This window comes from Aquimarina atlantica, assembly GCF_000626715.1.
GTDB lineage: Bacteria > Bacteroidota > Bacteroidia > Flavobacteriales > Flavobacteriaceae > Aquimarina > Aquimarina atlantica.
Window position 1 is genome coordinate 173,015 of record NZ_AQRA01000007.1, and the last position, 57,671, is coordinate 230,685.

General features: G+C 32.5%; 54 protein-coding genes and 1 tRNA gene (2 of these 55 running past the window's edge). 33 read left to right on the forward strand and 22 right to left on the reverse strand.

Going from position 1 to position 57,671, the window contains the following annotated elements; translation table 11 throughout:
- The 3 genes in view from ATO12_RS16815 to ATO12_RS16825 are tightly spaced (at most 55 nt apart) and all read right to left on the reverse strand, a layout consistent with a single transcriptional unit that may run on beyond the window.
- Positions 1 to 47: the beginning of a cupin domain-containing protein gene (locus ATO12_RS16815; protein ID WP_034243953.1), read on the reverse strand. The gene continues 469 nt to the left of window position 1, outside the view; 47 of the gene's 516 nt are visible here — the first part of the coding sequence; the start codon lies at positions 45 to 47; its stop codon lies off the left edge, out of view.
- A 6-nt stretch (positions 48 to 53) separates the two neighbouring features.
- Entirely contained in the window at positions 54 to 668 is a 615-nt protein-coding gene (locus ATO12_RS16820; RefSeq protein ID WP_051575903.1) for an FMN-dependent NADH-azoreductase, read from the reverse strand.
- 55 nt (positions 669 to 723) lie between these two features.
- A complete protein-coding gene (locus tag ATO12_RS16825; RefSeq protein ID WP_034243956.1) occupies positions 724 to 1,578 on the reverse strand; it encodes a sigma-70 family RNA polymerase sigma factor in 855 nt (284 codons plus the stop codon).
- Between the two features lie 174 nt (positions 1,579 to 1,752).
- Between ATO12_RS16825 and ATO12_RS16830 the strand changes: the two genes are divergently transcribed.
- Both ATO12_RS16830 and ATO12_RS16835 read left to right on the forward strand, forming a co-directional pair.
- The gene (locus ATO12_RS16830; protein WP_034243958.1) at positions 1,753 to 2,550 is read left to right on the forward strand and encodes a helix-turn-helix domain-containing protein; all 798 of its coding nucleotides are present in this window, start codon (positions 1,753 to 1,755) and stop codon (positions 2,548 to 2,550) included.
- 63 nt (positions 2,551 to 2,613) lie between these two features.
- Positions 2,614 to 3,945 carry a serine hydrolase domain-containing protein gene (locus tag ATO12_RS16835; RefSeq protein WP_034243961.1) on the forward strand — a complete coding sequence of 444 codons (1,332 nt, stop codon included), beginning with the start codon at positions 2,614 to 2,616 and terminating at the stop codon, positions 3,943 to 3,945.
- Positions 3,946 to 3,949: 4 nt separating this feature from the next.
- Here ATO12_RS16835 and ATO12_RS16840 read toward each other — a convergent pair whose 3' ends face one another.
- Positions 3,950 to 4,537: a YceI family protein gene (locus tag ATO12_RS16840; protein WP_034243963.1), complete on the reverse strand. Its 588-nt coding sequence runs from the start codon at positions 4,535 to 4,537 to the stop codon at positions 3,950 to 3,952.
- A gap of 665 nt (positions 4,538 to 5,202) precedes the next feature.
- Here ATO12_RS16840 and ATO12_RS16845 point away from each other — a divergent pair.
- The 9 genes from ATO12_RS16845 to ATO12_RS16885 all read left to right on the forward strand — a co-directional run bounded on the left by ATO12_RS16845 (position 5,203) and on the right by ATO12_RS16885 (position 17,411).
- Positions 5,203 to 5,682: a glycine-rich domain-containing protein gene (locus ATO12_RS16845; protein WP_051575904.1), complete on the forward strand. Its 480-nt coding sequence runs from the start codon at positions 5,203 to 5,205 to the stop codon at positions 5,680 to 5,682.
- 3 nt (positions 5,683 to 5,685) lie between these two features.
- On the forward strand, positions 5,686 to 6,606 hold the full coding sequence (locus ATO12_RS16850) for a hypothetical protein (RefSeq protein WP_034243965.1): 921 nt from the start codon (positions 5,686 to 5,688) through the stop codon (positions 6,604 to 6,606).
- Between the two features lie 71 nt (positions 6,607 to 6,677).
- Complete coding sequence (locus ATO12_RS16855; RefSeq protein ID WP_034243967.1) at positions 6,678 to 9,053, forward strand: TonB-dependent receptor; 2,376 nt, start codon at positions 6,678 to 6,680, stop codon at positions 9,051 to 9,053.
- A gap of 16 nt (positions 9,054 to 9,069) precedes the next feature.
- The gene (locus tag ATO12_RS16860; RefSeq protein WP_051575905.1) at positions 9,070 to 10,254 is read left to right on the forward strand and encodes a hypothetical protein; all 1,185 of its coding nucleotides are present in this window, start codon (positions 9,070 to 9,072) and stop codon (positions 10,252 to 10,254) included.
- 7 nt (positions 10,255 to 10,261) lie between these two features.
- Positions 10,262 to 10,963: an ABC transporter ATP-binding protein gene (locus tag ATO12_RS16865; RefSeq protein WP_034243970.1), complete on the forward strand. Its 702-nt coding sequence runs from the start codon at positions 10,262 to 10,264 to the stop codon at positions 10,961 to 10,963.
- A gap of 4 nt (positions 10,964 to 10,967) precedes the next feature.
- The gene (locus ATO12_RS16870) at positions 10,968 to 12,401 is read left to right on the forward strand and encodes an ABC transporter permease (protein ID WP_034243972.1); all 1,434 of its coding nucleotides are present in this window, start codon (positions 10,968 to 10,970) and stop codon (positions 12,399 to 12,401) included.
- Positions 12,398 to 13,837 carry a DUF3526 domain-containing protein gene (locus ATO12_RS16875; RefSeq protein ID WP_034243974.1) on the forward strand — a complete coding sequence of 480 codons (1,440 nt, stop codon included), beginning with the start codon at positions 12,398 to 12,400 and terminating at the stop codon, positions 13,835 to 13,837. Before ATO12_RS16870 ends, ATO12_RS16875 begins: the two co-directional genes overlap by 4 nt.
- Positions 13,834 to 16,044, forward strand: a complete 2,211-nt coding sequence (locus ATO12_RS16880) for a DUF5916 domain-containing protein (RefSeq protein WP_034243977.1) — start codon at positions 13,834 to 13,836, stop codon at positions 16,042 to 16,044. Before ATO12_RS16875 ends, ATO12_RS16880 begins: the two co-directional genes overlap by 4 nt.
- Before the next feature lie 2 nt (positions 16,045 to 16,046).
- Entirely contained in the window at positions 16,047 to 17,411 is a 1,365-nt protein-coding gene (locus ATO12_RS16885) for an MATE family efflux transporter (RefSeq protein ID WP_051575906.1), read from the forward strand.
- 21 nt (positions 17,412 to 17,432) lie between these two features.
- Here the strand turns inward: ATO12_RS16885 and ATO12_RS16890 are convergent, their stop codons facing one another.
- The 5 genes from ATO12_RS16890 to ATO12_RS16910 form a co-directional block, all read right to left on the reverse strand.
- Entirely contained in the window at positions 17,433 to 18,041 is a 609-nt protein-coding gene (locus ATO12_RS16890) for a class I SAM-dependent methyltransferase (RefSeq protein WP_034243979.1), read from the reverse strand.
- On the reverse strand, positions 18,034 to 18,480 hold the full coding sequence (locus ATO12_RS16895) for a Fur family transcriptional regulator (RefSeq protein WP_034243981.1): 447 nt from the start codon (positions 18,478 to 18,480) through the stop codon (positions 18,034 to 18,036). Before ATO12_RS16895 ends, ATO12_RS16890 begins: the two co-directional genes overlap by 8 nt.
- A 247-nt stretch (positions 18,481 to 18,727) precedes the next feature.
- Positions 18,728 to 19,483, reverse strand: coding sequence for a DJ-1/PfpI family protein (locus ATO12_RS16900; RefSeq protein ID WP_034243983.1), 756 nt, complete (start codon positions 19,481 to 19,483; stop codon positions 18,728 to 18,730).
- Positions 19,484 to 19,990: 507 nt separating this feature from the next.
- A tRNA-Arg gene (locus tag ATO12_RS16905) sits at positions 19,991 to 20,064 on the reverse strand.
- 175 nt (positions 20,065 to 20,239) lie between these two features.
- Entirely contained in the window at positions 20,240 to 21,577 is a 1,338-nt protein-coding gene (locus tag ATO12_RS16910; protein ID WP_034243985.1) for an SPFH domain-containing protein, read from the reverse strand.
- Positions 21,578 to 21,958: 381 nt separating this feature from the next.
- On the opposite strand from ATO12_RS16910, the gene ATO12_RS16915 reads away from it, so the two are divergent.
- Entirely contained in the window at positions 21,959 to 22,471 is a 513-nt protein-coding gene (locus ATO12_RS16915) for an adenine phosphoribosyltransferase (protein ID WP_034243986.1), read from the forward strand.
- 55 nt (positions 22,472 to 22,526) lie between these two features.
- On the opposite strand, the gene ATO12_RS16920 is transcribed toward ATO12_RS16915, so the two are convergent.
- From ATO12_RS16920 to ATO12_RS16935, 4 genes are all read right to left on the reverse strand, one after another.
- On the reverse strand, positions 22,527 to 23,339 hold the full coding sequence (locus ATO12_RS16920; RefSeq protein WP_051575907.1) for a hypothetical protein: 813 nt from the start codon (positions 23,337 to 23,339) through the stop codon (positions 22,527 to 22,529).
- A gap of 108 nt (positions 23,340 to 23,447) precedes the next feature.
- Positions 23,448 to 23,600 carry a hypothetical protein gene (locus ATO12_RS16925; protein WP_025666657.1) on the reverse strand — a complete coding sequence of 51 codons (153 nt, stop codon included), beginning with the start codon at positions 23,598 to 23,600 and terminating at the stop codon, positions 23,448 to 23,450.
- A 65-nt stretch (positions 23,601 to 23,665) separates the two neighbouring features.
- Positions 23,666 to 25,204 (reverse strand): M56 family metallopeptidase, encoded by a 1,539-nt coding sequence (locus tag ATO12_RS16930; RefSeq protein WP_034243987.1) that lies wholly within the window; start codon positions 25,202 to 25,204, stop codon positions 23,666 to 23,668.
- 3 nt (positions 25,205 to 25,207) lie between these two features.
- Positions 25,208 to 25,564, reverse strand: a complete 357-nt coding sequence (locus ATO12_RS16935) for a BlaI/MecI/CopY family transcriptional regulator (RefSeq protein ID WP_034243990.1) — start codon at positions 25,562 to 25,564, stop codon at positions 25,208 to 25,210.
- A gap of 292 nt (positions 25,565 to 25,856) precedes the next feature.
- Between ATO12_RS16935 and ATO12_RS16940 the strand changes: the two genes are divergently transcribed.
- Complete coding sequence (locus tag ATO12_RS16940) at positions 25,857 to 26,717, forward strand: M57 family metalloprotease (RefSeq protein WP_034243993.1); 861 nt, start codon at positions 25,857 to 25,859, stop codon at positions 26,715 to 26,717.
- 104 nt (positions 26,718 to 26,821) lie between these two features.
- Here ATO12_RS16940 and ATO12_RS16945 read toward each other — a convergent pair whose 3' ends face one another.
- The gene (locus tag ATO12_RS16945; RefSeq protein ID WP_034243995.1) at positions 26,822 to 27,571 is read right to left on the reverse strand and encodes a LytR/AlgR family response regulator transcription factor; all 750 of its coding nucleotides are present in this window, start codon (positions 27,569 to 27,571) and stop codon (positions 26,822 to 26,824) included.
- A 6-nt stretch (positions 27,572 to 27,577) separates the two neighbouring features.
- A complete protein-coding gene (locus ATO12_RS16950; RefSeq protein ID WP_034243998.1) occupies positions 27,578 to 29,452 on the reverse strand; it encodes a tetratricopeptide repeat-containing sensor histidine kinase in 1,875 nt (624 codons plus the stop codon).
- A 338-nt stretch (positions 29,453 to 29,790) separates the two neighbouring features.
- Between ATO12_RS16950 and ATO12_RS16955 the strand changes: the two genes are divergently transcribed.
- The 5 genes from ATO12_RS16955 (at position 29,791) to ATO12_RS16975 (ending at position 34,207) form a co-directional block, all read left to right on the forward strand.
- Positions 29,791 to 30,651 (forward strand): M57 family metalloprotease, encoded by an 861-nt coding sequence (locus tag ATO12_RS16955; protein WP_034244001.1) that lies wholly within the window; start codon positions 29,791 to 29,793, stop codon positions 30,649 to 30,651.
- A gap of 148 nt (positions 30,652 to 30,799) precedes the next feature.
- Positions 30,800 to 31,753, forward strand: a complete 954-nt coding sequence (locus ATO12_RS16960) for a calcium/sodium antiporter (RefSeq protein WP_034244499.1) — start codon at positions 30,800 to 30,802, stop codon at positions 31,751 to 31,753.
- A 155-nt stretch (positions 31,754 to 31,908) separates the two neighbouring features.
- Entirely contained in the window at positions 31,909 to 32,298 is a 390-nt protein-coding gene (locus ATO12_RS16965) for a hypothetical protein (protein ID WP_034244004.1), read from the forward strand.
- Between the two features lie 135 nt (positions 32,299 to 32,433).
- Positions 32,434 to 33,492 carry a sensor histidine kinase gene (locus ATO12_RS16970; RefSeq protein ID WP_034244005.1) on the forward strand — a complete coding sequence of 353 codons (1,059 nt, stop codon included), beginning with the start codon at positions 32,434 to 32,436 and terminating at the stop codon, positions 33,490 to 33,492.
- Entirely contained in the window at positions 33,485 to 34,207 is a 723-nt protein-coding gene (locus ATO12_RS16975) for a LytR/AlgR family response regulator transcription factor (RefSeq protein WP_034244008.1), read from the forward strand. Before ATO12_RS16970 ends, ATO12_RS16975 begins: the two co-directional genes overlap by 8 nt.
- A 93-nt stretch (positions 34,208 to 34,300) precedes the next feature.
- Here ATO12_RS16975 and ATO12_RS16980 read toward each other — a convergent pair whose 3' ends face one another.
- A complete protein-coding gene (locus ATO12_RS16980; RefSeq protein WP_034244010.1) occupies positions 34,301 to 35,326 on the reverse strand; it encodes a glutamine synthetase beta-grasp domain-containing protein in 1,026 nt (341 codons plus the stop codon).
- A gap of 218 nt (positions 35,327 to 35,544) precedes the next feature.
- Between ATO12_RS16980 and ATO12_RS16985 the strand changes: the two genes are divergently transcribed.
- The 10 genes from ATO12_RS16985 to ATO12_RS17030 all read left to right on the forward strand — a co-directional run bounded on the left by ATO12_RS16985 (position 35,545) and on the right by ATO12_RS17030 (position 47,155).
- Complete coding sequence (locus tag ATO12_RS16985; RefSeq protein WP_034244012.1) at positions 35,545 to 37,731, forward strand: glutamine synthetase III family protein; 2,187 nt, start codon at positions 35,545 to 35,547, stop codon at positions 37,729 to 37,731.
- Positions 37,732 to 38,067: 336 nt separating this feature from the next.
- On the forward strand, positions 38,068 to 39,591 hold the full coding sequence (locus tag ATO12_RS25040; RefSeq protein WP_051575908.1) for a hypothetical protein: 1,524 nt from the start codon (positions 38,068 to 38,070) through the stop codon (positions 39,589 to 39,591).
- A gap of 89 nt (positions 39,592 to 39,680) precedes the next feature.
- Positions 39,681 to 40,202: a hypothetical protein gene (locus ATO12_RS16995; protein ID WP_034244015.1), complete on the forward strand. Its 522-nt coding sequence runs from the start codon at positions 39,681 to 39,683 to the stop codon at positions 40,200 to 40,202.
- Between the two features lie 18 nt (positions 40,203 to 40,220).
- Positions 40,221 to 40,949, forward strand: a complete 729-nt coding sequence (locus ATO12_RS25045) for a CsgE family curli-type amyloid fiber assembly protein (RefSeq protein ID WP_051575909.1) — start codon at positions 40,221 to 40,223, stop codon at positions 40,947 to 40,949.
- A 10-nt stretch (positions 40,950 to 40,959) separates the two neighbouring features.
- The gene (locus ATO12_RS17005; protein WP_034244016.1) at positions 40,960 to 41,364 is read left to right on the forward strand and encodes a curli production assembly/transport component CsgF; all 405 of its coding nucleotides are present in this window, start codon (positions 40,960 to 40,962) and stop codon (positions 41,362 to 41,364) included.
- A 6-nt stretch (positions 41,365 to 41,370) separates the two neighbouring features.
- Positions 41,371 to 42,855: a CsgG/HfaB family protein gene (locus ATO12_RS17010; protein WP_034244018.1), complete on the forward strand. Its 1,485-nt coding sequence runs from the start codon at positions 41,371 to 41,373 to the stop codon at positions 42,853 to 42,855.
- Positions 42,856 to 42,858: 3 nt separating this feature from the next.
- Complete coding sequence (locus ATO12_RS17015) at positions 42,859 to 44,346, forward strand: carboxypeptidase regulatory-like domain-containing protein (protein ID WP_117590068.1); 1,488 nt, start codon at positions 42,859 to 42,861, stop codon at positions 44,344 to 44,346.
- 135 nt (positions 44,347 to 44,481) lie between these two features.
- Positions 44,482 to 45,660 (forward strand): AIR synthase related protein, encoded by a 1,179-nt coding sequence (locus ATO12_RS17020; protein ID WP_034244020.1) that lies wholly within the window; start codon positions 44,482 to 44,484, stop codon positions 45,658 to 45,660.
- 65 nt (positions 45,661 to 45,725) lie between these two features.
- Positions 45,726 to 46,790 carry a DUF4932 domain-containing protein gene (locus ATO12_RS17025; protein WP_081802099.1) on the forward strand — a complete coding sequence of 355 codons (1,065 nt, stop codon included), beginning with the start codon at positions 45,726 to 45,728 and terminating at the stop codon, positions 46,788 to 46,790.
- A 35-nt stretch (positions 46,791 to 46,825) separates the two neighbouring features.
- Complete coding sequence (locus tag ATO12_RS17030) at positions 46,826 to 47,155, forward strand: cupin domain-containing protein (RefSeq protein ID WP_034244024.1); 330 nt, start codon at positions 46,826 to 46,828, stop codon at positions 47,153 to 47,155.
- Positions 47,156 to 47,338: 183 nt separating this feature from the next.
- Here the strand turns inward: ATO12_RS17030 and ATO12_RS17035 are convergent, their stop codons facing one another.
- Entirely contained in the window at positions 47,339 to 47,842 is a 504-nt protein-coding gene (locus ATO12_RS17035; protein WP_034244508.1) for a peptide-methionine (S)-S-oxide reductase, read from the reverse strand.
- A gap of 242 nt (positions 47,843 to 48,084) precedes the next feature.
- Here ATO12_RS17035 and ATO12_RS17040 point away from each other — a divergent pair, with 242 nt between their 5' ends.
- Together ATO12_RS17040 and ATO12_RS17045 are read left to right on the forward strand one after the other, a co-directional pair.
- On the forward strand, positions 48,085 to 49,194 hold the full coding sequence (locus ATO12_RS17040) for a hypothetical protein (protein ID WP_034244026.1): 1,110 nt from the start codon (positions 48,085 to 48,087) through the stop codon (positions 49,192 to 49,194).
- A gap of 135 nt (positions 49,195 to 49,329) precedes the next feature.
- Positions 49,330 to 50,889: a peptide MFS transporter gene (locus ATO12_RS17045; protein ID WP_034244029.1), complete on the forward strand. Its 1,560-nt coding sequence runs from the start codon at positions 49,330 to 49,332 to the stop codon at positions 50,887 to 50,889.
- Between the two features lie 150 nt (positions 50,890 to 51,039).
- Here ATO12_RS17045 and ATO12_RS25820 read toward each other — a convergent pair whose 3' ends face one another.
- Both ATO12_RS25820 and ATO12_RS17050 read right to left on the reverse strand, forming a co-directional pair.
- On the reverse strand, positions 51,040 to 51,234 hold the full coding sequence (locus ATO12_RS25820; protein WP_131248849.1) for a hypothetical protein: 195 nt from the start codon (positions 51,232 to 51,234) through the stop codon (positions 51,040 to 51,042).
- 93 nt (positions 51,235 to 51,327) lie between these two features.
- Entirely contained in the window at positions 51,328 to 51,726 is a 399-nt protein-coding gene (locus ATO12_RS17050) for a hypothetical protein (protein WP_034244033.1), read from the reverse strand.
- Positions 51,727 to 51,876: 150 nt separating this feature from the next.
- On the opposite strand from ATO12_RS17050, the gene ATO12_RS17055 reads away from it, so the two are divergent.
- The 3 genes from ATO12_RS17055 to prfA all read left to right on the forward strand — a co-directional run bounded on the left by ATO12_RS17055 (position 51,877) and on the right by prfA (position 55,634).
- Entirely contained in the window at positions 51,877 to 52,701 is an 825-nt protein-coding gene (locus ATO12_RS17055; protein WP_034244036.1) for an AraC family transcriptional regulator, read from the forward strand.
- Positions 52,702 to 52,727: 26 nt separating this feature from the next.
- Positions 52,728 to 54,413 carry an amidohydrolase gene (locus ATO12_RS17060; protein ID WP_034244510.1) on the forward strand — a complete coding sequence of 562 codons (1,686 nt, stop codon included), beginning with the start codon at positions 52,728 to 52,730 and terminating at the stop codon, positions 54,411 to 54,413.
- 144 nt (positions 54,414 to 54,557) lie between these two features.
- Complete coding sequence (gene prfA, locus ATO12_RS17065) at positions 54,558 to 55,634, forward strand: peptide chain release factor 1 (protein ID WP_034244039.1); 1,077 nt, start codon at positions 54,558 to 54,560, stop codon at positions 55,632 to 55,634.
- A gap of 64 nt (positions 55,635 to 55,698) precedes the next feature.
- On the opposite strand, the gene lgt is transcribed toward prfA, so the two are convergent.
- The 3 genes from lgt to cysS all read right to left on the reverse strand — a co-directional run.
- Entirely contained in the window at positions 55,699 to 56,628 is a 930-nt protein-coding gene (gene lgt, locus ATO12_RS17070; protein ID WP_034244041.1) for a prolipoprotein diacylglyceryl transferase, read from the reverse strand.
- A gap of 117 nt (positions 56,629 to 56,745) precedes the next feature.
- Positions 56,746 to 57,000, reverse strand: a complete 255-nt coding sequence (yidD, locus tag ATO12_RS17075; protein WP_034244513.1) for a membrane protein insertion efficiency factor YidD — start codon at positions 56,998 to 57,000, stop codon at positions 56,746 to 56,748.
- Between the two features lie 24 nt (positions 57,001 to 57,024).
- Positions 57,025 to 57,671: the final stretch of a cysteine--tRNA ligase gene (gene cysS, locus ATO12_RS17080; protein ID WP_034244043.1), read on the reverse strand. The gene runs 850 nt beyond the window's last position; only the last 647 of its 1,497 coding nucleotides appear in the window; its start codon lies off the right edge, out of view; its stop codon occupies positions 57,025 to 57,027.

The window sequence follows — 57,671 nt, forward strand, 5'->3', positions numbered from 1 at the left end:
AATACTTCTTTATTTTCTAGCGTATCATTAAAAAAATCTTCTTTCATTGTGTTTTAGTTTTTAAAAATTGTGTCTATTTGTTTATGAATGTTCGCAATATTATGCTGTAGAACATCGGTTTTGCTGGTTCCTTCAAGCGAAAAAATGTTTTTTACCATAATCCCCATATGATGCAGTATTGCGCTTAGATAGGGTTCCTGAAAATCATAAGCCTGCATAGAAGTACCCATATAAGTCCCTCCTTTTACTAGTGCCAGGTAAGCTTTTTTATCTTTTAATAACCCATAATAAGAACCATCTTTGTGTATGCCAAAGGTGTGGTCTATTCTTACAATATGATCGATATATGCTTTAAGATTAGATGGAATATTTAAGTTGTATAGCGGACTACTTATCAATATTTCATCAGCTACACTTAATTCTTTAATTAGTTGATCCGATAGAGCAGTAGCTGCTATAACTTCTTCGGTCATACGTTCTTTTGAAGTATAAAACCCTTGTATTGTTGTGTCATGTATATGAGGTATAACAGAAGTTACTAAATCTCTATAAATAACTTTACCTGATGGATGTAATGCTCTCCATTTTGTTTCGAGATAATCTGCCAATTCTCTAGAGTGAGATCCTTGCGTTCTAGAGCTTGAATCAATTCTTAATAATGTTTTCATTGTATATAAAATTGTGATTTACCTGTATGACAAATCACCATGTGAAAACGTGACACTACCACATCTTTTTTGCAATATTTTTGAGTTTTTCTGGATCAACTACAGAACTGATTTTAAATATTTTTTGATCTTGATTAATTGAAAATACTTGGCAAGATGATAATACGTCGTTATCAAAATATGCTATTGCTGGTTGGTGATTAACTTCAATATATCTGGCGTTTTGTTGCGATTGAAACTTATTAAAAACTTCAAGAATCAGCTCGATACAGTTCTGTTTTCCGTAGGTAAAATTTCTAAGAACTTTAATTTTATCACCACCATCAGCAATCATGGTAATATCATTTGTAAAAAGTTGCTCTAACTTTTTGATATCTCTTTCTCGTATTGCAGTACTGTAATTATTAATATATTCTTCTGTGTTTTTAGTTTTAGAGATCAAATTCTTTTGACTGGGTTTTTTTAATTTGGTTTTTGCTCTACTCAACAATTTTCTCGAATTCTCAGGAGTGCTAGAAAGAACTTCAGCAATATCATTATGAGAATAATGAAATGCCTCTTTTAGTACAAAAACGGCTCTTTCTTTTACAGTCAACTGATCTAATAAAATCAATAGTGAGTATGAAACGATATCCTTTAAATATAAATCATTATCAGCAGTATCGGTAGCAATAGGCTCTGGAAGAGTGATGTTTTCTGAAATAAATTTTTTCTGTCGATTTTTTTTATTGATCGAAGTATTAATAACCGATTTGATCAAGTATGCTTTAGGATTATCTATCTTTTTGTTTTGAAGCGAAATAAAAGTGTTTAAAGCATCCTGAATAGCATCTTTTGCATCGTCGGCAGAACCAAGAATATTATAAGCAAATGGAAATAAAAACTCCTGATATGTGTTGAAATCAAACATTGGTTTTTTAATGTATGAATAAATATGTTTCTTTAGTATATAAATGTATTATTATATGATGACAACTAAGAGACCAAAAATGTGACAAAAAAGGATAATACTTTTATTTTTTGACGAAATTTATATACGATCAGGGCTTGGTAGCTATGATGGTTTACAATTTTTATACGATATATGATTATTAAAAGCGAACTTGCCGAATTGTCCTTACAACATTTGATAAAAGAGTATTATTACTTTTCAAAAAAAATGGATGCAACGGTTAAATATGTACCTGTGATCGATGATTGTTGTTATGATTTTGTTTTCTTTAAAGAATGTAATAGTGTGCTAACGTATGGCGAGAAACAATCCATTCTTCCTATCCCTTTTAAAGTATTTACTATTCATGATCTTTCTCCTCCTTATACGTTAAAATTTGAAGTATCTCTTACCTTTTTTACAATTAAAGTACAACCATGGGCAAATGCACATTTTTTCTCTTACCTGGATACTTCTGGGATTATTGATCTAAGCCTCGAAAAAGCGGGCATACTAGCTGTACGAGAGCAATTATTTAATGATGTACCAATACGTGATATGTGTACAATAGCGAGTGATTTTGTAAAAGAGCAAAGCCTTATCCTTAGTTCTTCGGCCCTTTTTGTAAAAGATGTTTGTGAGTATATATACAGTGTAAAAGGGATGACATCGGTAAATTTATTGAGCGAAAAATATAATAAAACCCGCCAATACTTAAATAGAATCTTTAAGCAAGAAGTGCTTTATAGTTTGAAGAAGTTTATCATTACGGTACGGATCATGGATTTGGTTAAATTTAAAATTAAGAACAAACATATTTCTATGACCGAACTGTGTTATACATATGATTATTTTGATCAATCACATTTTAATCGGGATTTTAAGAAAGTATGTGGTGTAACACCTATGCAATTCTTTAATGATCTCCCAGAATTTTTATTCCGTCATTAGATAAGGTTCCATTTTTACAATTTTTAATACGCTAATTGTATTTGTTTTGTAATAAAAAAGAAAATGACTCGCATTTTATTAAAATTGGTAGTATTAGTAATATTTTTAGTAGCATGTTCTAAACATAAAGAAATAAAAGTTTCAAAAGTTAATTATGAAAATAAGCCCGATGATTCGCTACTTTTAAGAAGTGATACATATTTGACAAAGCTTACCGAGTTAAAGAAATTTAATGGAGTGGTATTACTTAAGAAGGGCAAAAAAACTGTTTTGAGAAAAGCATATAATATCTCTTCAGATACGCTGTCTAAATTATTTGTAAATGTAGAAAGTCAATTTGATCTTCGTTCTGTCTCTAAATTATTTGCCAAAGTAAGTGTACTTCAGCTAGAAAATGAAGGTAAAATTAACCCTAACGATACCATTGGTAAATATTTACCCGATTTCCCTAATGGAGGACGAATTACTATTCAACATCTTATGGACAATAGTTCGGGTTTACCCAGAGAATTTGATACTTCAATATCTAATACATTAGAACTTTCTCCAGATGAAATAGTGGCTCTGGCTTCAAAGGAAAAATTAGAGTTTGAGCCAGGTGCTGAGGTACGGTATTCTAATGTAGGTTTTCAGTTATTATACTATATTATAGGCAAAATCAATAAAAATTCATACGCTTTATTTTTAAAAGAAAAATTCTTCAAACCGTTAAGAATGAAGAGTTCTGGTGGTAATTTTGATGCAGACCTTAGTCATTTAAAAAGCTACGCCTATGGACATTATGTTGATGATGAAAAAAACATTAAAAGTGTCGATTCTTTTTTACAGGATGAGGTAAGAATGGGTAATTTGCATTCGTCTGTAGATGATTTGGCTCAATTTCTTGCGTTCTTAGATAAAGAAAATCATGCCTCTTTGATTCATGATCATAGCATTTCGCATGCAGGAGGTACAAGAGGTAAACGAGCTTATATTCATAGAAATTTTTCACAAGATTATAGTATTGTTTTTTTAACAAATTATGATGAAATTCCTTTTGAGCAATTGGTAAGTGATTTAGAAAGTATACTTGAAGGCAAGAAGGTGAAAATGCCAAAAGCAGTACTTCGTAAATCGATCAACCTTTCTCCTCTTGTACTTAAAAAATATGAAGGAACTTATGATTTTGTAGATGCAGGACACCTTTTAATTACCCTTAAAGTAGAAAGAGATAGTTTGTTTTTATACCAGAAAGGGCAAAATAATGGAGTACTCTATCCAGAAAGCGAAACTATGTTTTTTGGAGATAAGACTTCTGAAGAATCAATAGAATTTGTAAAAAACGAATTAGGAGATTATTACATTTTGATGGATTTTCAGGGAGTGCAATGGGAAGGAGTAAAGGTCGATAAATAAACTGTTAACATCCATCCTGGTTTGCGACTACAACTACTTCAAAATCAATAGTGTTTGATATGATATCATCCTTTAAATTAATAAGAAAATTTTTGGATTTATAGTTGATTTTCCACAATGTTCTGTCAATTATAAATTTAGATTTCAGCAATACTTGGTTATTAATGTTTTCGATGGTAGATTGATACTGTATGATATGTCTTATATCATTGATGGTTAGGTAGGCGATTACATCCAGATTTGTAGCGTTTATATACCGGGTATTAATAATTTCTAATTTGGCAATTGGATATTTTTTTACATCAAAAAAATCTTCACTCTTCAAATGAGTGATCAACATTTCATTATATCGATCACCTATATTAATAATAGAATTCATATCAACCTCAAATTCTCCTCCTGTAATAAAAATACCCTTTCTACGTATAACACCATTTTTAAATTTTACTGTGCCATTGTGTGTGTTTAAATCTAAAAGATCAGATCCTTTCCAATTAATAATACTTTTACCAGTATCTATTCTAAGTTCTTGTTGTGCATGGATTATGGAAGTTATGCATACTGTTGCCAAAACTAAAATCATTTTTTTCATAGCTAATATTTTCTTGTAAAACTAAAATAGATGTTGTACCGCCTGTGAAAAAAAATGTAAAAGAAGTGTCAAAAAGTGTAAATTTTTATGCAATTACTCTTCTGGTAGATTAGCACGGTAATATGTATTCTAGAATTCAACCGTAATTTACAATGAAAGGAATATCATAATTGTTATGGTATGAATTTGAAAATTGATTTTTTTTATTAGAACTCATCTTCATTTTTTCTATTTCCTAAAAAATGAAGATGAGTTCTTAGAATAGAGTGTATATTTCTCTTCTTTAGACAATTTGTTTTTCGGACAAACAAACATCCACTTTAGTTCGAAAAATGGTGCTAAGCCATTAACAATTACAATTATTTTTTAACATTTCTTTAGTTGCAACAGTGTTGCGTCTGAAAAACAGGTTCTTTATATTGCAACACTGTTGCAACAAAGGGCGAGCCGAAAACCTTAAAAAACAGAGTAGGTATAATCTTAATTTATGTAATCATGAAAATTAACAAAGAAGCACTAATCTCTCAGATTCTGGCCGAAAAATCAGCAAATCCAGTTGGAGGTACGCATTGTAGTAACTGTGGACATTGTTCATCTACATTGTAGACATTGTATTGCGGTAGTACGATTTGTCGTACTACCGTTTTTAAGGAAACATTTTGAACATGAAAAAATTAGATAAAAAACAGCTAGCAAATATTCTTCAGTTTAGGAACGAAGACATTATTTCGAGGTTTAATGATATGTACCGGTTAGAAGCCGAAGAAGTACAGGATATTTTTAATGAAACCCTCAAATTTCTATTTATAAGTCAGATTCCGGGAGTTTTTATACCAGATGATCTTTTAATTATCGACGAAATGTGGCATAATATGATTCTTTTTACTCCTCAATACCATGAGTTTAGTAAAGAATACTTTAACACATCTTATTTTCATCATGTTCCTGCTTCAAAAAAGGAAAAAGAAGATCGTAAGAGAAATATGATGAAAAATCCAGAAAAAGCTAAACAAGAATATTTAAAAAAGTTAGAGTTTTTACTATCTGTAACCTATGATTATTTAGGAGAAAAAACGGTTGAAAAATGGTTCAGGCAGTACGCAAGCCAATATAGTAAAGAACAGCTTAAAGCATTAAGGAAATAAGTCATGAGTATTTTTCCAAAAAGAGCGATCCCTGGTAAAACTGTGACTATTCACTGGAACTTTAATATCTCTGCCTTAAAAAATGTACATGTGTTTCCGTGGGTTAGAATCGGTGTTAAAGACCCTAACGGAAATGTTACGATGCTTTTTGAAGAACATGTTTTAGGATTACCAGATCCTATAAACGAAGAAACAAAACAGGAAAAACAACCACTCAAATATTTAAATAAAAATGTTCCGTTACTGTTATTAGCAGATTATTTGAGCGGAGCTTGTAAAAGAGAACGATTAATACAAATACTCAAAAATATTCAATCCGGAAGACATTATTATTTTACATACACTATTCCTAAGAATGCACCTATAGGGAAATATACGCTTGTTTCAGAAGTACACAGTTCTGGAGAAATAAAGCATTCTAAAACCGCAGCAGATGATTTCTTTTTTGTTGAAAAAATAACATTGGATAAGATTATAGAAGGTGAAAAAAAGAAAGCTATAATTATGAATCATTCACCAGAGAAAACTCCTGTAAAAATCGTTGAATGTTATCAAAATGCACAAGAAGAATTAAAAACTAAAGTACGTGTTTTTGAAATCGAACCGCTACAAGAAACAACGCTAGAACTTTCTTCGGATCAAGAATTTCTATTGTACAATGAAGAAAGAGAAGTGATCTCTCTAACTAATTTATCATCATCTTATCTATTGCGAAACCAACAAATACTCGAATTACGTAAAAATGATGGGTTAACCTGCTTGCTAAAAAAAGATAAAGATGAAGCCTATCAGTTAACTCCCGAAACTAAACAGTTATGGGATAGATCAAATGGATTACTTCATAAAGATCAAATGTCGGAAGAAGAAAAAGTGATTTTTAAAGAAATGAATTCAGAAGAATTGATTCAGGAAATTACTTTATAACAAACGGCATTTATATTCTTAAAACATCAGAAATATATAATTAAAATACAACAATCATCTACTACTCCTATATGCAATATGTCTTATATTTTATAATTGTTTTTTTATGTATTCCAATCGTTTCTATAGGTCAGGAAGGAGTAATTTCTGGTACGATAACCAACGAAAAAGGAACTCCTTTATCTACTGCCCATATATACATTCCTGAAATGAATAAAAGTACCGTATCCGATGATTCAGGAGCTTTTAGAATAGAACACTTGAGGTCGGGAGACTACCAAATTGTAATATCTCATATAGGATACCAAACGCAACAAAAAACAATAACACTACTTAAAAATCAACCCAAAATAAAAGTAACAATTCGCCTTGCCAAACAACTCGATGAATTAGGTGAAGTAACACTATTGAGCACATCAGAAGCAACAAAAATTAGAAATAGTACAACAACAGTATCTGTTATAGAAGCGAGAAAACTTAATAATAGATCTGTTACTACATCTGATCTTTTAGGTACAGTACCAGGAGTACAAATAAGACAGAGTGGGGGAGTTGGTAATGCTACTGAAGTATCTATTCAGGGATTAAGTGGCAGGCAAGTTAAACTATTTGTGAATGGAGTTCCTATGGATTTTTTACTTCCGGTAGAAGAATTAGGAGTAGGTCCCTCTCTGGCTATGCTTCCTGTTAACCTTATTAAACGTATGGAAGTGTATAAAGGTGCAGTTCCTGTAAGTATGGGAGCAGATGCATTAGGAGGTGCTATTAATATAGTTACAAGAAAAGAGAAGTACGATTTTTTGGAAACATCGGTAGCATATAGTTCATTTAATACCTGGCAGGCAACGGTAAATACGAGAAAAGTAATGTCCTCTGGTCTAACGGCAGGGGTAACGGGGTATTATACGTATTCAGACAATAATTATACACTAAACGATGTAACACTTATTAATGAGCAAGGGAATCCAGAATCAATTTCTGCAAAAAAATTTCATGATGCTTTTAGAAGTTACATGATAAAAGGCGATGTAGGATTGATAGACAAATCCTGGGCAGATTATGTAGCACTTAATTTTTCTTATGCAAATTTATATGATGAGATTCAGCATAATTTCGAAATGAGGCAACCTTACGGAGAAGCGCTTAACAAAGTATCTGTACATAATAATGCATTACAATATGAAAAAAAAGATCTTATAAAAAACCTCGATGCTAATTTATATATAGGGTACAACAGAATCATTACCAATTTTAATGATACAACACTTAATATATACAATTGGAGAGGAGAAATTATTGGGCAAAGAACCTCTGGAGGTGAGATCACACCTTCTCAAAATAAATTAAAACTTACAGGAGATAATATTTCGGGAAGAATTAATCTTCAATATAATGTTAATACCACCTCACGAATTCTATTTAATGGGGTGACTTCTTTTTTTGAGCGATCAGGAGAAGATCCTGTCGCAGCTGCGTTTTACGGAAATGATTACTATAAAAACCCCGTGCATATCAATAAAACTGTTATTGGAATAGGCCTGGAAAAAGATTTCCTGGATAAAAAAATAGTAAGTCACAGTGCTGTAAAATTATATCACTATGCCGCAAAAGGTTTCGAAATTGAAAATGATGAAATCGATGAGGTAGAACAGCAAAATACAGAATTTGGAGGAAGCCAATCTTTTTCCTGGAAAGTGAATCGTAATTTTTTAAGTAAACTATCTTATGAGTATGCCACAAGATTACCAGATAGAATTGAAACTTTAGGAGATTTTAGCATCGCAGTAGCAGCCAATCCGAATTTAAAACCCGAAAGAAGCCATAATATTAATCTTGGCGGGAGTTTTAAAAAAGAAACATGGAGTGTAGAAGCAAATGGTTTTTTTAGAGAAATAGACAATATTATTATACTTCAGGCGGTTCCTCCTCCTGTTTTGAGTACCTATCAAAATTTATTAAAAACAAGAATTATAGGAGTCGAAGGCGAAATTAGCATGCGGCCATTATCATGGTTAAATGTTACACTAAATGGCACTTTTCAGGATTTACGAAACCGATCTAAAAAAGAAGCTTCTGGGGTGTCTAATGATCGCTATTTTGGAGCACGATTACCAAATAAACCGTACCTGTTCGGAAACGGAGAAATTCAAATCACTAAAAATAGTTTAATGAGCCCTAATGACCAATTGCAAGTATGGTGGTCTACCCGCTATGTAGAAGAATTTTTTAGGTATTGGGAGATCGACGGACGAAAAGAAGATAAACTGGTCATACCAACTCAATGGCTTCATAATATAGGGATTGCATACACAGGAAAGCATAAGCAATATACCGTAACTCTCGAAACTCACAACATATTTGATCAACAGGCCTATGATAATTTTGGAGTTCAAAAACCAGGAAGATCATGGCATCTTAAATTAAAAACCTCACTATTTAAATCATAATACAAAAATTAAAGTAATGAACACGAACACATTAAAAAAAGCAGCACACATACTTTTTACAGGATTTATTTTTATAACAATAAGTATACTATCAGGATGTAAAAGCGACGATAATTCTATTCCTCCAGAGGAGACAACAGTAAAAATAAACCATGGCCTGGCCATAGTATCGGGTGCAGGAGATGTAAAAACTACATTTTTACAAGGACTTACAGATCTTAATCGAACTTCGATAGATAATGCTAATGGTACAGAAGTAGGACAGTTTTCTTCTATATACTCAGACGGAAAAGCCATGTTCACAGCAGGTTTTGGCGCTCCCGCAACTATGAAAAAATTTGTGTTTGATAAAACTGGCAAAGCAGTTTTGGATCAAGAAATAATAATTCCGGGATCTAATTCTTTTTCCTCTCTCGAGATTCTTAATGAAACCACAGGTTACGCTACAGTTGGAGGAGGGATATCTAAAGTTATTCAGTTTAACCCTGCTACGATGAGGATTACAGGAGAAATAAACCTAAAAGATGCTGGTGATGGCCTTTTTTACTCTGATATGATTATAAGAGATAACAATTTATTTATCGCACTTAATGATTTTGGAGGATCAGGTTCTGCTAAGATTGCCGTGGTAGATTTAAGTACAAATTCCTTAAGTAAGATTATAACAGATGATCGTACAGCCACACTTTTTAATACACTTACTGCCGAAATTATGACTACAGATGCTCAAGGAAATATTTATGTTCAGGCTTCTGGATTGTTTAGTGGTAAACCTAGTGGTGTTCTTAGAATCAAAGCAGGAGAAACAGAATTTGACACAGATTATTTTTTCGATCTGAAAGCCGCTACTGGTAATACGTGTTTTGGATTATATCGTTTTAGTAACGGAATGGTATGTACTACGATTTCTGAAAATGATGATAACTTTTTTGGCACAGATGGAGCTAATCCTTCTTTTAGATACCGAAAAATAGATCTTTCTAAGGCTCAGGATTTAGGAGATTTAGAAGCCTCTCTACCCAATACATTTGCAGCATCCAGAACATCATTTATGAAACAAGTTTCTGATGATGAGGTTCTTTTTGCTATTGCAGGTACAGAAGAAGACGCCTTGTACAGCTATGAAATTAGTTCGGGTAATGTTTCAAAGAAAATGAAAAGTACCAGTGGTTATATAACAGGATTAATCACTTTAAAATAATTTGAAAATGCTTGAAGCAATTGATTTAACAAAAAAATATGGAGATTTCACTGCTCTAAAATCTTTAAACCTAACAATAAAGGAAGGAGAAATTTTTTGCCTGTTAGGAGCAAATGGAGCAGGGAAATCGACCACTATTAATCTATTTCTAAATTTTATAGATGCAACTCATGGTCAAGCTATGATCAATAATATGGATGTCACCATGCATGTTAAGGAAACTAAACAATTGCTATCCTATATCCCCGAAAACCTGATGTTATACAAAAATCTGACAGGGTTAGAAAACCTACATTTTTTTTGTGGATTAGGTGGAGGAAATCAAAACAAAAGTGAGCTGGAAGAATTATTAATACAATCTGGTTTACAGAAAGATTTTATACGCAAAAGAGTAAGTAGCTACTCTAAAGGAATGCGTCAAAAAGTGGGTATTGCACTAGCTCGGGCTCGAGGAGCAAAAGTATTATTGCTAGACGAGCCTACATCGGGGTTAGACCCCAAAGCTAGTAATGAATTTTCTGAACTATTATTACATATGAAAGAAAGGGGAGTAACCACATTAATGGCAACCCATGACCTTTTTAGAGCAAAAGACACGGGTACACATATTGGTATAATGAAAGAAGGGGCATTGTTAGAAAAATTTGAATCTAAAGACGTTAGTTTTCAGGATCTTGAAAAAATGTATTTGAAACATATGCACAATTGATAAGATGAATGGAGTACTACTGATTGCCAAAAAAGAAATACAAATTGCATTGCGAAAAAAGCTAATAGCGGCTCTTGCTATAGTCATTATGGGATTGCTTAGTATTGCTTTATACACAGGATATGTAGCCTATAATCAACAACGAGCTATTATAGAGCAGGCTAAGCACGAAAATAGAACAGAATGGTTAGAGCAAGGGGACAAACACCCTCATATAGCTGCTCATTATGGGACTTTTGTATTTAAACCAAAAACTATACTAAGTTTATTTGATTTTGGATTAGATACTTATACAGGAACTTCTGTATATCTAGAGGCTCATTATCAACACGAATTTATGTTTCGCCCTGCACAAGATCATAGCAGTATGATTAGGTTTGGAGAACTTAGTGCAGCAATGGTATTTCAAATATTAATTCCTTTACTCATCATATTTTTGGCATTTACTGCTTTTACCGAAGAAAGAGAAAATGGAACTCTTAAATTATTAATAAGTCAGGGAGTATCTTATTCCTCTATAGTTAAAGGGAAAATAATAGCATATGTAAGTATTCTTTTTGCTATAGTGATTCCGTTTTTTGTAATCGCTTTTATTTTGTCTACAGTAATAACAGATTCTGGTAGTATCCCCGATGTTGGATTACGAGTATTGTTTTTACTTATAGTGTATGTCGTATACTTATCGATTTTTGTTGCTTTTTCGGTGTGGGTATCTATGCAATCATCAACAGGAAGAAATGCATTACTTACTTTATTAACTTGTTGGATTCTTTTTACCATTATTATCCCTAAAACAACAGCTAATTTTGGCGAAAGCTTCTATCCTCTACCTTCTATGAAAATTTATAGAGAAGCTATTCAAAAAGATATTAGAGAAGGCTTAGATGGGAAAAACCCAAAAATTGCCCGGGAGCAGCAACTAAAAAAAGAATATTTACAGCACTATAAAGTAGATTCAATTCATAAACTACCATTAAATTTTGAAGGAATGCGCATGCAAGCCGGAGAAGATTACGGAAATAAAGTATATGATGTACATTGGCAAAGGTTAATCGATATTTTTAATCATCAGAATCGAATCAGTAGCTTATCCAGTTTTATTACGCCATATTTAGCCGTACGTAATGTATCTATGGGACTTGCTGCTACCGATCTCAATACTTCTATTCATTTTCAAAAAGTAACAGAAAATTATCGTAGGGAGTTAGTCAGGAAAATGAATCTTGATATGGCGCAAAACTCTAAGTATGGCGAGTTTTATGAATATAAAGCAGATAAAAATTTATGGAAAACGGTTAAAGATTTTCACTATAAAACAATGTCTGCGTACGAGATACTAAGCCAATATTTAATAGAACTATTATCCTTATGTTGTTGGGGCCTAGTTATTTTCTTTCTTCTTAACTATTCATCACATAAAAAGAAACCAGTATTATGAGTAAAGTAACAATAACATTATTGCGTTATGAGTGGATTGCTTTTACCAGAAATACTTTTCAGATAGTAATGCTAGGCTGTACTTTTTTACTGGGGCTTTACTCAATTTATTATGGGCAATCAGAGATAAAAGTACAACGGGACACTATCCAGGATGTAATAGAAATCGAAAAAACCGAGTTCCATCAATATCAGGCAAGTTTTAAAGAAGAATTAGCTTCTGTAGCGCAGAAAAAGAAATTAGAAATTGCATCAGACCCCGCCTATGCATGGCATAGACATGGTTATCATGCGATTTTACATCCTCATGATTATGCAGCCTTGGCAATAGGACAATGTGATTTACATCCCTATTATTATCGCCTTACCGGAATGAGTTTACATTATCAGCTTTTTGAAAACGAGATCGCAAATCCAGTAAAATTATACGTTGGTAATTTTGATTTATCATTTGTATTAATTTATCTCTTTCCTTTATTGATTATAGCATTTTCATACGGTCTATATTCTGGCGAAAAAGAAAATGGTGTACTACCATTGCTATATATTCAAACTGTAAATATCAGGAGCATTATTATAGTGCGACTCGTATTATATTTCTTCCTTATTACAGGATTGGCACTTCTTATTTCTATGATAGGACTAACCACTTCTGGTAATATTATGAATTCTGAGAATAGCCTGGCAGCTCTTTTTTGGATACTTGGCGTTATTATCTACTGTGCATTTTGGTTTGCAGTACTCTTCTTTATTATAAGTTTTAAAATGAATTCGTCTTTTACGGCGATCACGGCAGCGGGAGTATGGTTATTCTTTCTTATCATAATCCCAGCTGTACTTAATGTATGGGTAACTACCAGGTATCCATTAGACAGTACATCACTAGCAGAAATTACTCGTAGGACAAGTCTTGAAAATGAAGAAGATGAAAACGAAGCCAGAGAAGTTATTCAAGAATTTTTAGCACATAATCCCCATCTTCAGGGTTCTGATAGTCTTATACATAATAACACACTTGCCAAAGCATACGCTGCGCTAACATCCTTAAAAGATATGCATAGTAAAGAAGATGTAGATCATTATAACAATCAGGTATATCAGAGAAATCGATGGATATCAGATTTCCATTGGGTAAATCCTGCGGTAAATATGCAGAGTATATTTATTCATATTGCAAAAACAGATCTTAATACCTTTCATCAATTTCATACTTCTATAGAATCATTCCATCGTAATATTTCAGATTTCTATTTTCAGAAATTGTTTTGGGATAAACCTATACAGCGTGCTGACTATTCGCGATTACCATCCTTCAAAATCAAGACAGATGAAGTAAAATGGAGTACTCTTATTGTATTAGGGATAGTCAAAATTAGTATCGCAACGATCTTATTTTTCGGAATAGGTTTCATAATCATGAAAAAAAAGAAAATATGAGAAATTTACTTTACACTATACTACTTTTTACACAGTGTATTGTTGGTGTTGCACAGCATACAAATCAAAATTTTCCGCCCCCTAGTGATCCTCCCCAGGTTTTTGCAAAACGTGCAAAGGGTTCCATAAAAATCGATGGCAAATTAAATGAGTCTGACTGGCAGGAAGCTCCTGTTACCAAAGATTTTTTTCGCATGGAACCCCGACAGGGAGGAGCTTATACATATAAAACCGAAGTACGTGTTTTATTTGATGAGAAGCAATTATACGTAGGCGTGTTTTGTGAAGATTCTTTAGGGAAAAAAGGAGTTCGGGTACAAGATTTAAGAAGAGATTTTAGTGCCGGTGAGAATGATATTTTTGGTATTCAATTAGATCCTCAAAATCTCAAACAATACTGCGTTTCGTTTCAAACCACTCCGTATGGTAATCAACGAGACTTACAGAATTTTAATGATAATAGTACCGATAATGACTGGAATGCACTATGGTCGGTACGCACTCATAGAACCGATATGGGGTATTATGCAGAGTTTGCGATACCCTTTACATCTATTCGGTACGACAGTCAGAAAAGCGAAGAAGATATTACCTGGGGAATTACATTTAGCAGATTAGCAAGAAGAGATTATGAGCGAACCGTTTTTCCTGCTATTCCTCAATCTTTTTCTCCGTACAGGATGACATATGCTGCGCAACTAAAAGGGTTAGAACTTCCCAGTTCTGGAGCAAATCTTAGAGTAGAACCTTATTCTCTATATCAATACACAACGACTGACACAGAAGGAGAAAAAAACTCTGATAGTAAACTAAAATTTGGAGGAGATGCAAAATGGGCAATAAGTCCACGATCGGTCTTAGACATAACTGTTAATACAGATTTTGCACAGGCAGATGTAGATAGAGCGGTTAACAATCTTGAACGGTTCAATATATTTTTTCCAGAGCGAAGGCAATTTTTCTTAGAAAACTCTGGGATTTGGGCAGGAGCCTCTAATAATTTGGTTCGTCCTTTTTTTAGTAGAAAAATTGGATTAGAAGGTAAATTTAATGCTGTTCCTGCTCCCATCAATGTCGGAACACGTTTTACAGACAGAAACGATAAAAGAACGCTGGCAGGGTTATATATCCATCAAAGAAATACTGATAATGCACCTAGTGCAAATTTTGGAGTATTTCGTTACCTCCAGAATTATGGAAAAGAAAACAATGTGGGAGTGATGATCAATCATCGCTTAGATGAAAATAGTAAAGTATTAAATATCGATGAAAACAATAATACAACCGCAACCATAGATGGTTTAATTCGAATAAAAAATAGATGGACAATTTCGTATCTAATTTCTTCTACATATGATGAACAAACTAATAAATGGGGAGAAGCAGGGAATCTTTTTTCTGGATATCGAAGCAATAAGATGTATTGGGGATGGTCTACAAATTTTGTAAGCAAAAATTATAACCCAGGTACGGGTTTTGTCTTTCAGAATGATGTTATAAAACATAATCCTGGCGGGTATTTTATTGTAAGACCTAAAAAACTTCCCTGGATTCGTCGCTGGGATCCAGGTTTTTTTGCAAACTACTATCATGATTTTCAAAACCCAGAAAAATTTCAACAGGCAAGCCTGTATCTTTTTCCTGTATATGTATTTTTTAAAGACAACAGTTTTGTAGAATACTCGGTTACACCATCATGGCAAAATATAAATTTTGATTTCAAACCTCTGGGGTTAGCTATCGAACAAAAAAGGTATTTCTATACCCGACAATTTGTTCGATATAATTCTGACCGATCAAGAAAATTGTCGGCTTCTTTTAAATATGAATGGGGAGGTTTCTATAATGGAAGCAGAAATACAATTACGGCTGGTATGCGATATGCTCCTTTACCTCATATTGCTTTAACCGCAGATTATGAATATAATAATCTTAGGAAAATAGGAATACTAAGAGAAAATTTAGAAACTAATTTATATTCTGCCAGTCTTCGTCTTGCACTCTCTCCCCGAATGCAACTATCTACCTTTTACCAGTATAATTCATTTAACAAGCAAGGAAGGTGGAATGCACGATTTAGTTGGGAATATATGCCTTTATCTTTTATTTACCTGGTGTTTAACGATACCCAAATAAAATCATCGTTAGATCCTATAGACAGGAATCAACAATTCATTAGTAAAATTACTTTTCTGAAACAGTTTTAATTGTGAAGAAACAACCAGATATACTGAAAGATAATCTCTGGAAATTAATGCTTAAGCTTTCTTTACCAGGAATATTAGGGATGATGGTAATTTCTATTAATTCCCTGGTAGATGCTATTTATGTGAGTTATTTTATTGATGCAGAAGCATTCGCCGGGATTTCTTTGTTATTTCCGCTTACCCTGGTTATTACCAGTGTCACTGTTTTTATTGCAGCTGGATCATCTTCGGTTTTAAGTAGGGCCATAGGAGCCAAGGATATAGAAAAACAACAAAAAGTAATCCCTAATATGATTGCACTTTCTCTTATAAGCTCGATAATATTAATGGTGGTAGGTGTTCTTTTTACTAAACAATTAGTAGCCTTTATGGGAGCTACAGGAGCTATGCTGGATTATGGTGTTTCTTATTTTGAAATATCCATTCTGGGAGTGTTTTTTACTATCTACGGTCTTTCTGCTAATGGACTTATTAGATCCGAAGGTAAAATTAAACAAGCAATGACATTTACAGTAGTATCTGTAGTCTTAAATATTACATTAACACCTCTGTTTATTCATACCTTCTCTATGGATATTGCTGGTGCAGCCTTGAGTAGTATCATATCTATGTTTATATATGCGATTGCAACCTCGCTCTATTTTGTTAAGAAAAAAGCATCGTTTACAATTGGAAAATTTAGTGTTAAGATTGAAAAAGATATCATAAAAGATGTAATTAGTGTAGGTACATCTGCTTTTGTTATGCAATTATCTAATGTTATAAAACAGTTTTTTTTGTTTAGAACTCTGGCCTGGTATGGTACTACCCATGATATTGCTTTTTTTAGTGCTGCATTTAGGCTATTTTCATTTTTGGCAGTACCTGTATTAGGTTTATTACAACCCTTGCAACCTATAATAGGAATAAACTATGGTGCATCTAATATACCGAGATGTATAGAGGCAATAAAAACATTTAGAATTGGTGGCGTTTTATTTATCCTGGTTTTTATGATCCCTGTGTTGATTTTTCCTGAATATTGTATTCAATTAATGCTTCCTGATATGGTATTAAATACTCAGGAAATCTTTAATCTAAGAAGTATTTTGGCAGTGCTATTTTTATTACCTATTGCTTCGAGTAGTATTATTTTTTTTCAATCGGTAGGAAAAGGAAAACTAGCCAGTATAGTCCCGATAAGCCGACAAATTGTTTTGTTTCTACCTTTAATTTGGGTTTTCCCAAAAATGTTTGGTATTAATGGAATATACTATACGCTTGTTGTAGAAAATATAATCTATGCACTAGTATTATGGATACTATCTTCTATAGAACTTAAGAAACTATTGAGTTCGGCTTCTAAAAGAATGGTGTTTCAGAAATAATAAATATAAGGTATAAATAGCCTACTTTTTCTGAGCTACGATATGGAAAACATGCCAATATTTTTCTTTACCGGATATGGTTTTGCCTTGTTTTTCTATTTCTTTACAATGGATAAGGTCGAAACGATTAAACATTGTTTTGATCTGTTTCTCGGTATGAAAAGTCATTTCGGGGTTAGAACTCCAGGCATCATTGGTGCCAAAAAAATGGCCACTAAAAATTCCTTTTTCAGTTATTGAAGAAATAATGATAGCCCATAACGTATCAAAATGATCGGGGTGACAAAATGGTAAACTAAAAGTAGCGTTGATAAGCTGAGAATCGGGAAGAGTATCTATGTTTTCAAAAGAATTTAAACGAAGCTGAAGCTGTTGTTTGTATGTATCCGGGGTATTTTCCTTAATTCGCAATAAAGCTTCATTTTGTTTGTCTATGGCAAGTACATTCCATTTATCCTGCAGTAAAGCAAAAGTGTCTACACCATTCCCGCAACCCAAATCAACAGCTAGCCTGTTTTGAGGATTAATTTGTAGTTTTTGAGAAAGAGCTATTGCATTACGTAGAGTAGCCGCTGGAGGGTGTTTTTTTTGATCAAAATAGTGATAATGAGTGTTCCAGGGATTATCCATTAGTTGTTTTTAAACTAGAAAGGCATGCATTACAAACGCCATTAATGGTATAGTTTATTTTTTGAGCCAGAAATTTTTCTAAAACTTTAATTTTTGGAATTTTAATATCTTCCAGACAATAGGTCTGTGAGCAATTTTCACAAATAAGATGAACATGTTCATCAGAATGTACTTTTTCTGGGCATTCATGACTACACATTGCATATCGTATACCATGACTGTCTTCAGAAGCTTTATGTAATATCCCATGCTCTTCAAAAGAGCCTAATGTTCGATATATGGTTACTCGATCATGACTTACCTTCATATGAGAAATTATTTCTTTTGCAGATAATGCGTAATCATAATTTAGAAATATTTTAAGCATTTCTATTCGTGCCGAAGTCTTTTTTAAAGAATGTGACTTAAGTAAATCTTCTATATATTTTTGCGTATTCATGAATCGTTAAAATTCCAATAGATTTTAAAAAGATAAAGGGTATTATGCCCATTATTTTTTTAATCGTTTTTTGTTTTTATCCCTATCTCAAAGATACTTATTTTATAAAAAAGAAGTATACTAAATCTCTGAATATTAATAAAAATTTCACTATTGTAATTATGATTCCTATCTTCTTGAAATTCTGAATTTACTTTATCCATGAAATTTCTAAATGCCAGTATGTACACAATTATTTATATGGCATTTATTCTTTCCAATTTTGAAGTCGGTCTATGTATAAATAACTTTCGACAAATTTTCTGTGCTCGGTACTGGTCATTTTTTCTAGTAAACGAAGAGCAGAAATATAGCTCGTTAAGTTTCCGTTGGAGGAACTAAATTTTCCATCCTCAACAAAGGTTACCAAACTGTCGTTTTGAACTTTTAGGTTTGGATACTCTTTCTGTAGCTGTTTTCCGCCACCGATATAGGTAACAATTTTATGTCCGTCTGCAATTCCTGATTTTCCAATAAGTTGTGCTCCTGCGCAATTGCTCACGATGTATTTAGTTTCGTTATTTTTCTTTTTGATAAAATCTACCATTTTTTTATTACGAACTTGTGCATACATATCATAGCCACTAGGAACAAAAAGAGCTGTTAATTTTGGGCAGTTGTCAAAAGTATAGTCAGGAACAAAATGCATGCCTTCTTCTGTGGTGATTGGTTTTTTTGTTTCTGCTATGGTGATTACATTAAAAAGTTGTTCTAAGTTTTGATTCGGTTTTCCAAAAACGTCTGAAGTTGCTATAACTTCACCTTGCAATACGCCATTAAACATTAGAAGACCTATTGTTGGTAATTCTGGCTTAAATGGTTTTAAGTGTTTTGTTAATGTATCAGTTGATGACACTACTTGATGGGTATCTTCGGTTTTGAAGTTGTTTTTTGATTTTTCGGTAGTACAACTCATAAAAATTGCAGCAAAAAGCAGTGTTATGGTAATCATTATATTTTTCATGTTCTTGTTATATTTTAAAAGTGTAACAAAGGTAATTATGTATATGCTGATAAAAATTAATCTAGTTTAAGAAAGTTAGTTTCTTTTGATCACAATCAGATATTTGAAGATTAAATCAAGAAAGCTCACTAAGAGATATTCTTAAACATTACCGCAATGCATTGCCTTGTAATGATGTAGAAGCTATTAGTTTTTTATTTTAACGGATTGATTTAATCTTTCCTGACAAAGCTCCGCTTTGAGCATCGCAAAAAGAATCACTTGGCTTTGTTTCAAAAAAGAAGCGAGCTTCATTTCTGAAACTCGCTTAGTAATTCACATTTTTTGTGATTCATTTGTGACCTCGGCAGATTATTTAATAATGATCCTAATTAAAACTCGCTATTGCAAATAAGAAACCACGAGTTATTACTCTAGTTCTTTATTTTATTCCAAAACTTCAAACTACGTTTGGTTTTTCTATAAAATAAAAAACCACGTCTTTTGGACGTGGTTTCTTGCTTGTTGTGACCTCGGCAGGATTCAAACCTGCAACCTCTTGAGCCGTAATCAAGTGCACTATTCAGTTATGCTACGAGGCCTTTTTGCGGGTGCAAATATAGTTGTTTTTTATATTGCTGGCAAAATTTATATAGACTTTTTCGCAGATAGAAAAAAGCTACCCGACAGGTTTTAGATAAACACGATCTAAAAACAGGATTCGAGTAGCCTGATAGTATGTGTGTTAAAGCACAGTTATGCTATATGTAAATTAATTTATTGACTTTTTCTGGTCATCATCTTTTTGGCAAGATCTGCACCAATTAATGATTGTAATAAGTTTCCATTAGCATCTTGTTTACCGCCATCCTGTATATAAATCTCTGGTAGTTTTAGCTCTTTCAGCTCCCTGGCTATATTTACAGAAGTCTTATATTCCCACTCGGCACGTTCTTGTGGAGTAAGACCGGCACTTACCAGTTTAGCATTTTCATACGACTGTGCATCTGCCATGGTTTTTTGTGTTTTGGCCTTAAACTGTGCAACTTCATAATTCTTACGCTCCTCGATAAGGTTAAATTCTGCTACTTTGGCTTTTGTTTCTGCTTCGATAGTTTTTTGAATTTGCTCTTTTTCTAGTCGGGCACGTTCTGTTGCTTTCTCAGCTTCACCCTTTGCCGTTTCTTTTTGAGCACGATAGAATTCACGCTCTGCTTGTTGTTTTTCTAATTGCGTTTGCGCTACCTCTTCTTTTTGTAATTGTAATCGTTTATCAAAGGTGCTCTCCCAATCAATTTCAGTAACAACAGCTTGTACTACTGTAAGACCATAAGCTTTTAGAGAGTTTCCTTTTTCCCGTACAGGCTCTCCGTTTATGTATTTGATTTTAAAACGCTTCTGTTTAGATTCTTTATTCACGATTGTTCTCACAACACTGCTGTCCCCAATTAATTCTCTGTTTTCGTTGGCTATGTATTCTTCTAGTACATACATACCGTTTTCTAACTGATCTTTAAAATACCGGTCAAAATCAGACGCTTGTCCAGAGATATAATCCTGGGCATCCATTAACTTACACGTATTCTTAATTGATTGATCTATATTAGGGATGATACGTGATCGAATAAGGTTTTTTTCGGTTTTATTACGGTCTGCTACAGATAAGAATTGTGATTCATCTGCAGTATTAATACTAATGACTACCGAAGTTGCAATTCTTGCTTTTACAGCATCGCTAAATGCCCAGTATTTTGCCACATCAACATTGGCATATTTACTTTGTTCCCCAAGCTCACCACTATCTTTATTTGGAATTACATATTTGATAGGGAGTTCGAATTGTATAGGGATCAAACGTCCCCACATTTTGGTATTGATACCTTGATGTACTACAGCTTTTTGGCTACCCCAGGGATATTGTACTGCATAGGCAGTACCAGGTTCTGCATAAAAAAACATACCAGAGATCACACTTAGCACAAAACCAAACCCAATTAATTTAAAATTACGCGACTTGGTGAACCAATTTATAATTTTTGAAGTTGAAAAAAATGGCTTGATTATGAGCATTATGATTCCTGTAAGAATCATCACGATTCCTATAAATGTTAGCATATTAGATGGTTTTAGAAATGATTAATTGATTTAATTTTTAGATATTGAAGAAAGTAGTTTTGTTTACATGATTTCTAGGTTTTTATTGTTAAAATTAGTTGTATTTCTATATTGTCTTTTTAATATATCTGAAAGAAAATTATGGGCAAAATATTTTTACTGAAATCTGTGAAGGTGATTGTTATTTTGTAACTAAAAAGATGATAATTGTTTTGGAATGTAATCATGTTGTCTTAATATTAGTTAATAAATATAATATAAAATCAGCTTTGTTATTATAGATTGAAACATTTGTAGGGCGGTTTTGCATCATATTTTGATTTTGTAGGCGATTTTCATCTTTTTTTGGCCTCTTTTTCTTATTTTCATTATTTTCGGCCAATGAACATACAAGATTATATCAGGGATATTTCTGACTTTCCCAAACCTGGAATTTTATTTAAAGACATTACTCCTTTATTAGCAAATCACAAAGCTTTGGTAAGTTGTGCAGATCAGCTAGTTGGTTTATGCCCAGATGGTGTTAAGATTGATAAGGTAATTGGTATAGAAGCCAGGGGGTTTATTATAGGAAGTATGATTGCAGAACGTTTACAAGCAGGATTTATACCTGTTCGTAAAAAAGGAAAGCTACCTTATGATGTAAAATCAAAGAGTTACGGCTTAGAATATGGAGAAGATACATTAGAAATTCATATCGATGCTATCAAAGCCGGAGAACATGTGCTGATTCATGATGATGTACTGGCCACAGGAGGAACTGCTAAGGCTGTATGTGATTTGGTTAAAGAATTGGGTGGAGTAGTAGTGCAATGCAATTTTATTATGGAACTCGAATTTCTTAACGGAAAAGATAAACTCGATGTTCCCAGGTCTGCTCTTTTAAAATATTGATGATAAAAAAAAGCCTTCAAAAAAGATGAAGGCTTATATTATTTTTTTAAGAAATTTATTTTTTGGTAGTGGCTATAATAGCACCGTCTTTTGCTTTGTCGCCATAAATACTAATGGCAGTTTCTGGTTTAAGAAAATCTACTTCGGCTAACTTATCTGATTTTGCAAGTGTATCCAGGGTATTAAAATCAGCTTCTTTTCCGTCAATAATAATTAATTTTTCAATATCAGGATTGTCTACAAAATTATATCTTTTGGATTTGAAATTTTGAAAATGTGGCATTTGCTGACCGTTAAAAAAGAAATTTCCATCTTCATCTTCTTCAAAAGTAAAGGATTTCATGATCTGATCCTTTAGTTTTTGTGCATCAAAATGACCTTTATAAAATAAGGAGTCATTCTCTTCATCAAAATCAAAAACAAAATTATGCTTCTTCATAATGCTGTCCATATCAATTTGTATGTGACTAAAACCCGACTGATTTTTCCATGCGGCAATGTCAAACATACCAGAGTTTGAGATATACAAATTACCATCTTTATAACCCAATTCTATTTTAGAAATAGGAGTCTTAGAAGATGAGGAGTATTGACTTTTCGAATTTCCTTTTTTAAGAACAATGCTAAGACTGGTAATCTCTTTTTTATCATTAAATTCTATTTTTTTGATAAGCAATTCGATACCATTTTCTAAAAAGAATGCTTTTAAATCCTCTAATTCTTTTTCTGAGGTGTCTTTGTTTATTACCGCGGTTATTTCGTTAGGTTGAATATTATCAATTATCAAATCCTTACCAGAGTTTGTTGTAAATGCGGTTAAGGAGAGCATACCTAGCATGCTGATTCCTATAATGATCCATTTTTTCATACTACATATTTTTGGTTATTTATAGATGATATTACTTCTTCTTTAATTACGAAAAAGAGTTGCTAGTGTTGCAAAAAGTAGTATTTTTTTATAGATAAGGCTATGATGTTATCCCAAAGCTCTTTTGGTAACATATAGTCGCCATCCAAATATGAGAAGTTGTAATTTGGATGCTTTAGCAAGGTCCAGACGTTTTTTGGTAAAACTGGGTAGAATTACTTTATTAAGCTTGGCGATAAACGAAAAGAAATGTTTTTGCATGGTCAAAAATACAAAAAACTCACTTGAAGGAAGTGAGTTTTTTAAAGATTTATTTCTGGATTGGGTTAGTTCTTTTTGGTAGTAATTTCGATTACCCCGTTGTTTCCTTTATCACCATACTTTTTGATAGCAGATTTTCCTTTAAGGACATTTATCATTTCTATGGTATCAGAATCTAGTTTTTCCATTTCTTTTTTGGTTGTTTTTTTTCCATCTATATAAATTAATGGCTCACCGTCTCTATCACCTGTAATGTAAGCAAAGGTTTTGTTGTCATTAGTATGTATCTTATAAATGTCTTTGTGATCTCCATTGTTAAAAATGAACTCGTTTTTCTTATCTCCGGAATGGATTTTTATCGTGCTTCCTTTTTTGGTCTTACCATCTTTATCAACAACCCATACGTAATTAGGACTATTTCCGGATTGACCAATTTCGATTTTACCGGTTTCACTATTGTATATAATAGCAAAAGAATTAATTGGGGTATCATTTGATATGGCATAGTTGGTCGTTCCTTTTTTAGAAGATATATCTACTTTAATACTTGTAATTTCATTAGCTTCATTTCGTTTAATACCAGAAAATTTAACTTCAAGACTGTAGTCATTTTTTAAGGTGTTTTTGACTTTGTTGAGGTCTTCTTTTGAAGAACTTTTGTCGACTATAAATTCAATAATTTTCTCACCTTTTTTCTGAAAGATAATATTTTCTGAAGGGTTTTGATTCGTTTTTGTATCCTGTTTGATTCTAACAACTTCCTCGGTATTAAAACTCCATAAAAATAGACTTAACAAGGGGAGAATAACAGTGATTTTCCATAACTTCTTACTTTGAGAACTTTGTTTGTTTAACATAATTATTCGTTTTTTGATTAATGATTGATAAAAATTATTAGTAATAGTAGAGTAATTATTTGATGATACTCTTAATAGCGTTAATTGATACTCTTTTTTGGATGTTATTTGGTGTATAGCTTCTCGATCGGCAATAAATTCCAGGTTTTGCTCCAGGTTTTTTTTGTAAAACCAGGCAAAAGGATTTACCCATTGAAATATGAGAAGAAGATTCATGAGTATTAGATCTAGTGTGTGAAATTGCTGAACATGTATTTTTTCATGTTTTAGAATCATATCTAATTCTTCGGCAGAATGTAATGCAGGATTGTATACAATCGTTTTAAAAAAAGAAAAAGGAGCAATATCTTGAGTAACTTCTATAAAATTGAAACCATCTTTTTTTACGCCTTGATGATGTGTTAGTAGTTTTTTTAAGGATAGCAGTTGAAGGCCAAAACGAGATAGAAATATAAGAGCCCCAAGACCATAAAGTATAAACCCAATTAACCACCAGTTTATAGTTTCGGGAATTACATTTTCTGAAGCGGGCAGATGTGTTTCTGTTACATAAAAAACCGGGTTTTTAATGAACTTAATAGTTGTAAACTCTACGAATGGCAATAGTATAGAAGTGATGATGCCAACCAATAAAAAATGCCTGTTTATTGTAAAAAAGGTATCTTTTCTAAGCAGCAAAAAATAAACTCCGTAAAATATCGAAAGTAAAATACTGGCTTTAAAAAGATAAATTAAGAAGGTTTCCATAGCTTATTTTTCTTTTTCTATTACTTTTAAAATCTCTCTTAACTCATCTGCAGTTATTTTCTCTTCTTTGGCAAAAAAGGAAACCATATTTTTATAAGAGTCATTAAAATATTGTTTCATGGCTTTACTTACAAACTTGCTACGATACTCTTCTTTTGTAATAATAGGGAAGTATTGATGTGTTTTTCCATAAGCTTGATGACCAACATACTTTTTATCCTCAAGATTGCGTATGATTGTAGATACAGTATTGTAATGTACAGCATGGTTTAATTCGGCCTGAACCTCTTTTGCAAAAGCTTTTTTTAGTTTCCATAATGCCTGCATGATTTCTTCTTCTTTATTCGTAAGTTTTTCCATAGGAGAGTATTAATAATGATCAAAAGTATAACTATAGTTTTAGTTTTACAACTATTTTTATAGTTATTTAACTATTTAAGTAGTTGTTAAGAAGAAAGCAGATAAAATTTTCACACCAAATAGAGTATAGAAATGCTTTGTTGTAGCGACTTTTTTGTTTTATGTAAACTACTGTATTACAGTAATAAAAATGTGACTTATCATCAATTTGTTGATAAATTTTTTTTTCGTTCAGTAAATGAAATGTTAAATTTATCACAACAAAAACACACAAACTTAACTTTTATTTAAAATGAGAAGAATCAAATCTTTAGTGATAGCCACTGCAATGGCTATTGCGCTAACGCTACTGTCTTGCGATAAAGATCAGGTTACGATTCCTGTAGAAGAGTCCTCTTTAGTTGTTGAAAAAGATGTTTTAAGCAAAATTACATCATTACATTTTAATCCCAACGGGATAAAAAAGGTAATGATAAATGATATAGACGGTACCCAAAAAGCAATGTATCTTGTTGAAGATGACATCATGTTGTCAAAATCTCAAATAATGGATATGGGACTTCATGGGGGGATTCAAAACAAACAGTATAGAACCAATAATTTGGTGACATCGACTAATGTTATTCGTGTAGTGGGGTACACAGGTAATAATCAGTATGGATTAAGTGCTACAGCACAGACAGGTTTGCAATATGCGGTTAATAATTACAATAATGAAAATCTTAGTATTAGATTCATATTATCTTTTGGGACAAGCTGGCGAGCTAATGATATTCTGGTATATGTAGATAATAGTATAAACCCGGATCCAAACAGATCTGCGGGGATTGCAGGTTTTCCTAGTAATGGATACCCTTTTACAAGGGTTAGAATTAATAACGGAGCTAATTTAACGCAAACAAATCAGCAACTAGAACATTTACTAGCGCACGAAATTGGTCACTGTATAGGATTAAGGCATACAGATTGGAATACCAGAAAAACATGTGGAGAAAATAGTAATGAAGGAGTAAGCAATAATGGTCTTGTATATATCCCGGGAACAGCTGGTCCTGGTGGTGATCCAAATTCTATAATGAATGCTTGTTATCCTGCTAATACCGATGGCGAATGGAGTAATCTGGATAGAGTAGCATTAAACTACCTATACTGATTTGGTAGTCGAAAGTATATTTAGATATAGATAAAAGACTGCCAAAAGGCGGTCTTTTATTATTTTATAATAGCTGCAGTACGATATAAGTAACAGGAATATTTCTAGATGCGTTTAAGAAGTTCTCGTTTCTTATCCCTGGAAATAGATAGTGTTTTACCATCACTCATTACAATATGTCCCCCATCATCATTACTTAATAATTTGAGGTAATGAATATTAATAAGATTAGATTTATGGATCCTGAAAAAATTGGGCTGTATTAACTTTTCTTCAAAAAACTTAAGATTTTTTGATACGACCATCTGTGGTTGATTATTAAGAATTATAGAGGTGTAGTTGCCCTCTGCAATACAATACATAATATCTTCAATTTTGATAACATGTAACCCCCTGGCGTCTGATAATGTGATCTGTGGAGATTCTCTTAAATTGTACAAAGTTTTTAAGTTTTCTTCTACACTGCTTTTAGAAGCAGCTTCTTTATTTATATATTGAGTTACCTTATTAACAGCTTCTTTAAGTTTTATAGGATCTACAGGCTTTAAAAGATAATCAATAGCATCATACTTGTATCCTTTTAATGCATATTCATCATGCGCAGATATAAAAATTATTTTGAAATCCATAAGTTCATGACTAGGGATCATATCAAAAATAGTACTGTTTCCTAACTGAATATCTAAAAACACAATATCTGGATTAAATTCTTTGAAAAGTTTTTTCATTGATGTTTTGTCCCATCCTTCGCCAATTACTTCTACTTCTGGGCAATAGTTTTGTAATAGAACTTTTAAGCTGTTTCTAGCCATTTTTTCATCATCTATAATGATGCATTTAAGTGATGTACTCATAAACTATTAATTTATAATTGGTAGATTAACGGTAACTCTGGTACCTCTTGATTTTTTATTATCATCCAACAAATCTGTAATTTTCATAGACGTTTTTTTGTATCCTACCTTTCTAAGAAGCTTTATTCTTTCTGCCGTATTTCCTGATGCAATCGATAAATTGGTCGATTTTTTTGATTTTTTATTTAGTTTGGCAGATTTTTTTCTGCCAATACCATTATCCTCGATAATGCATTGTATGCTATTTTTCTTTTTTTGAAATGATAGCTTCAGTATTTTTTTGTTTTTAGAACTTAATCCGTGTATAACAGCATTTTCGAGATGCGGTTGAATAATCATAGAAGGGATTTTAGGATTAAGCTCAATTAAATTTTCGTCAATTGTTAGGTTTAACTCAAATTGATCTTCAAATCGTTTGTTTTCTAGAGTTATATAAGTCTTGATAATCTCTAATTCTTCCTTAAAACTAATATATAGACTATCTGAGTTCGATAATATTTTTCGGATTAGTTGAGAAAGTTCTCTCATATGTTCACTGGCCTCGAACTTATCTTTTTGAAGAATATAACTCTGTAATGTATTAAATGAGTTAAATAAGAAATGCGGATTCATTATTGATCGCAATGATTTTAATCTAACCAAGCTAATTTCTTCGTTGAGTTGTGATATTTTTAACCTGCTTTTTTGATAAATAGTTAAAAAAAACAAGATGCAAATTATAGTAATAACTCCCGAACTTAAGGCGAGAATTTTACTATTGTAAACTTGTTTGTTTGTCTTTTGATTTTTCTTCTCCAGGTTAGTAATTAGTTCATTTTTTTCGGTTAGTATTTTATTATACTCTGATCTTGCAATCTCTTTTTTAAGATTATGTTCGTTAAATTTTTTAAGATAGTTTTCTTTGGCTCTTAAGTAATGAATTGCCTTTTTTAATTCTCCTTTGATTTCATAAATCTCAGCCAGATCATTTAAACTCATTATATTAGAAGGGGGGTAGGCATTCTCTGTATAACTTATAGATTTCTTGTAATAATCAATAGCCTTGTCTAGGTGACCTAGCTTATAATTTAATTCTCCTACTGTGTTAAAGAAAAATGATCCAAACTGTTCTTTTTTGCTGTCCGTAATATTATTTAGATCAATGTATTTATCAATAATTCTTGAAGCTTCTTTTAATTTATTCTGTTTGATATAACCATAAGCAACATTATTTGCAGCTATTTCGAGAGAACTATTACGATCTGGTTTTTTTTCAAGAATGCGTATGGCTTGATTAGAAAAATAGGCCATCGAATCTGGGTTTGTTTTTTCGAATGTAGAAGAAATATTTAGAAGCGAAATAGCCATCCTGTACTCTTCATTTGGTTTAATATACTTAAACGAAGTCTTAAAATTTTCCCTGGCAATCTCTGGTTCTAACAATTCATTGAATAATGTTCCTTGATTAATTAGAATGTGCCATTTAAATGGTTCTTTTTCCGTGGCATTAGAAAGGTTTATAGCTGTATTGTAGTACTCTAGAGCTTGCGAATATTGATCATTTTTTTGCATTTGCCAGGCTAGCATGGCGTATACTTCTATACGACAATTAATATTGTCGTTATCAGTGCAATACTCTAATAAATCAAATAGTTCATCTGTGTCGGTATTTTTTGATTGATTATATGTATAGAATCTTAATAAAGATAGGTCACTTTTGATAATGCTATCTTTATGATTTAACTGCCTTGCCTGTTCTTGCTTTTGTTTAAGATGTATAAGAATTGAATCCTGAACTCTTTTTTCTTGATCAATTACTGTTGTGTCTTTTGCAGAAATTGATGCAATAGAGAGTAATCGGAATAGAAAAAACAATATGATGATATATCTGTTTGCTGTCATATCTGTAATATATGATAAGTAAAATTACGAAACTAATAAAGTTATGCCGTATGTGTTGCAATTTTATTGTTTGTAAAAAAAAATGAATGACAACTTGCGCAAATAAGCACAGCATTGGAGAGCTAAGTTGTAAAGCATTCTATCCTGTTAATATCAGGTAAAATGATACTTATCAAGGTGTTGTTGTGTTTTTAACGTTAACAAAATACGGGTTTATTACTGTTTATTGCTAAAAAATAACCGTTTATGTAAAGAAATCAACAGTTCATGTAGTACAATTAAATTTTAAGATAATTTAAGAATATATTGTTAAAGTTTTAACACATAATACAAACTCAATGAAAAATTTTAAAACCTTTGCAGTAGTATTTACTGCAGCTACATTATCAGTTTTTACATCATGTGAAAAAGAATCTTCAGAAGATGTAATAGATCAGTCATCACAAGAAATCTCAAAAGATGTTTTAAACAAAATCTCTGAATTACATTTTAACCCTAATGGTGTCGAAAAAATAACTTTGAACGATATCAATGGAACCCAAAAAACGGTATATAAGATTGAAGATGATATTCTTTTTACCGAAAACCAATTAATGAAAACAGGTCTTTATGGTGGTATTCAAAACAAACAATATAGAACAAATAATACCGTGACGGCCACTAATGTTATTCGTGTAGTAGGGTATAATGGTAATAATCAGTTTGGGTTAAGTGCAACAGCGCAAACTGGTCTTCGTTATGCAGTTGACAATTATAATAATGAAAATCTTGATATTAGATTCGAGTTGTCATTTGGTACAAATTGGGGACCTAATGATATTTTAGTATTTGTACAGGATGGTTTTGCTAGAGATGATAGATTTCCTGCTGGGATAGCTGGCTTTCCAAGTAACGGATTTCCTTTTAATAGGGTAAGAATTAACACGACAGCAAGTACAACACAAACTGATCAACAATTAGAGCATTTATTGGCTCACGAAATTGGTCACTGTATTGGATTTAGACATACAGATTGGGATACCAGAAAGAGTTGTGGAGAGAATAATAATGAAGGTGCAGGTAACGATGGTCTTGTATTTATTCCTGGTACAGCAGGTCCTGGAGGAGATGATGATTCTATAATGAATGCTTGTTATCCTGCAAATACCGATGGAGAATGGAGTAATTTGGATAGAGTAGCTCTTAATTTTCTGTATTAGAAAAATTTAGCAAGGCTAGTTGTATACCCCTTGACTTACTTGCTAATATATAGAGCTATATTATCAAATAGCATCCTGAAATATGGATGCTATTTTTTTTGAGAAAAGTTTTTATATAATAGTATCTTCGCAGACAAAATTAAAATTTATGGTTGCCAGTATACTATACGTTATTATAGGACTAGTACTTCTTGTGGTAGGAGGAGAATTTTTAGTAAGATCTTCTGTTGCACTTTCGTTCAGGCTTAAATTGTCTCGTATGGTTATTGGGCTAACCGTAGTTTCTTTTGCTACTTCTGCTCCAGAACTATTGGTAAGTATTCAGGCAGCATTAGACGGATTGTCTGATATATCTTTAGGTAATGTAATTGGATCTAATATCGCTAATATTGGTTTGGTATTAGGTATTACTGCTATAATAGGTCCTTTGGCTATCGATAAGGATTTTTATAAATTCAATTGGCCGGTAATGGTATTGTTATCATTTGTGTTGTATCTCTTTTTGCAAAATGATGCAATTTTAACTCAGTTAGAGGGACTTGTGTTGTTATTATCTTTAATTGTTTATTTATTCCTCTTGATTCGAAGAGCTAGAAAATCTTCTGATACTGCATTAGAAGAAGTAGATGATTCTCTTCAGAAAACATCTAATTTTAAAATTATAGTTTGGTTACTCATCGGTGGGGCTGCATTGTATTTTGGTTCAGAATTATTGGTGAGCGGGGCAGAAACCATTGCCAAAAAAATGGGCGTTAGCGAAGGTGTAATAGCAGTTACTCTTATTGCAGTGGGAACTAGTGTTCCAGAATTAGCTGCATCCGTTATCGCAGCCCTTAAACAAGAGAAAGCAATATCACTAGGAAATCTTATCGGATCTAATATTTTTAATATTGCTTCGGTATTAGGAATAACTTCATTAATTCAGCCTATAGCAGTAAAAGATGGAACACTAATGAATGTAAATATTTATTGGATGCTTGGTTTTGCTATGATTTTACTTCCATTGGCATTTATACCTAAAAAAATGATCCTTGGGCGCCCGAAAGGATTATTAATTTTTGCAGCATATTGCATTTTTATTGCAATGGTTTTTATAGAGTAAACCATAGACGTAAACTGAAATTATATCTGTTGAAAAAGCAGATGTATAATGATACCTCTTACCACCTATCCCGCGTATTTACCATTCGTCATAATTTGAATTATTATATAGAGGGATTGGTATATTTTTGATCATAAATCAAAAAGAAACTCATTATGGTGTCATTGGTTAAATGGATAATCGGATTGTTACTAGCTTTTCTTTCTCAAATTATAAATGCACAGGAGATTACCGGAATTTGGAATGGAGCAATTAAGGTTCAGGGAACCGAGCTTCCTGTCATTTTTAAAATTAAAAAAGAAGGGGATACCTATATATCTACTTTAAAAAGCCCAAAACAATCAGATCAACAACAGTTTTTGTCGAATGTAAAAACTCTTATATTAGCAATTGGCAGAGGTGAAGATTATCAGGTGATACCTGATCTTAACTTAACGAGAATCGAGAGTATTCTAAAAAAATCTGGAAATAAGGATGTAACGATAAATGAAATTGAAGGCCTAAATCATTTATTTCAGATGGTAAAGACTGGTTCAGCATCTTAGTATCCTAATGTTAAAGAAACTTTTGTTCCTGAAGCAATGCAAATAATAAGTGAATGGATTCTAAAACGATTCTAATTTTTTAAAATTAGATAATTGATAAGTAATTATGATAATTGTGATAAATAATATAACAGTTTGAATGCATTAAAAATTTCAAAAAAGAACTGGTTTTGGATTTTACAACTTTTAGGTTGGGGGATGCCTGGTTGTCTCATTGTGTATACAAAATTTAACTACGAAAAATCATTATCTCATACCTATATTATTTCAGAAGCGGCCTTATTTACCAGTGCAGGAATAGTATTCTCTTCGTTTTTGTGGTTATTAATTAGAAATAAAATTTTCATAGAAACTATAAATGTTAAGATAATCATTAGGATACTTTTGACCTACCTGTTAATGTGTTTGGCAATGACAATATTTGTAGAGGTTTTGGTGTATTTGTTATATGTAAATATCGAAAACAAAGAGTTAGATAGATCTTTTAATGATTATATGCTCAACTTTGTCAATATTTCTGTGATCTTATTTTTTTGGCTTATTCTTTATTTCTCAATCAATTCGATTCTAAGAGCTCAAAAAGGAAAAGTAGAAGGACTGCAATTAAAGAGTATATTAAGGGAGTCTCAACTTAACACACTTAAAGGTCAAATTAATCCTCATTTTATGTTTAACAGTCTTAATAATATTAGGGCGTTAATGTTAGAAGATGTATATAAGTCCCGAGAAATGATTACCAAGTTATCTGAGTTATTAAGGTATTCGTTAAATAGTAATAAAGTAGATAAGATAACTCTTGAAGAAGAAATTGAGATCGTTAATAATTATATCGAATTGTCAAAGATTCAATTAGAAAAGCGGTTGCGGTATCACGAAGAAATTGGAGAGGGTATATTGGATATAGAAATCCCTCCTATGTTAATTCAAATGTTGATAGAAAATGCTATAAAACATGGAATCTCTGATCAAATTGGGGGTGGAGTTGTATCTTTAAAAATAAAAAAAGAAAATAACGACTTACAAATTGAAGTGTATAATACAGGAGTGTTAAAAGAAAGTAGATCTACTACAAAAATTGGACTTCAGAATATTTCAGAAAGATTACGATTATTGTATGGTACAACATCCTCCTTTGAGTTGAAAGAAGAGAATCAAGAAGTAGTTGCCAGAATAAAAATACCATTAGATGAATAATACTGCAGTTATTGTTGAAGATTCGCGTTTGGCACGTAATGAGTTAAAGGAGTTACTTAAAAAATACCCTTCGGTAAAGATTATTGGCGAAGCCGAAAATGTAGATCAGGGATATGAGCTTATAACAAGTACAAATCCGGATATTTTATTTCTGGATATTAATATGCCAGAAAAAAATGGTTTTGATTTATTAGAAATGTTAGACCAAGTGCCTTTGGTTGTTTTTACAACTGCTTATGATGAGTATGCTATTAAGTCGTTTGAATATAATGCGTTTGATTATTTATTGAAACCAATTAATGAAGATAGATTTTCTAAGACAATAGAAAAAATACAGAAAACCATTGAAGAGAAGAAAGCCTCTGAGTCAAAAGAAAAGTTGTCAGAAACCAGTCAGATTTTTATTAAAGAAGGAGAAAAATGCTGGTTAGTAACGATATCAGATATACAACTTTTTGAAGTAGTCGGAAACTATACAAGGGTATACTTTGATCAAGAGGCTCCATTAATTTATAAATCTCTAAATCAAATAGAGCAAAAACTTCCTGCAAAGATCTTTTTTAGAGCCAATAGACAGCAAATCATTAATCTCAACTATATAGAAAAGGTTGTTCCGTGGTTTAATGGTAAATTAAAAGTCGCTATGGGTTCTGGTGTAGAGATAGAGATATCGAGAAGGCAATCCATAAAATTTAGAGAACAGTTAGGATTATAGTATATATAATACTAAAAAACACCTTTAGAGACATTCTAAAGGTGTTTTTGGTGTTTAACCAACTTGGTTAGTTAAGTTACATACAATAAATTATTATGCCATTACTGATGCAACATCTGCAGTTTTAACAGTAGTTACAATTCTAGCAGCAATTTTATATGGATCACCGTTAGAAGCAGGTCTACGATCTTCTAACCAGCCTTTCCATCCTTTTTCTACAGTAATAATAGGAATCCTTATAGATGCTCCTCTATCTGATACTCCATAAGAGAATTCGTGTATAGACTGCGTTTCGTGCTCACCAGTTAATCGTTGATCATTAAACTCACCATATACAGCAATGTGTTCTTTGGTAACAGGTCTAAATGCTTCGCAAATAGTTTCATAAACTTCTTTAGAACCACAAGTTCTTAATACTTCGTTAGAAAAGTTAGCATGCATACCAGAACCATTCCAGTCTCCTTTAATAGGTTTTGGGTGATATTCAATATAATATCCATAATGTTCGGTAAGGCGATCTAATAAATAACGAGCTACCCATATTTCATCTCCAGCTTTTTTAGCTCCTTTGGCGAATAATTGAAATTCCCACTGTCCACTCGCAACTTCCTGGTTAATTCCTTCAAAATTAAGTCCTGCGGCAATACATAGATCAGCATGTTCTTCAACAAAATCTCTACCATGTGTATTTTTACCTCCTACAGAACAATAATACATCCCTTGTGGGCCAGGGTAACCACCAACAGGAAACCCTAATGGTAATTGTGTTTTAGAATCCATAATAAAGTATTCTTGCTCAAAACCAAACCAAAAATCATTATCATCATCATCGATTGTTGCTCGTGCATTAGATTCGTGAGGAGTTCCATCAGAATTTAAAACTTCTGTCATTACCAGGTATCCATTTTTTCTTGCAGGATCAGGATATATAGCAACAGGTTTTAATAAACAGTCAGAAGAACCACCTTCTGCTTGTTTTGTAGAACTACCATCAAAAGACCACATTGGGCAATCTTCAAGCTTTCCACTAAAATTTTCTTCAATTTTTGTTTTACTTCTTAAGTTAGCAGTTGGTTTGTAACCATCTAGCCAAATGTATTCTAATTTAGCTTTACTCATAATTAATACTTTATAAATTGAATTATTATAAGGTTCAAAATTAGTTTTTATTTTGGTATTACCAAAAAAATAGGGGGTCTATAATTATATTTTCAATAAATTTTATTAATACCCTGTTTTTTTAGGGGGTATTTTAAAAAATTATTAATTTTGAAATAAAATATTTTTTATATTATCAATAGAAACTTCTTTTATCTTTGTATAAAACTCACTTAATTATGTCAACACTCAGATTTCAAGCTCTTAAAGAGACCTTACATCGTAAACCTGTAATAGTTACAGAAACAGAACGTCGATCTGTATTATTTGGTAACAATGTATTTAATCAAACAACAATGCTTCAGTATCTTACCAAAGATGCTTATAGTAGTGTAATGGATGCCATAGAACATGGTTCTAAAATTGATCGCAAGATTGCTGATCAAATTTCATCGGCGATGAAAGAATGGGCACTTTCTAAAGGTGTAACTCATTATACGCATTGGTTTCAGCCATTAACAGGAGCAACAGCAGAAAAACATGATGCCTTTTTTGAGACCATTGGTAATGGACAGGCAATCGAAAAATTTGGAGGAGGACAACTGGTACAACAAGAGCCAGATGCATCTTCTTTTCCTAATGGAGGGATTCGTAATACCTTTGAAGCTAGGGGGTATACAGCATGGGACCCTACTTCTCCTGCTTTTATTTATGGTACTACATTATGTATTCCTACCGTTTTTGTCGCTTATACGGGGGAGGCTCTTGATTATAAAACACCGCTATTAAGAGCTTTGCAGGCTGTCGATAATGCTGCAACAGCAGTTGCCAAATATTTTGATAAGAATGTTAAGAAAGTAAATGCGTCTTTGGGTTGGGAACAAGAGTATTTTTTAATTGATAGTGCATTGGCATATTCCAGACCCGATATAGTAATGACGGGTAGAACACTTCTTGGTCATTCTGCGGCAAAAGGACAACAACTAGATGATCATTATTTCGGAAGTATTCCTACAAGAGCTTTGGATTATATGAGAGATTTGGAAACAGAATGTATGCTGTTGGGGATTCCGGTAAAAACACGTCATAACGAGGTAGCTCCCAATCAATTTGAGTTAGCTCCTATATTTGAAGAAACTAATCTTGCTGTAGATCACAATTCCTTACTTATGGACGTTATGGATAAAGTAGCGGCAAGACATCACCTAACGGTACTTTTACACGAGAAACCTTTTGCTGGTGTAAATGGATCTGGAAAACACAATAACTGGTCTTTGGCAACAAATACTGGTGTAAATTTATTAGGCCCGGGGAAAACTCCTATGAGTAATCTTCAGTTTTTAACTTTTTTCATCAATACTATTAAAGCTATTAATGAAAATGAAGAATTAATGAGAGCGGGTATTGCTTCGGCCAGTAATGATCACCGCCTTGGGGCTAATGAAGCACCACCGGCTATTATGTCTGTATTTATAGGAGAACAATTAACAGCTGTGCTTAAAGAATTAGAAGGCGTTACTAATGGAAAACTGTCTCCGCAAGAAAAAACAGATCTTAAATTAAATGTAGTAGGGAAAATACCAGAGATTTTATTAGATAATACAGATCGTAATAGAACTTCTCCTTTTGCTTTTACAGGAAATAAGTTTGAATTTAGAGCCGTAGGGTCTAAAGCAAATTGTGCTAATCCAATGACAATTCTTAACACTATCGTAGCAAAACAGCTAGTAGATTTTAAGAAAGAAGTTGATGCATTGATTGATAAAAAAGGACTCAAAAAAGATGAGGCAATATTTAATGTACTAAGAGAGTATATAAAGCAATCCAAAAATATTCTTTTTGAAGGAAATGGATATGGTGAGGAATGGGAAAAAGAAGCTAAGAAGAGAGGGTTAAGTAATAATAAAACTACTCCCGAAGCACTAAAAGCTAAAGTTTCTAAGAAAAACCTGGAACTTTTTGAGCAAATGGGAGTAATGAATAAGGTTGAAGCCGAAGCTCGTTATGAAATTGAAGTAGAAGAGTATGTATTAAGAATTCAAATAGAAGGTAGAGTACTTGGAGATATTGCTCGAAACCATGTGATTCCGACTGCAATACGATACCAAAATATGTTAATCAATAATGTATCAGGATTAAAAGAACTATATGGTAAAGATTTTAAAAAATATGCAAAGGAACAGATGGAAATTATAGAAGAGATTTCTGGGCATATTGGTAAAATCAATGCAAAGGTTAGTGAAATGACTGAAGCACGTAAAAAAGCAAATAAACTTGAAGACCTAGAGAAAAAAGCTTCGAGTTATTGTGATAAAGTAAAACCTCTGTTTGATGAAATTAGATATAGTTGTGATAAATTAGAGTTACTTGTAGATGATGAATTGTGGCCGTTAACAAAGTATAGAGAATTGCTTTTTACAAGATAAGTAAGAATTAACCTACGATTTGTTTTTCGATGAAATTTTAGCAAAAAAATCATATTTGATAAACCCTTTAAAAACCATAGAAATTTAAATTTCTATGGTTTTTTTGCATGTATTTCGTCGAATAGTTGGGGAATTGATAATAATAGCTTTAATATTTTCCTAAATTTGATAATGTCAAAATGGTCGTCATACTTTTGATTATACCCCCCAGGTCCCAAAATATATTTGTTTTATTGAATAATAATAGAGGTTAGATTTTTCTGATCTTTATTGTTCTTGTGCTGTAAAATTTTAAGGAAAGTAACTCAATTTAATCACTTTTAATATATATTACGTATGAAAAAATTAATTTTCAGCCTAGCGGCTTTACTAAGTGCTACGGCAATGATCGCACAATCAAATAACAGTAACGTTACTCAAACCGGAGACGATAATATTGCTAATATTTCTCAGGTAGGGGCAACTAATTCTTCTTTAACAACTCAGGAAGGAAAGGCTAACAATGCAGAAGCAATTCAAGGTACTGATGCATTTAATTCGACTAATGGAATTGTAGAACAAACTCAAACTGGAGATAAGAATTCGGCTTTTGCTCATCATGAAGAAGCGGATAATCAAGTGTATCAAGTACAGGTAGGTAACGGTAACTCTGCCAGAGCTACTCAAAACTTAGCATTCGAAGGAGGTGGTAATGTAGCTAATCAACTTCAGGAAGGGGATAGGAACGAAGCAACCATATCTCAGGAAGGATTAACCAATACTGCTATCCAGGTTCAATTTGGAGATGGTAACTCTGGATCTTCGAGTCAAGAAGGGATAGATAACTTTAGTGAACTTAATCAAGAAGGAAACTTTAATACAGCATCTATCACACAAGTAGGGCAAAACAATCTTTCTTCACAATCACAAATAGGAGATGCTAATATGGCTACTGCAGGACAGTGGGGAAATAATAATTCTGTGAGCCAAGACCAAGAAGGTGGAGGTAATACTGCAAATTCTGTACAAGGTAGTACTCTTTTTGATTCTAGAGGAGGAAGAGTAGAGCAAGTACAAGCAGGTGATGAGAATAATGCATTTGCAAATCATGAAGAAGATAACAATACAATTCTTCAAAGCCAGACAGGAGACTCTAATGATGCAAGTGCAGAGCAAAACTTAGGATCTTTTGGAGGAGATAACTTGGCTACTCAAGTGCAAGAAGGTAATAGCAATGCAGCTACAGCATCTCAAAACGGAAGTACTAATATTTCTGATCAATCACAATCTGGTGATGAAAATGTTGCTGCTACAACACAATCAGGAACAAATAATACAGCTATCCAAAGTCAAACAGGAGTTGGTAACAATGCAACTGCTGTACAAGGTGGGGCGTTCTTTACTTCTAGAGGTGGTCTTGTAGATCAGTTTCAGTCGGGTAATGGTAACGAAGCTTTTGCAAGACACGAAGAAGATAATAATGTTGTAGTACAAACTCAGTTAGGAGATAGAAACAACGCTTCTGCTACTCAGAATCTTATCAACTTTGGAGGAGAAAACACAACAAGACAACTTCAACTAGGTAACGGTAACGTTGCTGAAGCTTCTCAAGAAGGAAGTTCAGATTTAAATTTAGCTGGAGAAAATAACCTTGTTAGCCAAATTCAGTTTGGTGATGAAAATAGAGTTACTTCAACTCAAAATGGAGCAAGCAATACAAGTGATATTCTCCAATTTGGAAATATGAATGTCGCTACAGATACCCAAGTAGGAACAGGTAACAATACTTTTGTAACTCAGATTGGAGATATGAACACTAGTGTGATTCTTCAAACAGGAGTAAACAATAGTGCTACTGTAACTCAAAATGGTTCGAATTAATTAGATTCGAATAAACTTTAATATCTTTATAAGAGTTATGCTCAATTTGAGCGTAACTCTTATCTTGATTTTTTTAAATTCTGAAAAAGATGAACAAAACCATTCTTATACAGACATTGGTGTTTTTTATTTTCTTTACTTTTTCTAGTGGGTATGCTCAAAATTTAAAAGGCGAAAGCGAGCTTTCTGTTACCGATCAAGATAAGTTTATTACCCTGTCTCAGGTTAATAGTGTGTTATCTGTAGGAGCAGAATCGTCACCTCTTTCTAATGGAGTAAATACAGTTTTTATTCAGCAAATAGGAACGAGTAATGCTGTGCTTTCTAATATTATTGCAGAATCTTCAGATATTAAAATACTTCAGAAAGGAGACCAAAATCTAGTAGAGATAAATGAATCCGCCAGAGAAATAGAGAAATCAATTATACAAACAGGAAATAATAATTCTGTAACTGATTTTTCTTTTAATCCAGATATATCAACTAATTTAGAACTTATACAAGAAGGTAATAACCTGATTTTTGAACGATTTGGTAGTAATGAACTGTCAAAGAATTTGAAATTTAAGATGTCTGGCGATGCCAGAACTATAATTGTTAGAAGTTTTTAATAACAGACATATAAGAGTATGAAGTGTAAACTTGTCATACTTGCAATTTTGTGTTTTCAGGCTTCAATTGCACAGTTCACCAATACTGATGTAGTTGCAAAAATTAAAACAGTAACTATAGACGATATGATTTCTGTGGTTGCTACTGCTACTAATACTACAGAAGTATATAAAAGTTTGCAATATACTATTACCGTTTTTCGAACAGATGCAAATAATAATGTATCTAAAAATAATCAGGAAGGAAGGTTTACGCTAGAAGCAAACGAAAGTAAAGAACTCTCAAGAGGGGCAATTAGTGTAGATGTGAGTGATAAAATAGTATTGCTATTATTGATCTATGAAGAAGATAAGATTATAGGTAAAGATAGGCTTGCTTTTAATGAAGAAGCTAATCAGAAACCTAATTCAACAGAAGATGATATCTCCTCTGATGATGGGATTGAATTAAAAGGAATAGTAATAGAAGAGACTAAGACCAAACCAGGAAGAGATTTCTATGAATTTTTCTATGCCTCCTATACGTTAAACCAAATAAACGGTAATAAAGTAGTTGGGGTGTATGAAAAACTAAGCTTTGGTCGTAGCACTATTATTCAGGTAAAAATAGAGGATAATGTTATTCATGAATTTATAGGAAAACCAGATTTGGAATATTTAGAACAAATGTCGAAAATTGCAATTCGAAAAGTGTACAAATATTTTAAGGATCTAAAAAAACAGAAGAACGATATTTTTCAGTATTAAAACAGTCAAGATGAAATCAATTTCAATAACGCTTTTTCTTGTTTTCTCAATATGTAGCTTTTCTTTTGGGCAAGATTTGGTGTATAAACCTGTAAATCCTGCTTTTGGAGGAGATACATTTAATTATCAATGGCTCCTTAGCTCTGCCGAAGCTCAGAATAAATTTACAGATCCTACCGATTCGAGAGATCAAAGATCTGATGTAGAAAGATTTACAGAGAACCTTAATAACCAGTTATTAAGTCAGATATCAAGAACACTATTTACCGAACAATTTGGAGAAGGAGGTCTTACCGAAGGAACATATAATTTTGGATCGTTATTCATAGAAATCTTTCCTTCTGGAGAAGGGTTGGTAATCAATATTTTAGATACAAGCACCGGAGACCAATCCCAAGTAATAATTCCTAATTAATTTTTAATGTATCATAAGTTTTATAAAGTAATCGCGGTAATTTCTTGCGTATTTTTATTACACGGATGTGGGACGTATTTTAATCAACCCATAACCATCGAAAATGCCAGAATAGGAGAAGATACAGAAGTTACAAAAACATTAAGGGATTTCCCGCCACCGGTCGAGCCTGTTGTTGTTGGGGTGTATAAATTTAGAGATCAAACAGGGCAATATAAACCCACAGAAAATGGAAGCACTTTTAGTACAGCCGTTACTCAAGGAGCAACAACAATTTTGATCAAAGCACTCGAAGATTCTAAATGGTTTGTGCCTATCGAAAGAGAGAATCTAAGTAATTTGCTTAATGAACGTAATATTATACGTTCTACAAGAAAAGAATATAGAAAAACCAAAAATACTAATGAGCCGCAATTACCACCCTTACTATATGCTGGGATTATTCTCGAAGGAGGGATCGTATCTTACGATTCTAATATCATTACAGGTGGATTGGGAGCAAGATATTTTGGTGTAGGAGCCTCTACTCAATACAGACAAGATAGAATTACTATATATTTAAGAGCCGTTTCTACTTCTAGTGGTAAAATCTTAAAAACAGTATATGTGTCTAAAACTATTTTGTCGCAAGCACTAGATGCAAATTTCTTTAGGTATATAAAATTTAAGAGATTGCTCGAAGCCGAAACTGGATTTACCAAAAATGAACCTGCTCAAATGGCAGTATCTGAAGCAATAGAGAAAGCTGTAGAATCTCTAATTGTAGAAGGAATCGAAGATAAGTTATGGGCTGCTAAGGCGGAACCCGAAGTTGTAAATACATTAATAGAAACGTACAAAGCAGAAAAACATGAAGCTCAAAATACGGCATTGTATGATCGGTATTTTAAAGAAAGAAGAACTAAGATTTCTGCATTTCTAAAAGGAGGAACCGCTTTGGTAAGTGGGGATTATAATAACCCAGAGCTTACCTATTCTGCAAAGATTGGTGCCAGGTGGTATTTTAACCCATACCTTAATGTTAATGGAAGTATTAATAAATTTGAACTCACTAATCAAAATGCATTCTCTAAAGGATTTAACGCTTTCGACCTTAATACAGAGTTAAGCCTTTTACCTTTCGATAGGTTATCACCCTTTTTATTTGGAGGAGTAGGAATTGTGAATGATGATGATTTTGATACTACATTGTTTAAGTTTCAATATGGAGGTGGTGTAGAATATTTAATTTCTGATAAAATAGGCATCTCTGTTGGAGCTACGCATAACCTGGTTCTTAGCGATGAATTGGATGGTGTAGTTCAGGGAAAACGAGATGATCAATATTTTAATTTTTCTTTTGGACTTAATTGGTATTTTGGAAAACCTGCAAAAGCAAGTAAAAAATCAAGATTACAGAAACAAGAGCAAAATATAGAATTACGTGAGCTACGAAAAAGAAATAGAAAAATTAGAAAAGAAGGTATAATCCGAGAGGATAAAAACGAATAGGTTGTGAGAAAAATTATCATACAAATAATAAGTGTTTTTGCAATTTTGGCTACGGCTTCTTGTAGTGAGGATACTATTGATTCTGAAGGTTTAGGATCTGTTAAAGGAAAAGTAGTTAAAAAAGGAACTAACGAACCTTTAGAAAATGTAAAAATATCAACAAACCCTGCTTCAAGTACTGTTTTTACAGATAAAGATGGAGTCTATCATTTAAAAAGTGTGCCCTCGGGAGATTATTCTCTTTCAGGTCAACGAGAGGGACTATTAGCAGTTTTTGAAGCAATTACAGTATTAGCAGATAAAGAACTCGAAGTAGTTCTCGAAATGGATATAGCAACAGCGACCAACCGCCCGCCAGAAGCTGCAACTTTGGTAACACCAGTAGACAATGCTGTCGATCAGCCATTAGAAGTTAAGCTAGTGTGGAGTGCCAAGGACCCTGATAAAGATAAACTTACTTACAAGGTAAGTTTAAGAAATGAAGAAAATTCTAATGTAGAAGTTTTTGAAAACATTACTGACACCACATATACCGTGTCTGGTCTTTCTTTTGCAACAAAGTATTTTTGGCAGGTAAGTTCTAGTGATAATATCAATGATCCTGTTAATAGTACAACTTTTGCTTTTACTACTGCAGGACCACCAAACAATAGAATTGTGTATACCAAATTAGTTGGTGGCAATAGTGTTATCTATTCTGCAGATGAGAGTGGGGGAACAGAAATAGCGCTTACTTCGGTATCAAAAAATAGTTTTAGACCAAGAAGAAATGCTACTACCAAAAAAATTGCTTTTTTACAATCGGTTGGTTCACAAACTCATTTATTTACAATGAATCAGGATGGTTCACAAATAAAGCAAATTACCTCTACAGTTGGAGTTTCTGGATTTAATCTCGAAGAGGTAGATTTTTCATGGGATGCCAACGGTGCAAAATTGTTATTTCCTAATCAGAATAAACTCTATTCTATTAATATAGATGGAAGCGGTTTGAATTTAATATATCAGACCACTGGTGATTTGATTACCGAAGTAGATAAAAATGAAAGTACAGGTATTGTCGTCATAAAAACGAATAATTTAGATGGTTACGGAGTGCAAATTTTTACCATCGACGGAGCAGGAGTAGTTCAAAATACAGTTCTTACTGGGCAGAATGGGGCAGCTGGTAGTATCAATCTATCGGTAGATGGCACCAGATTATTATACAGTCGAGATATGTCTGGAGCAGAAAATCCAAACTATCGTCAGTTAGATTCTAGGGTGTTTATCTATAATTTTAGTACAATGGTAAGTACAGATTTATCTACAGATAAAACAGCAGGAACCAATGATTTGGATGCCAGATTTTCACCAAATGAAGCTAGTATCATTTTTGTAAACACTTCTAATGATGGTATTTCTGAAAAAAATATTTTGACCGTACCGATTGCTGATTTAGATGGAAGAACTACACTATTATCAAAAGCAGCAATGCCTGATTGGGAATAGTTTTTTTGATTTTTGGCTTGCGAATTATGATGTTTGTATGAGATTAAGTTTAGTAATTTAGACTTTATAATTCGTACATCGTAATTCGCAATTCGTAATTAATTAAATTATCTTTGCGCTTTAATTTTCGATATAATGAGTCAAGAAGTAAGTAAACGTTATGCGCAACGTGGTGTTTCTGCGTCTAAAGAAGATGTACATAGTGCGATTAAAAACATTGATAAAGGACTTTTTCCAAAGGCATTTTGCAAAATTGTACCAGATCATTTAACCGGTGATCAGGAGTATTGTTTGATCATGCATGCCGATGGGGCAGGAACCAAATCTTCTCTGGCGTATATGTATTGGAAAGAAACCGGAGATGTATCTGTATGGAAAGGAATTGCCCAGGATGCACTTATCATGAATATTGATGATTTGTTATGTGTCGGAGCAACCGATAATATTATGTTGTCTTCTACTATCGGTAGAAATAAAAACCTGATCCCGGGTGAAGTGATATCTGCAATCATTAATGGAACCGAAGAGTTACTTAAAGAACTTAAAGATTTTGGAGTCGAAATTCATTCTACTGGCGGGGAAACTGCAGATGTAGGAGATCTGGTACGAACCATTATTGTAGACTCTACAGTAACTGCTCGTATGAAACGAAAAGATGTAATTGATAATGCAAATATACAAGCAGGTGATGTCATTGTAGGATTGTCTTCTTTTGGGCAAGCAAGCTATGAAAAAGAATATAATGGTGGTATGGGAAGCAATGGTTTAACCTCTGCCCGCCATGATGTATTTAGTAAAACACTTGCAGAAAAATACCCAGAAAGTTTTGACCCTTCTGTACCTTCAGATTTAGTGTACTCTGGTAAAACAAGTTTAACCGATGCTGTGAAAGATGCACCTATCGATGCCGGTAAATTAGTATTGTCACCTACCAGAACATACGCTCCTATTATCAAAAAAATCTTAGCTAACTTTGATAAAGAAACCATTCACGGAATGGTACATTGCAGTGGTGGTGCTCAAACCAAGATTCTACATTTTATAGATAATCTGCATATCATAAAAGATAACCTATTTGATGTACCTCCATTATTTAAATTGATTCAGGAAAACTCTGGGACCGACTGGAAAGAAATGTACCAGGTATTTAATATGGGGCATCGTATGGAATTATATGTTGCTCCAGAAATAGCAGAAGAAATCATATCAATTTCAAAAAGTTTTAATGTAGATGCTCAAATAGTTGGTCGTGTCGAGGCTTCTGAAGAGAAGAAACTTACCATCAAAAGTGAGTTCGGAACCTATATCTACTAAATTTTGCCAGTAATTATAAAAACTCGTTACAGTTTAAATTCCAGTTCAACGATAAACAGTTTTAAATGAATAAACAATACTTAATGCTATTGTTCATAGTTTTAATTGCAAGCTGTAAACAGAAAGATAAAGAAAGAAAAATTACAAGTAATCCTAATAAAATTACTTTTGAAGTAAATGAAGGAACTGAATTTTTATTAACAGCATTCAATTTGGCAGTAGAAAAAGAAATGTCAGATGAATATAAACCTTGCGAAACAAGTTATGTAAAACGCCTGAATGATTACTTTGCAGAGTATAAAGAACATCCTTTTTTAAAATATATTTTTGATGAAGTAAATTCAGGGACTGATTTTTCAAGTGTTGGTTTAGTTATAACAAACCTTGAAACCATGGAATTAAATTCTGATATTGATATAGAGTTGATAAAAAGAAAAATTTATACCAATGATATCAATAATTTCAGAAAGTTAGCAGCAGATTTTTATAGAGTAACTAAATTTAATTCATTTTTTAAGAGTAATAAAGAGTACTACGCAACATCTAATTCAAAAATTAAAAGACAAGTTGAAGCAGAAAATTTGTTAGGAAAAATACAAGAATTTTATCAAGATGATAGAGATGGTTTAGAATTTAAAGTATTTGTAGAATTAACAAATAATAGCGAAAGTCAAGCGGTTGATTTTTACGATAATTACAATCCGAATATAAGAGCGATTACATTAGGTAATTTCTGTGATTTAAGTTCTGAAAGTAAGCCACAAAATGAGGTGTTAGATATAGAAAACTATCAAGGAGTATTTTGCCATGAAATATCACATTTATATACGACCAGTATTTTTCTCGACAAATACATTGGAGATGTAGAAGATTTTAGGGTTTTGTTTGATGATAAACTAACAAAACTGCAAATTAAAGATAGAGTAGACCACATGATTATTAGACCGCTACAAGCGGTATTAACAAAAAGGATTTTCAATGACTTAGCAGGTAGTAATTTTTATAAAAAACAACCTAATAGTATCGAAAAAAATATTTACCTTCTTTTTTCAGAATATAAACCAAATGGAAATAAAACGTTTGAAAGTTATTATAAAGAGGCTATTAAAATCATAAGAAATAAAGGGTGATTTTTTAACCAGTTGAAAAAGCTTAAACGAGTTCTATGATAGATATTTCAAAAATCAAAGAAAAAGAGATAATGGAAGGGTTTAAAGGTAGATTTATTCATACCGAATATTCAACCCTCGCCTTTTGGGAAATAAAAAAAGGATCAATTTTACCATTACACTCTCATATTCATGAACAAACAACACAAGTTTTAGAAGGAAAACTAGAGTTAACCGTAGGTGAGGAGACAAATGTTTATGAAAAAGGATTTGTTGCTGTAATCCCTCCAAATATTCCCCATAGCGGAATTGCATTGACCAATTGTAGAGTTTTAGATACGTTTAGCCCGGTAAGAGAAGATTATAAAAAATTTGGTAGAGAATAGAACCCTACTACATACTGTCTTCTGTTAAGTTTATGAAGTGGTTTAAACTTTTTTGATTTAAGTGAAAAATAGTGCTTTTGTGTTCAGATGAAGTAATTTTTTAGTTGCATAGCAGCGCTACGGAAGTCAAAAATTATGAAGTATGGGCGCAAATGAACATTTTTTTAGCAAATTGAAAAAAGTTTAAATGACTTCTATACTAAGAGTCGTTAATCCTGTATATTTTTTTCGCAATATCTCCAGTTTTGGATGAATATATTTTCTGCAAAAAGGCTTTTTGGGATTACGTGAATAATAATTGAGAAGCTCAACCCGGGAAGATTTAAACTCCTTAAAAATTAAAGCCTGAGTAATAATCTCATTGTCAAATTCTTTTTGAAGCTTCTTAAGAATAGCTTTTATGACTTGTTTTTCATTTTCTTCAAAATAATACACTGCACTTCTGTATTTTTCTCTAAAACTATGATTAGATGTGCTTTTGTGAGTGTGTAGATGAATTTCGATAAGATCTTTAAGTAGAATTATTTCCGAATCAAAATGTACAAGTATTGCTTCAGAAAAATAAGCATTTTCTTTATGGCTTCTAATATATCCTTGTTCAACTTTTACGACTCCTTTTAAAGATTGAAAAACCGCTTCGGTACACCAATGACATCCGCCACCTAACCCTATTTTCTGAAAATTCATATTCACATTATAAAAGTCGTAAAAATATTCAAACTCATACATTAAAAACTGCTATCGTTTGTCTTTCAAAAGAAAAATACGAAACAGTAATGCATTACTGTTTATTTTAAAACCCATAAGATTTCAAAATTTGAATGTGTTTCTTTTTAAAGATATATGTAAATTGGTCGTGGATAATTATCAATCTTATTGTTGAGGTTACTTTAATGTCGGGTAAGAAATGATATTATATACAATTTATTATGTCGGATATTACTAAGTTTTATAGCCTGGCACATATATGTATCGCTTTGATAGGAGGGATATTGTTATTGGCTATATGGTATAATATAAGGAAACGTTTCAGACAGTTTTTAGAAGAAGATGATTCTCAAAAAAGAATAGATAAAGGTCTGTTATACCTAAGTCTGGCATTGTTTGTATGGGTGTTTTCGGGAGGATGGATTTATATGGGTAACCTTTTCTTGTTTACAGATATGATTATCTACGATATAGGATATAGTCTTTTTTCTGTGCTCAATACTTTGGTTTTAATCATGGCACTGTTTTATTTTGATTTTGCACCTCAGTTTTTATCAAAAAATAAAAGAAATACGCTTATCCTTATTGGTATAGCAGTGGTAGTGTCTATTGTAACTTTTGCTTTGATTCAAACATTTAAAGATACACCTGTAGTAAACGGAATACGAATAAGTAGTGTCCCGGATTTGATATTTTCTTGTTTGCTCACCTGGTTACTTATTGTTTCGTTTTACAGGACTTTCATGAATCGAGGATTAAGACTAGTAGCCATTATCTCTGTTTTAGCTTTTTTACTAATGCTAATCTCACAAATGCCAGATGTTTTTGTGGTAATGAGTAATGAGTTATATGGCCACTTAATAAAGATTATTGCTAAAACAACATTTATTTCTGTTTTTCTGGTATTAGCAACAAGTTGGGTTATTCAATTAGCATTAACACCTAAACCTAGCGAGATGACTATTAAATTTATGGATTGGGCATTAGTCAAAATAACAATTCCATCTAAAGAGATTTATGATAAAACCATAGATTTTGGCTCCAAAACTACACAATACAAAAACTTGTTAAAGTTTGCTGTAAAGCGGAAATATGAAGCAGGAGATGGGCAATATTTAGTAGTGAATTCTGGGGGTGAAATAAAGAGCCAAACCTATTTAAGCAGAATCATAGAAAATATTAATACAATACTTCGATTACAACCGATATCACAGCTAGAAAGAAAAGATTTATTCACATTTATGGGGCAGGGAAAATACAGGCTTCGGGTTATACCAGAAAACATAATTATTGATCAAACACTGCTAGAAGAGTTCAATAAAACTTCATGAAATATAGATTGTAATTATTTGTAACTACTTGTAAGAGAATAACAATTTGAGATAAATTGCTATTTTTTAGAACTTTCCTTTTAGTTGTCCATAAACTATTGATGCTTTGTGTTTAAATAATTTTAAACGCATAACATGAACTCAGATCAAACTGAAGTAAATAGGCAGGAAGTATTCGGACACCCCAAAGGATTATTATATCTATTTTTTGCAGAACTATGGGAACGGTTTTCCTTTTATGGTATGAAAGCATTGTTGGTGTTGTATATGACCAAACACCTACTATATTCTGATGATAAATCATTTGGAGTAATGGCGGCATATATGTCACTAGTATATGTTACCCCTATGATTGGTGGGATTATAGCAGATAGATATATTGGATATAGAAAATCAATCATACTTGGAGGTGTTTTGATGGCAGCAGGGCATTTTTTTCTAACGATTGAAACTCCGGTTTTTTTCTACGGTTCATTAGCTTTAATAATCGTTGGTAACGGTTTTTTTAAACCCAATATTTCAACAATGGTGGGTACATTATATGAAGAAGGAGATAGAAGAAGAGATTCTGGATTTACAATTTTTTATCTGGGGATTAACCTGGGAGGAGCTATAGCTCCTTTAATGTGTGCCTGGCTTGCCGAACTATACGGGTGGCATTATGGATTTCTATTAGCAGGAATAGGAATGCTGGTTGGACTTTTAGTTTTTAAACGAGGAACACAACTGGCTGTTTTTGGAGATAAAGGACTAGTACCCGATATCGAGAAGTATGAAAAGAAAATATATGGTCTTAATAAAGGGGATAGAGTATGGTTTCTGGCATGGTTATCCGTTCCGGTATTTGCGTTAATCGTTAGATTTAATGAATTTGAACACTATCTGGTGTGGATTGCAACCTTATTTTTAATAGGATATATAACCTATATTTTAACCAAAGTATCAATCAAAGAACGAAAACGGTTATTGGTTGCAGTATATTTTACTAGTTTGTATGCTTTGTTTGCAGCAGTGTTTGAGCAGGCCGGAAGCTCACTTACATTATTTGCAGATAGAAATGTAAACCTTATAGGGATTAATGCAGCACAAACTAATAGTATAAACTCTACCTGGATAGTGGTATTGGCAATTCCTTTTGCATTACTATGGACATTTTTGAGTAAGAAAAAGGCAAATCCTAATTCAGCTGTTAAATTTGGCTTAGGGATGTTGTTCCTGGGATTAGGATTTCTAATTTTTGGGATGTCTGCTCAAGAAGTTGATGAATATGCCAGAACCCCAATGTTTTATTTAATTTTTGGGTATCTAGTGTTAACCGTCGGAGAATTGTTCTTATCCCCTATAGGACTTTCTAAAATAACCGAACTATCACCAGTAAAATATGTTACCTTCATTATGGGAGTTTGGTTTTCGGCAAATTTCTACGGACATTTTTTTGCGGGAAAAATAGCAAAGCTTACAACAGTGAAAGAAGGAGAAGCAAGCATTTTCTCAGAAGGCCTCTCAGGAACCATTAGCGAGGCAATCACAGGATTATCCAATACGTTGGTAGAAGGTAATAATACAGAAGCTTTTCAACAATTGTATTCTTATGTCTCTGTATATGCCAATTTTGGGGTTATTACTATGGGAATAGGGATAGTTGCTATTCTAATTTCACCAATTATCAAAAAATTAATGACAGGAATACATTAATAGTGCTGGATTAAGTTTTGTTTTTAAATTCGCAGAAGTTGTTGTAAAGACCTCACAGGTTTCTTAAACCTGTGAGGTCTAATAAAACGTATAATTTTAAATAATTTAAATCTTTCTTGTTTTTTTGCCAGGTACTAAAAAAATAAATCACTATGATTTAAAAGTAGTGGTGACTTTTGTTTCTGCCTCTGTTTCATCTTCTTTTACATCTACATGCTCAATAATATGATCATCATCAAACTTTCCATCTTTTTTCTGAAAGGATATAGGAACAGGAAGTAAAGAAGCCATTATAATGAATATGACCAAGGCTACACGCCTTAGTGTCTTTTTAAATTTTTTCATCTCAGGGAATTAATAATGCCCGTTCATTTCTAGTGATAAGAAATAAATAAGTTGTTAATAGATTATTTATAAACGAATAGGTGGGATAAGGTTTTATCCTATAAAACTGAAATGAAAAGTATCTTCTTTATCGCTGTAACAAGAAGTGTGCGAAGTACTAATTATTTTATGTTTGTTATACAAACTAACAAAAACAGATTGATTTTTTTTGAATACCCTACTAAGCTTAGTATGGTTTAATGATAATAAAACCAAATACTCATGCTCGATATATAGAAAATCATTACTTTTTTCTGGATCGATAACATTGCTAAAAAGAATACTATTTTTAGGTGAAGAGAACTCTTCAGACGAAATCAGTAATTCAATAGTTTCTTTAAAATCAACAGGCTGTGTGTAATTAGAATATCCTCCAATAGAGATTAAAAGAATAAGTACTCCTAACCATTTAGGGGTAAGAGAACTAAAATATGTACCTGTACAATCTTGCATATCAATACAAATTTACGATTTTTTAACTAAGGCAATCTAATCTCGTATTACAATAATGAACATACATAATTGTCAATATAGGACAATACCATAACCTGCTATATTTCATAAATTTGTACTGTGAATAAGCAGGATGTATATATAAAAAGGATGCAAAGTACAGCTTTGTATCTACGAGAGAATTTCAATACAACTTTTGAGATTAAGAAGCTCGAAGAAGTCTCTAATTTCTCATATCGAAACTTACAACGCATCTTTAAAGGGTATTATAAAGAAACCATAGGAGCTTATGTTACCAGGCTTAAGATAGAAAGCGGAGCAAAAATGCTTTTGTATCAAAATCAAACGATATCACAAATAGCAATAAAAGTGGGATATTCTGATTTGCAAGCGTTTAGTAAGGCTTTTAAAAAACATTTTGGTATTTCTCCTCAGGAGTATAAAAGTAAAAAAGAAGATATTTTAACGTCGATAGTAAAGAATACTAAAGTAGCAATGAGTTTTTATGAAGAAAAAATAATTAACCTGCCAGAGCAAAAGGTTTTTTATAAAACGATCATGGCAGATTATTATAGTGATCAAATTGAAGAAGTTTGGGATGAGTTACATGAAGAAGCTGTAAGATTAGAGATAGATATATCTACATCAGAAAGTATAGGGATTATTTGGGACGAACCATTAATATCAGAGGCAATTCGATGTAACTATGATGCTTGCTTTGCATTACCGCAAAGTTGTGATTTTAAAAATAAATTCAGTGTTAAAATTTTACCAGAACAAACCTATGCAGTTTTTACACATTATGGGGCTTATGGTTTATTACAACATACTTACGATAAAATTTTTGGAAATTGGATATTAAACACACAGTATGAGGTATCTGAATCTCCTTTTTTAGAATTGTATAAAGTAAATAGTACGCATAGTGATGACCCTAAGGAGTATGTAACCGAAATATATATCCCCATAAAATGATAATGTCAAAAAATAAAAACAATCAAATGAAACTTATAACCTTTATTATAACATTAATGGTAAGTGCAAATTCTTGTAATAAAGATGATAATTCTATATCTAATCAAGAGCAAAAAGTTAAAGTAGCTTATATTAATGGCGCTATTTTTACTGTAAACCCAGAACAGGTATGGGCAGAGGCTATAATTGTTGAAGGAAATAAAATTGTCTATGTAGGAAATACTGATAAAGCGCTGGCGCAGATAGGTGAAGATACAGAAGTAATAGATCTTAAAGGAGCTACAGTAATACCAGGGATACATGATGTACATATGCACCCATTAGAAGCTTCATCAGAAAATTTTAAGTTTATTTTAAAAGAAAGTAATGCCCCCGAAAATTATGTCTCTACGATTCGTAAAGCGTTACGTGATTTTCCTAATGAAGAATGGCTTTTGGGTTGGGGTGTAGATCTGTATGCACTTCTTGAAACTAAACGTTCTCCTATCGATATTTTGGATGATATTAGTAATACCAGACCTATAGCAATTATGGAGCGTACTTCTCATTCGATCTGGGTAAATTCTAAAGCATTAGAAATAGCAGGGATAGATAGTAATTCAAAAGATCCATCGGGAGGAATTTATATGAAGGATGAAAACGGTAATCTTAATGGAATTCTGATTGATAATGCAGGAAACCTCATTTTAGATTTGGCATTAGCTCCAACTAGTCAAACTAAAGCAAATGATTATAACGGTTTGGTAAATTTTGCATTACCAGAATTAGCTAAAAATGGAATAACCTCTATTTGTGATGCACGAACCTATTGGAAAAGAGATCATCATACCATATGGAAACAAGTAGAAAAAGAAGGAAAACTTACGGCTAGGGTTAATTTAGGACTATGGGCATATCCTACGCTGGATGATGTTTCACAGATAGCATCGTTACAATCATTATATGAAAATGATAGCAATGGCCTTTTAAAAATAAATCAAATCAAGCTATATAGTGATGGGATTGTGCATAATACAACGGCAGCAATGCAAGAAGAATATCTAATAGATCTTTTTCAGAAACCAAATAATAACGGGCTGAATTATTTTACTCAAAATCGGATAACCCGTTATATTCAGCAATTAGAAAATATAGGATTTGATTTTCATATTCACGCTATCGGAAATAGAGGAATTAAAGAGTCTTTAAATGCAATAGAAATCGCAAGCAATGGTTCTGGAAGACATAGAATTACACATGTCGAAATAGTAACTCCATCAGATTTATCACGTTTTTCTCAATTAGACGTTACTGCAGATTGCCAGGTAGCGGGTGATTTTACACAACCAGGTCATTGGGGCGAAAATATAGAACTTATAGGAAAGGAGAATTCACAAAACATGATTCCTATAAAGAGTTTAAAAGAAGCTAATGCCAGAATTACATTAAGTAGTGATTGGGATGTGAGCAGTATCAATCCATTTGTAGGGATGCAAAATGCGATAACACGTTTTCCGCAGAATATAACTATAGAAGAAGCTGTAAAAGCTTATACACTTAATGGGGCCTATGTTATGCGACAAGAAACAGAAGTAGGGTCTATTGAAATAGGAAAGAAAGCAGATTTTATAGTGTTAAGTCAGAATATTTTTTCTATACATCCTAATAGAATTGCTAATACCAAAGTAGATATGACTGTATTTGATGGAGAGGTAATTTTTGAAAGAAAATAAAAACCAGAAACTATAGGTGTTGTTAGGTTAATTAACTTCAAATCTGGTTTATGCATAAAATTGATTTGTAATCTTATCATGCTGTATGAGCTTTTGACAAAAAAGCTTACTTTTGTAAATTCTACAGATTAGGAAGAATACACTATGATTGATAAATTAAATATTGTAAAGCAACGATTTGATGAAGTGAGTGATTTAATCATTCAACCAGATATTATTGCAGATCAAAAAAAGTACATACAACTTAATAAAGAATATAAAGATCTCAAAGCACTGATGGATGAAAGAGAGCGATATATAGAGCTCACTAATAATCAACAGGAAGCCGAGGAAATTATTGCTGATGGAAGTGATGCAGAGATGGTAGAAATGGCCAAAATGCAGCTAGAAGAAGCTAAAGAAGAATTGCCTGGCTTGGAAGAAAAAATTCGTTTTATGCTTGTGCCAAAAGATCCCGAAGATGCTAAGAATTGTGTGGTAGAAATTCGCGCAGGAACAGGAGGAGACGAAGCAAGTATTTTTGCAGGAGATTTATTTAGAATGTATACCAAATATTGTGAAGGTAAAGGGTGGAGTACTAGTGTTGTAGATCTTAATGAAGGAACCAGTGGTGGTTATAAAGAGATTATTTTCGAAGTTAATGGCGAAGATGTTTACGGAACATTAAAGTTTGAAGCAGGTGTACATCGTGTACAGCGAGTTCCCCAGACCGAAACACAAGGTCGAGTACATACCAGTGCTGCAACCGTAATGGTTTTGCCTGAAGCAGAAGAATTTGATATCGAACTCGATATGCAAGAAGTACGTATAGAGCGTACTACTTCTACAGGGCCAGGAGGGCAGTCTGTAAATACTACATATTCGGCAATCAAATTACATCATGAGCCAACAGGAATGATTGTAAGTTGCCAGGATCAGAAATCGTCGCATAAAAACCTCGAAAAAGCATTAAAAGTATTACGTTCTCGATTATATGATTTAGAATTGGAGAAAAAACAAGCAGCAGATTCTGAGAAACGTAAAAGTATGGTTTCTTCAGGGGACCGTTCTGCAAAAATTAGAACCTATAACTATCCGCAAGGTAGGGTAACTGACCACCGTATTGGTTTAACCTTATATGATTTAGGTAATATTATAGATGGGGATATTCAGAAAATTATCGATGAACTTCAATTGGTAGCGAATACAGAAAAATTAAAAGAATCTAACGAGATTTTTTAAATAAAACTAAACGTATAAAAAAGCCGATGTACAATACATCGGCTTTTTTTATGCTATTTTCTATTTAATTAACTTCTGTTTTCTTTCGGGATCGTATTACAAAATACAAGCCAACAATAATAAAAGGAATACTAAGCCATTGTCCTGTTGATAGTATACCTAAAGCGTTTTCAAAACCTCCTTGACTTGCTTTAACGTATTCTACAATAAAACGTACTGTAAATATTAAGATCAAATACATTCCGAAAAGAAATCCACTATTTTTTCGTTTATCAGTTTTCCAATAGATTAGCCATAAGATGATAGATACGAATATATATCCAAATGCTTCATATAATTGAGCTGGATGACGATACGGAATAGCTTCTAGCAAGTTAGAGAATTTAGGGTTTTCTACGATTGCAGAATAGGCTTTATTAACACTATCCATTCCGGTTTCTTTTAAAGCTTCTCTTTTACTAATACCATCGCGTATAAACTTTACTCCAAAAAAAGAATCACCAGATTCTTTTCCAATAATCTCAGAGTTAAAGAAATTACCCAATCGAACAAAAATACCTCCAAATGCTGCCGGAATAGTAACTCTATCTAAAACCCAAAGCGGATGTTTATGTAATACTTTTTTAGAGTAATAGTACATTGCAATTATAAAAGCAATAGCAGCTCCATGGCTCGCTAATCCCTGAAAACCTATAAACTCAAACGCTGGCTTAAACCTGAAAGGTAAAAGAATTTCTAAAAGATTGTTCTTGTAATAATCCCAGTCATAAAAAAATACATGTCCCAACCTGGCGCCTAATAACGTACCGATAACGGCATATATAAATACAGAATCTAGCTTTTCCATAGAGATATTCTCCCGGATATAGATTTTTTTCATTAGGTACCATCCTAGTGTAAAAGCAATTACAAACATTAAGCTGTAAAAACGAATAACAAAAAAGCCGAGATCTATTCCCTCAACTGGATTCCAGATAATTTTTGTAAATATCATGCGTGAGTTTTATTTTTTAAAAGTAAATATAGGTATTTATATGAGAAACGTATTACATATTCATATATTGAAAAAATGACCACATGTTTTATAAATACAATTATGATGAAAGGAGCTTTATGATTCACTTTTCACAGATTCATTTTCAACATCTGGAACAGGATCATATCCACTTCCTCCCCAGGGATGACAGCTAAAAATACGCTTAATTGAAAGCATTCCTCCTTTAAAAAGCCCATGTTTTTGTAATGCTTCAAGAGTATAATGTGAACAAGTAGGATGATAACGACAGGTAGCAGGAGTTAACGGTGATATCAGATTTTGATATAGCTTAACCAATACCACAAATGGAAATATTAAAATTTGTTTTATGGTCGTCTTAAAAGCCAAAATAGTTTAATTTAATGAAAAGCTAGTGCCATCCCGTCCATCCTTAAGTTGAATACCAATTTCTATAAGTTCATCTCTAATTTTATCACTGGTGGCAAAATCTTTATTAGCTCTTGCTTCTGCTCTTAAGTTAATCAATAATTCGATAGCTCCAGAAAGCTTATCACTTATATCTGAAGCAGTTTCGTTTATATTCACTAATCCAAGAACGTCAAAAACAAAATCATGTATAGTTTTACGTAATAATTCAAGATCAGCTGCAGAAATTGTAGCCTTTTGTTCTTTAATAGTATTCACAAACTTAACGGCATCAAATAACTTCGCAATTAAGATAGGACTGTTAAAATCATCATTCATTGCATCATAGCATTCCTGTCTCCAGTTTTGCACATTAAATCCTTCGGTAGCTGAGCTAGTGGATAGTTTGTCGATAGTTTGTATTGCATCTATCAATTTATAAAATCCTTTTTCAGAAGCTTCTAATGCATCATTAGAAAAATCCAAAATACTCCTGTAATGCGCCTGAAGCATAAAAAACCTAACAATGGTAGGATCAAATGGCTTACTTAAAAAGTTATTGTTTCCCGAAAATAATTCTCCCGGAGATATAGTATTCCCTGTTGATTTAGACATTTTTTTACCATTAAGAGTAA

Bases quoted from the DNA above. Each gene is read 5' to 3' on its own strand.
- ATO12_RS16820 (WP_051575903.1), bottom strand. From the start codon at position 668: ATGAAAACATTATTAAGAATTGATTCAAGCTCTAGAACGCAAGGATCT.
- ATO12_RS16825 (WP_034243956.1), bottom strand. From the start codon at position 1,578: ATGTTTGATTTCAACACATATCAGGAGTTTTTATTTCCATTTGCTTAT.
- ATO12_RS16830 (WP_034243958.1), top strand. From the start codon at position 1,753: ATGATTATTAAAAGCGAACTTGCCGAATTGTCCTTACAACATTTGATA.
- ATO12_RS16835 (WP_034243961.1), top strand. From the start codon at position 2,614: ATGACTCGCATTTTATTAAAATTGGTAGTATTAGTAATATTTTTAGTA.
- ATO12_RS16840 (WP_034243963.1), bottom strand. From the start codon at position 4,537: ATGAAAAAAATGATTTTAGTTTTGGCAACAGTATGCATAACTTCCATA.
- ATO12_RS16845 (WP_051575904.1), top strand. From the start codon at position 5,203: ATGAAAAAATTAGATAAAAAACAGCTAGCAAATATTCTTCAGTTTAGG.
- ATO12_RS16850 (WP_034243965.1), top strand. From the start codon at position 5,686: ATGAGTATTTTTCCAAAAAGAGCGATCCCTGGTAAAACTGTGACTATT.
- ATO12_RS16855 (WP_034243967.1), top strand. From the start codon at position 6,678: ATGCAATATGTCTTATATTTTATAATTGTTTTTTTATGTATTCCAATC.
- ATO12_RS16860 (WP_051575905.1), top strand. From the start codon at position 9,070: ATGAACACGAACACATTAAAAAAAGCAGCACACATACTTTTTACAGGA.
- ATO12_RS16865 (WP_034243970.1), top strand. From the start codon at position 10,262: ATGCTTGAAGCAATTGATTTAACAAAAAAATATGGAGATTTCACTGCT.
- ATO12_RS16870 (WP_034243972.1), top strand. From the start codon at position 10,968: ATGAATGGAGTACTACTGATTGCCAAAAAAGAAATACAAATTGCATTG.
- ATO12_RS16875 (WP_034243974.1), top strand. From the start codon at position 12,398: ATGAGTAAAGTAACAATAACATTATTGCGTTATGAGTGGATTGCTTTT.
- ATO12_RS16880 (WP_034243977.1), top strand. From the start codon at position 13,834: ATGAGAAATTTACTTTACACTATACTACTTTTTACACAGTGTATTGTT.
- ATO12_RS16890 (WP_034243979.1), bottom strand. From the start codon at position 18,041: ATGGATAATCCCTGGAACACTCATTATCACTATTTTGATCAAAAAAAA.
- ATO12_RS16895 (WP_034243981.1), bottom strand. From the start codon at position 18,480: ATGAATACGCAAAAATATATAGAAGATTTACTTAAGTCACATTCTTTA.
- ATO12_RS16900 (WP_034243983.1), bottom strand. From the start codon at position 19,483: ATGAAAAATATAATGATTACCATAACACTGCTTTTTGCTGCAATTTTT.
- ATO12_RS16910 (WP_034243985.1), bottom strand. From the start codon at position 21,577: ATGCTAACATTTATAGGAATCGTGATGATTCTTACAGGAATCATAATG.
- ATO12_RS16915 (WP_034243986.1), top strand. From the start codon at position 21,959: ATGAACATACAAGATTATATCAGGGATATTTCTGACTTTCCCAAACCT.
- ATO12_RS16920 (WP_051575907.1), bottom strand. From the start codon at position 23,339: ATGAAAAAATGGATCATTATAGGAATCAGCATGCTAGGTATGCTCTCC.
- ATO12_RS16925 (WP_025666657.1), bottom strand. From the start codon at position 23,600: ATGCAAAAACATTTCTTTTCGTTTATCGCCAAGCTTAATAAAGTAATT.
- ATO12_RS16930 (WP_034243987.1), bottom strand. From the start codon at position 25,204: ATGGAAACCTTCTTAATTTATCTTTTTAAAGCCAGTATTTTACTTTCG.
- ATO12_RS16935 (WP_034243990.1), bottom strand. From the start codon at position 25,564: ATGGAAAAACTTACGAATAAAGAAGAAGAAATCATGCAGGCATTATGG.
- ATO12_RS16940 (WP_034243993.1), top strand. From the start codon at position 25,857: ATGAGAAGAATCAAATCTTTAGTGATAGCCACTGCAATGGCTATTGCG.
- ATO12_RS16945 (WP_034243995.1), bottom strand. From the start codon at position 27,571: ATGAGTACATCACTTAAATGCATCATTATAGATGATGAAAAAATGGCT.
- ATO12_RS16950 (WP_034243998.1), bottom strand. From the start codon at position 29,452: ATGACAGCAAACAGATATATCATCATATTGTTTTTTCTATTCCGATTA.
- ATO12_RS16955 (WP_034244001.1), top strand. From the start codon at position 29,791: ATGAAAAATTTTAAAACCTTTGCAGTAGTATTTACTGCAGCTACATTA.
- ATO12_RS16960 (WP_034244499.1), top strand. From the start codon at position 30,800: ATGGTTGCCAGTATACTATACGTTATTATAGGACTAGTACTTCTTGTG.
- ATO12_RS16965 (WP_034244004.1), top strand. From the start codon at position 31,909: ATGGTGTCATTGGTTAAATGGATAATCGGATTGTTACTAGCTTTTCTT.
- ATO12_RS16975 (WP_034244008.1), top strand. From the start codon at position 33,485: ATGAATAATACTGCAGTTATTGTTGAAGATTCGCGTTTGGCACGTAAT.
- ATO12_RS16980 (WP_034244010.1), bottom strand. From the start codon at position 35,326: ATGAGTAAAGCTAAATTAGAATACATTTGGCTAGATGGTTACAAACCA.
- ATO12_RS16985 (WP_034244012.1), top strand. From the start codon at position 35,545: ATGTCAACACTCAGATTTCAAGCTCTTAAAGAGACCTTACATCGTAAA.
- ATO12_RS25040 (WP_051575908.1), top strand. From the start codon at position 38,068: ATGAAAAAATTAATTTTCAGCCTAGCGGCTTTACTAAGTGCTACGGCA.
- ATO12_RS16995 (WP_034244015.1), top strand. From the start codon at position 39,681: ATGAACAAAACCATTCTTATACAGACATTGGTGTTTTTTATTTTCTTT.
- ATO12_RS25045 (WP_051575909.1), top strand. From the start codon at position 40,221: ATGAAGTGTAAACTTGTCATACTTGCAATTTTGTGTTTTCAGGCTTCA.
- ATO12_RS17005 (WP_034244016.1), top strand. From the start codon at position 40,960: ATGAAATCAATTTCAATAACGCTTTTTCTTGTTTTCTCAATATGTAGC.
- ATO12_RS17010 (WP_034244018.1), top strand. From the start codon at position 41,371: ATGTATCATAAGTTTTATAAAGTAATCGCGGTAATTTCTTGCGTATTT.
- ATO12_RS17020 (WP_034244020.1), top strand. From the start codon at position 44,482: ATGAGTCAAGAAGTAAGTAAACGTTATGCGCAACGTGGTGTTTCTGCG.
- ATO12_RS17025 (WP_081802099.1), top strand. From the start codon at position 45,726: ATGAATAAACAATACTTAATGCTATTGTTCATAGTTTTAATTGCAAGC.
- ATO12_RS17030 (WP_034244024.1), top strand. From the start codon at position 46,826: ATGATAGATATTTCAAAAATCAAAGAAAAAGAGATAATGGAAGGGTTT.
- ATO12_RS17035 (WP_034244508.1), bottom strand. From the start codon at position 47,842: ATGAATTTTCAGAAAATAGGGTTAGGTGGCGGATGTCATTGGTGTACC.
- ATO12_RS17040 (WP_034244026.1), top strand. From the start codon at position 48,085: ATGTCGGATATTACTAAGTTTTATAGCCTGGCACATATATGTATCGCT.
- ATO12_RS17045 (WP_034244029.1), top strand. From the start codon at position 49,330: ATGAACTCAGATCAAACTGAAGTAAATAGGCAGGAAGTATTCGGACAC.
- ATO12_RS25820 (WP_131248849.1), bottom strand. From the start codon at position 51,234: ATGAAAAAATTTAAAAAGACACTAAGGCGTGTAGCCTTGGTCATATTC.
- ATO12_RS17050 (WP_034244033.1), bottom strand. From the start codon at position 51,726: ATGCAAGATTGTACAGGTACATATTTTAGTTCTCTTACCCCTAAATGG.
- ATO12_RS17055 (WP_034244036.1), top strand. From the start codon at position 51,877: ATGCAAAGTACAGCTTTGTATCTACGAGAGAATTTCAATACAACTTTT.
- ATO12_RS17060 (WP_034244510.1), top strand. From the start codon at position 52,728: ATGAAACTTATAACCTTTATTATAACATTAATGGTAAGTGCAAATTCT.
- prfA (WP_034244039.1), top strand. From the start codon at position 54,558: ATGATTGATAAATTAAATATTGTAAAGCAACGATTTGATGAAGTGAGT.
- lgt (WP_034244041.1), bottom strand. From the start codon at position 56,628: ATGATATTTACAAAAATTATCTGGAATCCAGTTGAGGGAATAGATCTC.